Raw genomic sequence first — 57,671 nt, forward strand, 5'->3', positions numbered from 1 at the left:
ACCGTTGAAAGTAAATGCTGCTGGGGTAATTCCGGTTATCTTTGCAAGTTCATTTATTGCAACACCAAATGCTGTGTTACAAGCGTTAAGTGGCCGATTCGGATCTGAAAACTGGTATAAAATAATGATGGAGATCTTTAACTATAATACGGTGCCTGGCGCAACGATTTATACGGTATTGATCGTCGCATTTACATTCTTCTATGCCTTTGTTCAAGTAAACCCTGAGAAATTAGCGGAGAACTTACAAAAGCAAGGAAGCTATATACCAAGTGTACGCCCTGGTAAGGGGACTGAAGAGTATGTCTCAAGCTTATTGATGCGATTAAGTACAGTTGGAGCACTATTCCTTGGTTTAGTGGCATTATTACCAATCATTGCACAAATGATTTGGGATCTGCCACAATCAATCGGATTAGGTGGTACAAGTCTGTTGATCGTGATCGGTGTGGCTTTGGAAACTGCGAAACAGTTAGAAGGCTTAATGCTGAAACGTAAATATGTTGGCTTTATTGAGTAAGAAAGCGTGTTGAGGTTTTTCCTCAACACACGTTCTCACATTTATTAGGAGGGAAAGCAATGAACCTCATTTTAATGGGGCTGCCAGGTGCAGGTAAAGGAACACAAGCTGAAAAAATCATTGACGCTTATGGGATTCCTCACATCTCAACAGGAGATATGTTTCGTGCAGCTATCAAAAATGAAACAGCTCTTGGCTTGGAAGCAAAGTCTTATATGGATAAAGGTGCATTAGTTCCTGATGAAGTAACAAATGGAATCGTAAAAGAGCGTTTAGCAGAACCCGATACAGAGAAAGGCTTCTTATTAGATGGCTTTCCTCGTACAATCGAGCAAGCAGAAGCTCTAGATGCAATGCTAAAAGATTTAAATAAACAAATTGATGCTGTCATCGATATCCACGTGGGTGAAGAAGTCTTGGTTGAGCGTTTAGCAGGCCGCTTCATTTGCCGTAACTGTGGAGCAACTTACCATAAAATTTTCAACCCTACAAAAGTTGAAGACACATGTGATCGTTGTGGTGGGCATGAATTCTATCAAAGAGAAGATGATAAACCTGAGACGGTTAAAAATCGTCTGGCTATCAACATCAAAAATAGTGAACCAATCTTGGCTTATTATAAAGAACAAGGTTTGCTACACACTATCGATGGTGATCGTGAAATCGATGCTGTATTTACTGATGTCCAAAAAATCATTGAAAAATAGCACGATTGCCCGTAGCCGACTTGCATTAAGCAGTTACTCTTGTCAAGTTCAATAAATTATGATAGAATATGTCAGTCCGACTTCTAGAGAATCCTCTAGATGATCCATTTTGAGAATTTTGAGGTGGGAACTGCAGTTTCCGCCATTTTATCGTGTGAAAATGCGAAACAAGTACAAGGAGGTACTGTGCGTGGCAAAAGAAGATATGATTGAAGTCGAAGGTACAGTCGTCGAAACTTTGCCGAATGCAATGTTTAAAGTTGAACTAGAAAACGGACACCAAGTTCTTGCTACTGTTTCAGGTAAAATTCGTATGCACTACATTCGTATTCTACCTGGTGACAAAGTGACGGTTGAATTGTCTCCATATGATTTAAACCGTGGCCGTATTACTTATCGCTTTAAATAATTGTACTCCGTAAAACTACAGGAGGTATTATCATGAAAGTAAGACCATCAGTAAAACCAATGTGTGAACATTGTAAAGTAATTCGTCGTAAAGGACGCGTTATGGTGATTTGCCCAGCAAATCCAAAACATAAACAACGTCAAGGATAAATGGAGGTGCACTAAATATGGCTCGTATTGCAGGAGTAGATATTCCTCGTGATAAACGTGTAGTAGTTTCACTTACTTATATCTATGGTATTGGTAACACTACTGCGAAACAAATCTTAGCTAATGCTGGCGTATCTGAAGATGTTCGCGTTCGTGAATTAACGAATGAACAAACAGATGCTATCCGTGCAGAAGTAGATAAATTAAAAGTTGAAGGGGATCTTCGTCGTGAAGTGAACTTAAACATCAAACGCTTGATGGAAATCGGTTCTTACCGTGGAATCCGTCACCGTCGTGGATTGCCTGTTCGTGGACAAAACACGAAAAACAATGCACGTACTCGTAAAGGCCCAGCTCGCGCTATCGCTGGCAAGAAAAAATAATTCTTAAGTGAAGGAGGTTAAATCTTCATGGTAGCAAAAAAAGTGAATCGTAAACGCCGTGTGAAAAAGAATATAGAAGCTGGGATTGCACATATCCACTCTACATTCAACAACACAATCATCATGATCACTGATACTCACGGAAATGCTTTAGCGTGGTCATCAGCTGGTTCATTAGGTTTCAAAGGAAGCAAAAAATCAACTCCTTTTGCCGCTCAAATGGCAGCAGAAACAGCTACAAAAGCAGCAATGGAACACGGATTAAAAACTGTTGAAGTAACAGTTAAGGGACCTGGTTCTGGACGTGAAGCAGCAATTCGTTCATTACAAGCAACAGGTTTAGAAGTGACTGCAATTCGTGACGTGACTCCAGTTCCTCATAATGGTGCCCGCCCTCCAAAACGCCGTCGTGTTTAATGAGTGCCTCTCATTTTGAGTTCTATTAGTAACGTCATTGAACAAGACACTTTTCGTTTTGAAAGGGGTAAAGATAAGAATGATTGAGTTCGAAAAACCAAGAATCGCAAAAATTGATGAAGAAAAAGATTATGGCAAGTTCATCGTTGAACCTCTTGAAAGAGGGTATGGGACTACTTTAGGGAATTCCCTACGTCGTATTTTATTATCTTCTTTGCCAGGTGCTGCCATCACTAATATTCAAATCGATGGTGTACTGCATGAATTCTCTACCATCAAAGGTGTTAGAGAAGACGTCACTCAAATCATCTTGAACATTAAAGGTTTAGCACTGAAAATGTATGGTCAAGAAGAAAAAACCCTTGAGATCGATATTACCGGACCTGCTACAGTAACTGCTGGCGATATTATCGTTGATAGTGAGGTAGAAATTCTTAACAAAGATATGTACATCTGCAGTGTATCTGAAGGTGCTACGTTCCATGCTCGCCTAACGGTGAAACCAGGACGTGGTTATGTTCAAGCAGATGAAAACAAAAAAGAAGATATGCCAATTGGTGTTCTTCCAGTCGATTCAATCTACACGCCTGTACGTCGTGTCAACTACCAAGTAGAAAACACACGTGTTGGACATCGTGAAGATTTTGATAAATTGACAATGGAGATCTGGACAGATGGTTCAATCGAACCATTGGAAGCAATGAGTTTATCTGCAAAAATCATGACTGAACATTTAGACATCTTTGTCAACCTAACTGATGAAGCGAAAAACGCTGAAATCATGGTCGAAAAAGAAGAAACACAAAAAGAAAAAATGTTAGAAATGACGATTGAAGAATTAGACTTATCTGTTCGCTCTTATAATTGCTTAAAACGTGCAGGAATCAATACTGTACAAGAACTTACGAATAAATCTGAGCCAGAAATGATCAAAGTCCGTAACTTAGGACGTAAATCATTGGAAGAAGTTAAAGCAAAATTGCATGACTTAGGTTTAGGTTTACGTAAAGAAGATTAAACCTTTTACGAAGGAGGGAAACCAACGTGAGTTATCGTAAACTAGGACGCACATCTAGCCAACGTAAAGCGATGTTGCGTGATTTAACAACTGACTTATTAATTAATGAACGTATTGTGACTACAGAAGCTCGTGCGAAAGAAGTTCGCTCAACTGCTGAAAAAATGATCACTTTAGGCAAACGCGGAGACTTACATGCACGTCGTCAAGCTGCGGCTTTCGTACGTAATGAAGTTGCTAGCGTGCGTGAAGAAAATGAGGAAATCGTTATCGAATCAGCTTTACAAAAGTTATTCAACGATATTGCACCTCGTTATGCTGAACGTCAAGGTGGCTACACTCGTATCTTGAAGACAGAACCAAGACGCGGAGACGGAGCACCAATGGTTGTCTTAGAACTTGTCTAAAATCACACTAATAACATCACTTTATGGATGATTCTTTTAGAGTGTTATGATGTTGGAAGTTACTTATTCCGAGTCTAGCTCAGCGCTGCTCCCCAAGCGATTCGTTTGGGGAGTATGCACTCATCATAAAGTGTTTTTTTGTACCTTCAATTAACTGTCAAGACAGCCTTGAAGGTATAAAAAAACATTTTAAAAATCAGAAATGATTGAAAACTAAGCAGTTTTTTGATAGGGTTAATAGGAACTTTAGGATGAAGAGGGAGTACTTATGGAGCCGATTATTGAATTAGGAAAGATTAATTACAAATACCAACCAGAAGATTTACGACCAGCATTGAAAGATGTTTCTTTCACGATCAATAAAGGAGAATGGATCGCGATTATCGGGCACAATGGTTCTGGTAAATCAACGCTTGCAAAAACGATCAATGGCTTACTCCTTCCTGAGTCTGGGACGGTCAAAGTTGGTAATCAACTACTAAATGAAGAGAATATATGGACGATCCGCCAAAAAGTCGGCATGGTCTTTCAAAATCCGGACAATCAATTTGTTGGATCAACAGTAGAGGATGATGTGGCCTTTGGTTTAGAGAATCAAGGCATTCCTCGAGAAGAAATGATCGTTCGAGTGAAAGATGCTCTTGAAAAAGTGCGAATGTCTGATTTTGCGACAAGAGAACCAGTTCGTCTTTCCGGTGGACAGAAACAACGTGTGGCGATTGCCGGTGTTGTAGCCCTCCGACCAGAAATCATCATCTTGGATGAAGCAACAAGTATGTTAGATCCTGAAGGTCGTGAAGAAGTCATCACAACGATCAAAGAAATCAAAGAGGAAAGTCAACTAACCGTTATTTCAATCACGCATGATATTGATGAAGCAGCCAATGCAAATCGTATTTTTGTGATGAAAGAAGGCGAACTAGTAAATGAAGGGACACCGAAAGAGATTTTCTCTGCCGGACCTGAACTAATCAATCTAGGGTTAGATTTGCCTTTTCCTGAAAAACTAAAAAGTGCCTTGAAAGAACGTGGCATTGAAGTGCCTAAAGAATACATGACAGAAGAAAGGATGGTGGATTGGTTATGGACATCCGTTTTGAAAAAGTAAACTTTACGTACCAACCGAACACACCATTCGAGCAACGAGCTTTATTTGATATTGACTTGTTGATCAAAGAAAACAGCTACACTGCATTAGTTGGTCATACTGGAAGCGGGAAATCCACCTTGCTTCAGCATTTGAATGCGTTGATCAAACCGACGGAAGGAACCGTCCAAATCGGCGATCGTCAGATCAAACCAGATACAGATAATAAAAATTTGAAACCGATTCGAAAAAAAGTCGGTATTGTTTTTCAATTTCCAGAGGCACAGTTGTTTGAAGAAACGGTCGCAAGAGATATTGCGTTTGGCCCAAAAAACTTTGGTGTAAGTGAGGAAGAGGCGACTCTACTAGCAAAGGAGACCTTAGAACAAGTCGGATTAGATGAGACGTATTTAGAACGCTCACCTTTCGAGCTGTCAGGAGGTCAAATGCGACGTGTAGCGATCGCCGGTGTTCTAGCTATGAAACCCGAAGTTCTCGTCTTAGATGAGCCGACAGCTGGGTTAGATCCACAAGGAAGAAAAGAAATGATGGATATGTTCTGGCGTTTGCATAAAGAACAGCAAATCACGATTGTATTAGTCACCCATTTGATGGATGATGTGGCAAACTATGCGGATTTTGTTTACGTCCTGGAAAAAGGCCGTATCGTCAAATGCGGAGAACCAAAAGAAGTCTTCCAACACCTTGAATGGTTAAAAGAACGGCAGTTAGGCGTACCAACAGCCACTGAGTTTGCAGAGGAACTACGAGTAAAAGGCATCCAGTTTGATGAATTGCCGATCACCGCAGACGCATTAGCGGACCAATTGGTCAAATTGGTGGGAGGTACAGCTCATGATCAATAAATTGATTTTTGGTCGTTATATGCCTGGAGACTCCTTTATCCATCGGTTAGATCCACGTGCAAAGCTATTGGCAAGTTTCTATTTTATTGGCATTATCTTCTTAGCCAATAACTGGCAGACATATGCCTTATTAGCGGCGTTTACTTTATTTGCTGTTTTCTTGTCAAAAGTAGATATCAAATTTTTTATTCGAGGCATCCGTCCGTTGATCTGGTTGATCTTATTCACTGTAGGCTTACAAGTACTGTTTACGAGTGGTGGAGAAACGTATTGGAGTTGGGGGATTTTCAATATCACTCAATTTGGTGTCATGAACGGACTATTTATTTTTTGTCGGTTTGTTTTGATTATCTTTATGTCCACCTTATTGACATTGACAACGCCGCCTTTAGAATTATCCGATGCGATCGAATATTTGTTACGACCATTGAAAGTTGTTCGCTTTCCAGTGCATGAAGTATCGTTGATGCTTTCGATCGCTTTACGTTTTGTGCCGACATTGATGGACGAAACCGAAAAAATCATGAATGCACAGCGCGCACGTGGTGTTGACTTTGGTGAAGGAAGTCTAGTACAAAAAATGAAAGCGGTGATTCCTTTACTGATTCCGCTATTTGTCAGCAGTTTCAATCGTGCGGAAGATCTAGCTACAGCGATGGAAGCAAGAGGCTACCAAGGTGGGGAAGGCCGGACAAAATACCGTATCCTTCACTGGCACTTACAAGACACTGTTGTTATGGTTGCTTTTGGGCTGATGACCATCGTACTAGTGTTTATCCGTAGCTAAACTTATCAAAGATGAATGAGAACAGGGGAAGATGAATGGTACGCTATAAAGCAATCATTGCCTATGATGGTACCCAGTTCAATGGTTTTCAGAAACAACCCAATGGACGAACGGTCCAAGAAGAACTGGAAAAAACCTTAATGAAGATGGCAAATGGAAAAGAAATCACGATTTTTGGATCTGGACGGACAGATGCGGGGGTCCATGCAATCGGGCAAGTTATCCACTTTGATTATCCAGAAGAGCGACCTTTGGAACGTATGCGTTTTGGGTTAGATACGCAGTCGCCAGAAGATATTGCTGTGAAAAGTGTGGAGATTGTGCCTGAAACTTTTCACGCACGCTATTTAGTGAAAGAAAAAACCTATCAATTCAAAGTAGATATCGGAAAACCACGTAGTCCCTTCCGTAGACATTATGCGAGCTATTTTCCTTATCCAATAGATGTAGCAAAGATTGAACGTGCATTGCCTGATTTACTTGGTACGCATGATTTCACTTCATTTTGTGCTTCTGGAAGTTCCATTGAAGATAAAGTACGGACTATCTATGAAGCCAGCTTACAGGTCAATGAAGCAGGCGATGAGTTGACGTTTACGTTTCGTGGTGATGGCTTCCTTTATAAAATGATTCGCATTTTAGTTGGTACGTTGTTAAAAATAGGCAACGATCGTTTACCAGAAGATTGTCTTCCAGAAATCATTGCAAAAAAAGACCGCAATGCTGCGGGTCCGACTGCTCATCCGGAAGGGTTATACCTATACGAAGTAAAATATGAATAGCATACAAGAAAAAAGCGTTTCGGCAATCACCGAAACGCTTTTTTTATCTTGCGCGACGACGTTCACGTCTTGGACGGTGATCATCGCTTTCGTTTGTAGGATCAATGACGCCGCTAAACGGCTGACGTCTACGAAGGTACCATAGATACAAGATAAACAAGGCAATACATCCAATAAAGAGAAGTAAGCCAGGAATGAATCCTTTTGGCATGTAACTAAAAGTAATCGTATGTTCACCTTCAGGAACTTCCACCATCAAAAAGGCATCTTGGAATTTCTTCACAGGTACTTTTTCGCCATCGATTTTAGCAGTCCAACCACCATCATAAGGGATAGTCGTGGCTACCATCGTTTTTTCAGTCGCATGAACAGTTCCTGTAGCTGTTCGACCGGTAGTAGTCATCTCTACGCCGTTATTTCTGATTTGGTTGATTGCGGCTTGATACGCCACAACATCAAGTCCGACCACCTGTGGTTCCATAAAGCTGACTTCTTTGGTCCCATAGAAGCTTGCAGTGAAGGTAACCGTTGTGTCTTGCGGGTAATAACCTAAATCATAATATTGACCAGTAATGTTAATTTGAGATTTTCTAGATACACCATTGATGGTAATAGTTGCTGTAGAGCTTTCTAACTGTGCGAAATTTGTTGGAAACAGGCTGAGATACGCTTGGGTATTCGCAGGTACTTGGACTTCCCAAGTCAATTCTTTCGGTTGATTATTCGCTGTTTCACTATAAGTGACCCCATTTGTCGTTGTTGTGATCTTCGTGTTCTGTTGACTTTTTAGGGTTGGCGTATAAAACGTAAAGAATGATTGATTCAATCCAGAAAGACCATTCATCAAATTTGTTTGACTGGTTAGATTATCACCTATCGGTTGTTCGATCTTATTGATCGTCAAAGGTGCTTTGAAAGCTAATGGTACAGCATTACTATTTTCGTACAAAGTATAGTTGTCCGTTTGTTCGACGGATTGGAAGCCGTATTTATTAAAACTACTATCGTTTTTAGCAATATTGTATTTGATTCCCGTAAATCCATCCATCAACAAGGTATTGTTATTGTAGCGAATGTTCAAATTTGTTCCTCTAGAACGGAAGCCTAAAGTATCCAAGTAAGAGGAAGAGTTTCGATTTCTGATCGAAGAGAACATGCTGATCCCACTATAACCATAATTGATCGAATCATTCGGTGAAACAGGATCAAGGTTTTCTAATCGATAAAACGTATCGGAATCCTTTTTCGAGGCATCAACTAACGTTTTGATCTCAGGATAAGGTTCGGTATACAAACTTCTTGAGGCATAATTCCAATCATCGAGAATGCCATGGATCATACTGTTGGTATTGACTGCGGCTTCGGCTGTCATCAATAGTAACAGAAGAATACTCAAACGTTTCAAATCAAATGGGTGTTGTTGGAATAAACCAATCGTCAATGCGTAGAGCGCTAAAAAGACTAACGTCAAAACAAAGGATGTGAGCGTGACATACGTGTAACTGCCATCTGGTTTGATACCCCAAGCTGTAGCAAAAGCAGCCGCTAGTACAATGATGACACCTAGCAAACGCTTCTGATCCTTCTCCTGTAGCTGTTCCCAACTATGAGCCGCTAACAAGAGTACGAGAAACGAAAAGAGATAGGCATAACGAAACAAGAACATATTTGGTGCGTGCATCCCATGCCAGAATAAATTCAAAGGAACGAAATAGAAGCTAGCAATCAAGATCGCGAATAGCCCACCGAACAACAACTTGTTTTTCAAGGGGAATTTGCGACTGACAAAATACAAGAGACATAATGCTAAAGGAAATAATCCAGCATAGATAAAAGGAATCGATCCGTATTTCGTCGTGTCATAAACACCCACCATGTTTTTCATCAATAAATCTAAATAAGAAGTTGCTTCCGTCTTCAATGAAGTGATCTGCGTCAACGCTTCGCCATTGGCACGTAGATCGAGAATGGCAGGCAGGATGATCACCATCGATGCACCTCCTGCTAATAAAGAGGTGATCCCATAAGGTAAAATCGTTCCTTTGTACCTCCGCCAATTCGTCAGTAGTCGTGTAACAAAGTATAAAAAGGAGAAGACCCCGACCATGAAGCCCATATAAAAACTGGATAAGAACAACAGCAAGTAACTAACAAACAATAAAATAGGTTTCTTTTGGTCCATCACACGATGGATACCTAAAATGATCAGAGGAAGATAGACAAAGGTGTCTAACCACATGATGATCTCTGAATGGGCAGTGATAAATGAAATCGACGCATAGCTGACACTTAATGCGACTTGCCCCCAATGTGGAATGCGATAGGTACGTGCTAGAAACCAGAAGGATAAACCTGCTGAACCAACCTTTAGTAAGGTGATGAGATACAAGGCATCTGGCATCAATTGATTCGGGAACAATAAAACGAGTGGTGTGAAAAGTCCACCTAAATAATAAGAAATCAATGATAGATAATTTAAACCAAGTGAGGCATTCCACGTGTAAAAAATGCTTTGTTTCCCTAACAACATATTACGGAAGCTTGCATGAAAGTTTGAAAATTGTGAGAAAGCATCACTAGCCAAGATGCTCCGATCACTTCCTGGATAAATGCCGATACTTAAATAAACCAATAAAAGAATCAGCAAAGGGATAAAGAAGCTAGCAGCTGCATAGCGGCCGTTTTCTTTTAAGAATTTTTTCAATGTTGTTTTCATTACAATTCAGTCACCAAATTTCTATTTGAAGTTATATTTAGTTTATCACATTCATGATTTTACTTGCTGAAAATACAACCAAATTCATAAAAAAATTACATTTGAAATTAAATAACATTTGTGAGTTTAAATTACATTTACATTAAGAAAATAACGCAAAATAAGAAAACACTTTCTACTTTAAAATAAAGTGTTGACAGGCCTTTGCAAATGCGTTATGTTTTATTTGTAACAATTATAAAAAAACATATACCTATCACTATCTGAGGGGTAGTGGCACATAAAAGAAGACTTAAAACAATTATCTGGGTGATTGATTGTTTTAAGCCTTTTTTATTTTTTCTTCTTAAATTTCATGTGGTTGAGGAAATGTCTCTCATTTGATAATGATTCGCAAAAAATAAAAACCGTTCATTTTGTTGAACGGTTCAAATCATTTCATTCAATTATACGCGTTCAACTTTTCCTGATTTCAACGCACGAGTTGACACCCAAACTTTTTTAGGTTTGCCGTCAATCAATACGCGAACTTTTTGTAAGTTAGGTTTAACTGTACGTTTTGTTGAGTTCATCGCATGTGAACGGTTGTTTCCACTTTTTGTCTTGCGACCTGTAAAGTAACAAACTTTTGCCATGTAAATTTCCTCCTTTGCCTTGATTTGGAGCAATAGTAAATTCAGCTCATACCAGAATAACATATCATATGGCGTAGGAATTTGCAAGCATATTTTCATAGAATTGATTGACATTTTCAGTGATTAATTGTAACGTGAACAAAGTCTTTTCCTAATTTTTTTCAATGGTTTTTGAGTACTTTAAGGGAACAACCTTTTATTTCGGTTGACGCTATGATAAAATGTGATAGTAGAAAAATGGGAATATTTTACCCGTTAAGGAGGCTCATTCATGGCTGTAAAAATTCAAACGTCAGCTGGAACCATTGAAATTACCAATGATGTCATCGCAACAGTTGTTGGTGGTGCCGCAACAGATGTATTTGGTGTTGTAGGAATGGCTAGCAAGAATCAAATCAAAGATAATATCACTGAAATTTTGCGTAAAGAAAATTACTCAAGAGGAGTAGTTGTCCGCCAAGAAGCTAATGGGATCGCAGTAGATGTTTATACAATCATTAGTTATGGCACAAAAATTTCGGAAGTTTCTCGTAATGTCCAAGAAAAAGTGAAATATAACTTGGAGACTTTACTAGGTGTTACAGCCAATTCAGTAAATGTCTTCGTGCAAGGTGTTCGTGTACTGCCAGACTAGGCAGGAGACTTGCTGACTGTTCAGCAGTCGATCTGAAGGAGGATTATCTAGGTGAGTGTAACAGAAATTAGTGCAAGCCAATTCCAGGAAATGGTTCAGTCCGGTGCGAATCGGCTACAAAAAAATGCAGAATACGTCAATTCCCTAAATGTATTCCCGGTTCCCGATGGAGATACCGGTACCAATATGAATTTATCAATGACAAGTGGTGCAAAAGCCGTTGTTGATTCTACCTCTGAAAAGGTAGGAGAATTAGCAACGCTGTTATCTAAAGGTTTATTGATGGGGGCAAGAGGAAATTCTGGGGTTATTTTATCTCAGTTGTTCCGTGGTTTTTCAAAACAAATCCCTGATGTGACTGTTTTGACAGCAACAGATTTAGCTGCAGCTTTTACTCATGGGGTCGAAACAGCTTATAAAGCAGTAATGAAACCTGTCGAAGGAACGATCCTGACAGTTGCAAGAGAAGCTGCCAAAGCTGGTGAGAAGAAAGCAAAATCAACAGATGATGTGATCGAAGTCATGACTGCGGTCGTTAAAGGTGGGAAACGTGCGTTAGCAAAAACACCTGATTTGTTGCCTGTATTAAAAGAAGTAGGCGTTGTTGATAGTGGCGGTCAAGGACTATTATTCGTATATGAAGGTTTTTTAACTGCGTTGAATGGTGAATACCAAGCAGACGAGGTCTATGAACCATCTCCTGCTCAAATGGACGATATGGTGAATGCAGAGCATCATCGTAGTGTGCAAGGTCAGTTAGCGACTGAGGATATCCACTATGGTTACTGTACAGAAATCATGGTGAAGATCGGTGAAGGTCCAACTGTAGATAGTACATTTGATTATGAAGAGTTTCGTAACTATCTAGATGGCCTTGGGGATTCCCTGTTAGTGGTCAATGACGATGAAATCATCAAAGTACACGTTCATACAGAAAATCCTGGGGAAGTCATGAATTACGGACAAAAATTTGGTTCCCTAGTGAAAGTCAAAGTGGACAACATGCGTTTGCAACACGAAACGATCTTAGAACATGACCAAGCCCCTTCAGCGTCGGTCGCACAAACGAAGCCTCGTGTACCTTACGGGATCGTTGCGATCGCAGCCGGAAAAGGTGTGCAAGAGTTATTTGAAAGTCTAGGAGCAAACTACGTGATCAGTGGTGGACAGACGATGAATCCAAGTACGGAAGATATCGTGAAAGCGATCAATGAAGTGAATGCAGATAAAGTCATTATCTTACCGAATAACAAAAATATCTTTATGGCAGCTGATCAAGCTGCTGAAGTGGCTGAACTTCCAGTTGCTGTTGTTCCATCAAAAACAGTTTCTCAAGGATTGACAGCGATGTTGTCCTTCAATGAACAAGCAACGTTAGAAGAAAATAAAGAAACGATGACAGATGTGCTTTCAAGTGTTGTCAGTGGTCAAGTGACACATGCGATCCGCGACACGATGATCGACGGAGTGAAAATCACAGAAGGCGATTTCTTAGGGATGATCGATGGGAAAATCGTGATCTCTAATCCAGATATCTTAGCGACATCACTTGCTACATTAGAGCAAATGATCAACGAGGATACTGAGATCGTCACGATATTAACCGGAGAAGACGGGTCTGCAGAACAAGCACAAGCATTTGCGGATCAACTGAGCGACAAATATCCTGAGTTAGAAATCGAGATCCATCAAGGAGATCAACCTGTCTATCCTTATTTATTTTCTGCTGAATAATACAGCCTGAAGCCGATAGATAAAGCAGAAAATCATTTGAAAGGATCTTCGGTCAACGATTCGCGAATCGTTGACCAAGTTCCTTTTTTTGTTAAAGGAGGGAAATCTTATGCGTTCGTTAGCTGATCCAGTCACAGTGCTGGCAGGTGTTGGTCAAAAAAGAGCGGATAGCTTGGCTAGTCTAGGCATCCATACAATTGAAGACTTGTTAACTTACTATCCTTTTCGTTATGAAGATATCCAAGAAAGAAATCTAAATGAAATCCAAGACCAAGAAAAAGTTACATTAAAAGGGTTAGTTGTCTCTCCGCCAGTAATGAGTCGTTTTGGCTACAAAAAAAGCCGTCTGCAGTTTCGAATGATGCAAGAACATGAAGTATTCAATGTTTCTTTCTTCAATCAACCCTATTTGAAAGATAAAGTCATTTTATCTGAAGAAATCGCAGTTTATGGGAAATGGGATGCGAAACGTAAAGCACTAAATGGGATGAAGATCCTTGGTTCGCAAAGTCCAGATGATTTCTCTCCGATCTATCATGTCAACAAATCCATTCGCCAAACGACACTGGTCGATCTGATCCGTCGAGGGTTTAGTGAGTATGGTGATTTGATTGAAGAAAACTTACCACTATCTTTAATTGAAAAATACCGTTTGCTTGATCGTCCGACTGCTGTAAGAAGTATGCATTTTCCGCAAAATCATGAGGAAAATCATCAAGCCAAACGACGGATTGTTTTTGAAGAATTCTTTTTTTTCCAGATGCAGTTACAAGGACTGAAAAAAGCCGAAAAGTCTGAAAAGAATGGCTTAGAGATCCTTTATGATGTGGAGCGATTAAAACAATTTACGAAAAAATTGCCGTTTGAATTAACGATGGCACAAAAACGTGTCACTAATGAAATTTGCCGTGATCTCCGTAATCCACACCATATGCAGCGTTTGTTGCAAGGTGATGTGGGAAGTGGGAAGACCGTTGTTGCTGCGATTGCTTTATATGCGACAGTGACTGCTGGCTTTCAAGGAGCGTTGATGGTCCCAACAGAAATATTGGCGCAACAACATATGGAAAGTTTATCCCAATTATTTGACCCAAATGAAGTGACCGTTGCGTTATTGACCGGATCAACGAAAGCAAAAGAACGTCGCGAGCTATTAGAGCGGTTAGAAAATGGGGAAATCGATATCGTCGTGGGAACACATGCACTGATTCAAGAAGGTGTAGCATTTCAAAATCTAGGATTAGTGATCACCGATGAGCAACATCGTTTTGGCGTGAACCAACGAAAAGTATTGCGTGAGAAGGGTTGGCGTCCGGATGTGTTATTTATGACTGCCACCCCGATCCCTCGAACCTTAGCAATTACAGCATACGGCGAAATGGATGTATCTGTGATCGACGAGCTTCCCGCTGGACGGATTCCGATCGAAACAAGATGGGTCCGAACACCTCAATTAGATAGCGTGCTAGAATGGACCTATAAAGAATTGCGTAGAGGACATCAAATGTACGTGATTTGTCCATTGATCGAGGAGTCCGAAGCTTTAGATGTGAAAAATGCAGTGGAAATTTACGAAAAACTTCGTGAGTTATTTGCACCAGAATATGAAGTTGGCTTGTTGCATGGTAAAATGAAGAATCAAGAAAAAGATCAGATCATGGAAACATTCAAAGAAAACCAACTCCAGATCTTAGTGTCAACCACAGTGATCGAGGTCGGTGTCAATGTGCCGAATGCAACGGTCATGCTGATCATGGATGCGGATCGTTTTGGATTAGCCCAGCTGCATCAGTTGCGTGGGCGTGTCGGTCGAGGAAGTGAGGCTTCTTATTGTATCCTCGTGGCAAATCCGAAAAATGAACTGGGTGTCGAACGAATGAAAATCATGACAGAAACCACAAATGGCTTTATCTTGAGTGAAAAGGATTTAGAATTACGAGGGCCAGGAGAAGTATTTGGCTTCCGTCAATCCGGCTTGCCAGAATTTGCGATCGCAGATCTAGTAACAGATGGGAATGTCTTAGAGGTTGCCCGTGAAGAAGCTGCGGCAATCTGGCAAATCAAAGACTGGCAGTTATTACCTGAATATCAACCATTAACAGCCAAGTTGCAATTAGGCGAACAAGATAATCGTTATTTTGATTAACAGATTATCAATACTTTCAAAATGATGACAAGGAGTGGAAATAATAATGAGAATTGCAGTAGATGCAATGGGCGGAGATCACGCACCACAAGCCATTGTGGAAGGAATCGCTCTAGCACAAAAAGATTTCCCTGAGTTGGAATTTGTTCTTTACGGTAAAGAATCAGAAATCAAGAAATATTTGACAGACGAAACAAATATCACAATCGTCCATACTGACGAAAAAATCAATAGTGATGACGAGCCAGTTAAGGCGATCCGTCGCAAGAAAACTGCGTCAATGGTTTTAGCTGCCCAAGCAGTCAAAAATGGAGAAGCAGATGCTATTTTTTCAGCAGGGAATACAGGAGCCTTACTAGCAGCTGGCTTGTTTATTGTTGGACGCATCAAAAACATCGAACGTCCTGGACTAATGTCCACATTGCCAGTTATTGGCAAAGAAGGTGAAGGGTTTGATATGCTAGATTTAGGTGCAAATGCAGAAAACAAACCAGAGCATCTTTTACAATATGGTATTTTGGGGTCATTTTATGCGAGAAAAGTTCGTGGGATCGGCCGACCTCGCGTCGCATTGCTCAATAATGGGACGGAAGAAACTAAGGGAAGCGAATTGACAAAACAAGCATTTGAACTCTTGCAAAATGAAACAAGCTTGAACTTCATTGGCAATGTAGAAGCGCGTGACTTACTAAATGGTGTGGCAGACGTCGTAGTAACCGATGGCTTTACTGGAAATGCAGTGTTGAAATCCATTGAAGGCACAGCGATGAATATGATGACCTTATTGAAATCTGCCATCTTGAATGAAGGCATCAAAGGCAAAATGGGTGCATTACTACTAAAAGACGGTTTACGCTCTTTGAAATCAGAAATGGACTATTCAAAACATGGAGGAGCTGTTTTATTTGGATTGAAAGCACCAGTTATCAAAACGCATGGTGCAACTGGACCGGATGCAGTTCGCTACACGATCCGTCAAATCCATACGATGCTTGAAACCAATGTTGTAGGGCAACTGGTGGAGCAATTTGAGCAAAAAGAGGACTAAATTTTCTGCGAATTGACAAGCTGATGGAGAAAAAAGGGTGGACATTCCAAAAAATTGTCAGTAAAATTAGCTATGGTGAAGAAAACGTAGTAGTTCTAAGAATTGTGGGGGTGAAAAAATTGACGCGCGAAGAAGTATTTAATAAGGTAGCTAAAATCATTTCAAATCACTTTGAAATGGATACAGACAAAGTGACAGATGAATTGAACATTAAAGATGATCTGAAAGCTGATTCAATTAGTATCATGGAATTTGTTCTTGAACTAGAAGATGAATTCGGTACAGAGATCTCTGATGAAGATGCTGAACAAATCGAAACAGTCGGCGGTGCCGTGGATTATATCAGCAACCACTTGAAATAAATTGAATAAATACACATCAACTGATGAATGAATTGACGAAAGCCAATTTCAACTCAAAGCCAAGAAGTCAGAAATAGTTTAGCTATTTCAGGATTTCTTGGCTTTTTCAGGCATTATTTTTAAATAAAAAGGTTTTTTTAAAGAGGAGAATTATGTCATAAAATACGATTGTAATAGGTGGTTTTACAACATTTACATTTCGTATATACTGTATAATTATGCTTTTGTAAAATGGAATATCTATTCGGTTAAAACTGTTTTTTATATAAAGAGTGATTTTTGCAGATTTTTATAATGATTCTTAGTTTATAAAAATAGTAGGATAAAGAGAAGGCTAGCCACATACCTCATTTTTTTTTAATCTTCTTTAAGAGCTGACATAGCTACGTAAGATTTTTCAGACAATTCTGGCAACAGTGTGAAATAATCTTGCAATATAAAACGGTTTTCTATATAATTATTAATAATTAATTACACACTCCTTAGAATGCTACTTATTTAATTTTTTTTTTGCTAAGTTGTTATTCAGTGTAGGATTATTTTTTTTATTAAAAACTTCCATCGAGGGAGCAGAGAGGGGTATTCGATTGTCAGATAACCAATTATTAGATGTTCAGAACCTACACACAGGCTTCCGTCTAAAAGATGAATACTACGATGCAGTAGACGACGTTTCTTTTACTTTAGATAAAAACGAGATCTTAGCCATCGTTGGTGAGTCTGGTTGCGGAAAAAGTACGTTAGCTACAACGATTATGGGATTATTAGATCCTAACAATACAAAGATCACAGGGGAGATCATGTACAATGATTTAAATTTGATTGAATTAAATGAAACATTGTATAACAAGATCCGTGGAAATGATATTGGGATGATTTTTCAAGATCCATTATCTGCACTAAACCCTTTGATGAGAATTGAAGACCAAATCAAAGAAGGTTTGTCTTACCATACAAAAATGACGGCTGACCAAAGACAAGCACGTGCATTAGAATTACTAGAACAAGTAGGGATTCCGAATCCTGCACGAGTTGGACGTCAGTATCCTCATGAGTTGTCAGGTGGGATGAGACAGCGGGTGATCATCGCGATTGCGATTGCATGTAAGCCACCGATCATTATCGCGGATGAACCAACGACTGCCTTGGACGTAACGATTCAAGCACAGATTCTTGACTTACTGAAAGATTTACAAGAAGAAACTAAAACTGGGATCATCTTGATCACACATGATTTAGGTGTCGTAGCTGAAATGGCGGATCGTGTTGCTGTGATGTATGGTGGACAATTTGTTGAAGTTGCAGGAGTCAAAGAGTTATTTGAAAATCCAAAACACCCATATACACAATCATTGCTAAATTCGATTCCACAAGAAGGAAATCACGAGGCAGAGTTACACGTGATTGAAGGCGTAGTCCCTTCCTTAAAAAATATGCCACGAACAGGTTGCCGATTTGCGCCACGGATTCCTTGGATCCCAGCAAGCGCTCACGAAGAAAATCCAGTCTTGCATGAAATCGCACCGAATCATATGGTACGTTGCTCATGTTATAAACATTTCCACTTTAGAGACGAAAAAGGAGAGGTGTAGATGTCAGAATTAATTACAATCAAAGATTTGAAAGTTCACTATCCTATTCGCAGTGGGTTTTTCAACCGAGTAACAGACCATGTCTATGCAGTAGACGGTGTCGATTTTATTATTGAAAAAGGAAAAACATACGGACTAGTTGGAGAATCAGGTTCTGGGAAGTCCACAACCGGAAAAGCGGTTGTCGGCCTAGAAAAAGTGACTTCTGGCCAAATCATGTATGAAGGAAAAGACGTCACGAAAAGAAGTAACCGCAAAAAAATCGGCTACAACAAAGACGTCCAAATGATCTTTCAAGATTCAATGTCTAGTTTAAATCCTAAAAAACGAGTACTGGACATTATCGCTGAGCCGATCCGTAACTTTGAACGCTTAAGTGATCAGGAAGAAAAGAAAAAAGTCAAAGGCTTATTGGACATCGTTGGGATGCCAGAAGATGCGTTATACAAATATCCTCATGAATTTTCTGGTGGACAAAGACAGCGTTTAGGGGTTGCCCGAGCAGTAGCAACGAATCCTAAATTGATTGTTGCTGATGAACCTGTATCTGCCCTAGACTTATCTGTTCAGGCACAAGTATTGAACTTTATGAAACGCATCCAACAAGAATTTGGCTTGAGCTATTTATTCATCTCTCATGACTTGGGTGTCGTAAAACACATGTGTGACAACATCGCGATCATGTACAAAGGTCGCTTTGTTGAAATCGGTACACGAGAAGATATCTATAATGATCCGCGCCACATCTACACAAAACGCTTACTATCTGCGATTCCACGAATCGATGTAGACAATCGGGAAATACAAAAACAAAACCGACGAAATGTTGAACGTGAGTATATCGAACATCAAAAAGATTACTACGATACAGCAGGGCGAGTGTATGATTTACGTACACTAACCACTACACACAAAGTAGCGTTGAAAGATGGAGGTGCTAGCTAATGTGGAAAACGATTCTACGAAGAGTTCTTTTGATGATCCCACAAGTGATCATTCTTAGTGTGTTGATCTTTATGCTAGCGCAAGCCATGCCTGGAGATCCGTTTACAGGATTGATCAACCCAAACCAAGATCCAGCTGTGATCGAGCAGATGCGTCAGGCAGCGGGCTTGAATGATCCTTGGTATGAACAATATTTCCGTTGGGTCGGAAATGCCTTACAAGGTGATTTTGGACAAAGTTTCTTGTATAAGCGTTCGGTTTCCTCTTTGATTGGGGAACGAATCATCAATACTTTATATTTATCTATTTTAACTGTTATTATTACGTACTTGATTGCTGTACCACTAGGTATGTTAGCTGGTCGATACCAAAATTCGATTTTGGACAAAGCTGTCGTTATTTATAACTTCTTCAGTTTTGCTGTTCCATTATTCATTTTCGGATTGATCATGTTGTTTGTTTTTGGCTATCGTTTAGGTTGGTTCCCAACAAGTGGTTCTCAGACTTTAGGTTTCCAGGGAGGATTTTTCGCTCAATGGATGGATCGATTGCAATACATTCTATTACCATCGATCACACAGGCCTTTTTAGCCACAGCAGTAACGATCCAGTATTTACGAAGTGAAGTCATTGATTCGAAATCCTTAGACTTTGTACGTACAGCTCGTTCCAAAGGGGTGCCGACAAACAAAGTATTCAGTCGTCACATTTTCCGTAATGCAGCCTTGCCGATGGCATCTCAAATGGGGTATGAAATCACTTCATTGATTGCTGGTTCTGTCGTTATCGAAAAAATCTTTGGGTATCCTGGTGTCGGAAAATTATTTATTGACTCAATCGGTCAACGTGATTATACCGTAATCACAGCCTTAGTCTTGATTTTAGGAATCGCAACGCTCGTCGGAACACTGCTGTCAGATATTATCATGAGCATTGTTGATCCGCGTATACGAATCCAATAAAAAAATCAAACAGAAGGGAGAATCGATCATGAGTGATAAAAACAAAGAAGTTGTGCAAGAAAGTATCCCACCAATGGGTATACGAATGATTGCACGAGAATTCAAAAAAGATAAAGTAGCCATTTTTTCACTGGCTTTGTTAGTTGTTTTACTATTAGTTATTTTTATCGGGGCGATCTTTATTGACCAAGATAAAGTAATGTTTGTTAGTATTTTTGATAAGTATGCTGAACCTGGCGCCATCTCTTCTCAAGGATCAAAATTCCTTTTAGGAGCAGATGAAGGTGGACGTGATGTCTTCGGTCAATTGATCATCGGAGCAAGAAACTCTGTGATGATCGGTTTTGCTATCACGATCATTACGTCGATCATCGGAGTAGGGCTTGGAATCCTTTCAGGTTTTTATGGTGGGATCATTGACAACGTATTGATGCGTATTGTTGATTTTATTATGATTTTACCAATCATGTTGATCATTATCGTGTTTGTTTCGATCATTTCGCGTTATAACGTTTGGTCATTTATTTTTATCATGAGTGCATTTTATTGGGTAGCTAAAGCCCGATTATTCAGAAGTAAGACGTTATCAGAAGCTAGACGTGATTATGTCAGTGCTTCAAAAACGATGGGAACAAGTGATTTCAAAATCATGTTCCGTGAAATCATGCCAAACCTTAGTTCATTGATCATCACCAACTTAACAATGAACTTTGCGGCAAATATTGGGATCGAGACCACTTTGACTTTCTTAGGCTTTGGATTGCCAGCTAATGTACCTAGTTTAGGAACATTGATCGGTTATGCAAGTAACGGTGAAGTTTTAGTGAATCGACAATGGATTTGGTTACCCGCGTCAATTCTAATTTTAGTGTTGATGTTGAGTATAAACTACGTTGGACAAGCATTTAAGCGTTCTGCAGATGCGCGTCAACGTTTAGGATAAGAGAAGTGAAGGGGGAAAATAGGATATGAAGAAAACGATTTTTGGATTTGTCACACTGCTATCTGTGGGAGCATTAGCAGCGTGTGGAAATGGCGGCGGAACTAGCTCGTCAGGTAATAATTCAGCAGATAATGGGGATAACAGTGAATTGACTTTCCCATTAGCAACAACGAATAATGATGAAGCAATCGAAGACGGTGAGTTAAATGTTGCAGTCGCAACAGACAGTCAATTCAAAGGATTATTCCAATGGGAATTTTACCAAGATGCCTTTGATGCAGCGTTTATGGCGCCTTCACATGAACCATTATTTACAAATGATGACAACTTCACGATCACAAACGATGGTGCAGCCTCATTAGAATTAGACGAAGATGCGAAAACAGCGACAATCACACTTAAAGACAACGTAAAATGGTCTGATGGTGTCGATGTCACAGCAGATGATGTTATTTTCCCTTATGAAATCATCGGTAACTCTGAATACACTGGTATCCGTTACGATGATACATTCCGTAATATCGTTGGTATGGAAGAATATAACAGCGGTAGTGCAGATACGATTTCTGGAATTACAAAAGTAGATGACAAAACTGTTAAAATCGAATATAAAGAAATGAACCCAAGCATGCTTCAAGCAGGTGGTGGTATTTGGACATATGCAGCGCCAAAACACACACTTGAAGGAATTGCTATCAAAGACATGGAATCAAGCGATCAAGTCCGTAAGAACCCTGTGACATTTGGTCCTTACTATATGAGTAACATCGTTGCTGGTGAATCAGTAGAGTTCTTACCAAATGAATACTACTGGAATGGTACACCACAATTGAAGAAAATCACAATGAAATCATTACCAACAGCAAGTGCAACAGAAGCATTGAATTCAAAATTGTATGATATGATTTTCCAAATGCCAACAGATACTTACGAAACATACCAAGATATCGCTGGCTATACGAATCTAGGACGTCAGCAAACTTCATACACTTACTTAGGTTTCAAACTAGGTAAATGGGATGCTGAAAGTGGAAGTGTTGAATATGATCCAAACTCAAAAATGGCTGACAAATCATTACGTCAAGCAATGGGTTACGCTTTAGACAACACTGCAGTAGGCGAACGTTTCTATGCTGGTTTAAGAAGCAATGCGACTTCATTGATTCCACCAGTATTTGAAAGTTTCCACGATGCAGATCTAAAAGGCTTCACACAAGATATTGATAAAGCCAACAAATTATTGGATGATGCAGGATATAAAGATGTTGATGGCGATGGTATCCGTGAAGACAAAGATGGTAACAAGTTGACAATCAACTTTGCGTCAATGTCAGGTGGCGAAACAGCGCAACCATTAGCAGATTACTACGTACAACAATGGAAAGAAATCGGTTTAGATGTTCAATATACAACAGGCCGTCTGATCGAATTCAACTCATTCTATGATCGTTTAGAAAATGATGATCCAGAAATCGACATCTACCAAGCAGCTTGGAACACAGGAACAGATCCAAACCCAAGTGGACTATGGGGGGCAAATGCAGCGTTCAACTACACTCGTTATGAGTCAGAAGAAAACACAAAATTGATCAATGATATCAATTCAAGTGCAGCATTTGATGCAGATTACCAAAAAGAAGCTTACAAAAAATGGCAAGAATACGCATTTGAAGAAGCTTTTGCTATTCCAACATTGTTCCGTAACGAAGTATTACCAGTAAACGACCGCGTTAAAGATTGGAATTGGGCATATGATGCTGTCAATCCATGGGCTGTTGTATCTGTAACTTCAGATTCACGTTCATAATCATTAAATGATAAAACCGAATCAGTTCGAGATAGGATTCTCCTATTCTCGGCTGGCTCGGTTTTTTTGATTAGGAAAAAAAGGAATTATCTGTTTTTAGAACATGTGAAAGTATATAATATATATGAAAGGAGGAGAATAATTAGGAAATTTTATTTTTGTTGTTACTTTATATAGTTCAGAAGACACTATCAATCTTCAGAGGAGAATATATGTGGAGGCTCCTCGCTTTGTACTAAAAATAGATCTGGAGGGTGGTGGATATAGAAATCATAAGTAGCTAAGATATAAATGTAGTTACAATATTTCATAACTTCTCAAATATTGTTCAAAGTGTTTTCAAATTCCTTATATTTTAGGTGCTTTTTTCTTTCATTATGAAAAAAATCTATCGAGGGTTATTTATAGTTACAGTGTTAAGTTTCCTTTATGCCATTTCTTTTATCGGAAATGAAGGAATCAAGAGTGCTATCCCAAATGCTCATTCGGGCATTGTAATTGAAGAAGCGAGTGGAACGATTGAGGAAATCAATCAAAAAATTTCTGCTTATGCAAAAAAACATCAAATTGCTATACATAAACTGGTTTTTAGAATTGGCGCTTCTGGTGAGACGACAAAGGAAATTTATACCTTTGACAAGTTGGAACGTTCGGAATACTCTTTTCCACCTATAAAATCGGATGTTGCCACCTATTTTTATGATTACACAGAGATGCAGCATCAAGATGTGTTGGGGACTTATATTGTAACAGAAGCCCCTCCATCTGGAATGATCGCTGATTTTCATGATCAAGGAATCAAATTGGAGATTGAAGAGATAAAATGGTTTCAGTTATTGACGGCGGGTTTATTAATGAGTATTGGACAACTCTTCTTTATTCTATTTTTCTTTGTGATTTTAGCTTTACTGTTTTATAAAGCTTCCCTTCGCAAGAAAATTGGTGTGATTGAGATGTTAGGACATCGTTGGCTGATAGTGTCCGTCAAGGATAGTTTCATTGATAGTGTGATTTTTACTCTCTTGATGGTTGCTTTTTCTTGGTGGTTTCCACAATTACAGTTTCTTTATCGACCGATTTTTTTCTGGGGTCATTTAATGATTTGGGTTCTTCAATTATTTACGAGTGGGATTATTTTTTCGTTCGGTACGATTTCAGATAAGATAAAAGGAAGGAAACCTTACCGATTATTATTTAGTTTGAACCTTTTATTAAAGATCATCATCTTCACGTTTGTTACGGTGCAAGCCAGTACATTATCAAATAAAGTAATGGAGACGCGTGAACTTGAACAGCAGCTCTCCCAATGGACAAGAGTTCCTGACTATTATCACTTGGCATTTAGTAGAGACACCAATCTACTTGTAAACCCGACAAAAAGTAAAGACGTGCGAAGGAAAGCACAAGCGCGAATCAATGCACGGTTACTTCCCTTGTTGGAAAAATCAGAACAGTCAGGTGGAATTTTTCTAAGGGACAATGAACTTGGTCATAGTAGTCCGACACTAAATTATATTCAAAATGACGCTTTTTGGTTAAGTAATCATCAGGCCGTACAAGAATTGGCTATCAAGGATGCTGAAGGTCAATCGATACACTCATTAGATGATTCTTTTTTCTATCTGCTCATCCCTGAAAATAAGCGAATGTATACAGAAATGATCATTCAAGAAGCAGAGGATGAACTTGATTTTTATCAAAATTCTTTTGAGTACGAAACGAAAGCATACGAAGGCGAGTTAAAAATTCTTTATACGCAAGCAAACCAAGTCCTTTTTAACTATAACTTCCAACCCTATGAAAAAAATTTTTCTTCCAATCCAATTATCGTTTCCATGTCATTGCCATTGATCCAACCAAATATCGAAATATGGATACAGGATATTTCAAATGGGACTTACTTGTTTCGAGACCCTCAACTTGTCCAAGAATTTATTAAAGAAAACCATATGGAACACGATTTTTATGGATTGATTGCTGTAAAAGATAGCATCAATCAATCTCTTATGGAGGTGAGACGTGACTATTATACAACCCTTAGTATTTTGTTCTTGATCCTTATTGGCTTTGTTTTTATTCAAGTCTATTTGAGTTTACTGTATGTGGAAATGAATAAGAAAAAACTGTTTCTCAAATATATTGCTGGTTGGACTCTGCTACAGAGGCATCACAGATATTATGAAATAATATTAGGCATTTCTACCTTTGTTGCGTTGATCTTGCTACTCATCAACCATGCTTGGTGGCAGATTTTGATTCTATTACTATTATTTGAATTATGTATCCTTTTATTCACTACGTATTTATCAGAAAAAAGAAAACGTCTGGAGGTGATCAAATATGATTGAAGCCAAAGAAATCACTAAAAAGTATAAAGGAAAAGTGATTTTTGAAAACGTATCTTTACATGTAGAGACTGGTTCAATAACTGTGATCACGGGAAGTAGTGGTGTAGGGAAAACGACGTTACTGAACTGCTTAGGACAACTGGAGCCAATTGATTCTGGTGAAATATGGATAGACAATCAAATTCTTCACCGTAAAAGTAAAAAACGTTTCTTTCGTGAGTATGCAGGATTTTTATTTCAGAACTTTGCATTGATCGATAATGAAACGGTCAAGCAAAATTTACAGTTAGTAGTAAAAAAAGAGGAAAAAATGATTGCTGCGCTCCGCAAGTTCCAAATGGAAGACTCATTGCACCAAAAAGTATTTCGTTTAAGCGGTGGTGAGCAACAACGAGTAGCTTTAGCTCGCTTGTTTTTGCAAACCCCTAAAATCGTTTTTGCAGATGAGCCCACTGCCTCTTTGGATAAAGGGAATCGGCAACTTGTGATCGAAGCATTGAAAGAATTGAATGAGCAAGGAGTGACGATTGTCTTAGTCACCCATGATTTAGATTTGGCAGAACAACTAGGTGGGCAAGTTGATATGAACCTACTGATAAACAAGATGTTGTGATCAATAATTTTTACGAGTACTCACAATAAAATACGACGATCTCACTCCGATAGAAAAGAGATGAGATCGTCGCTTAAGTATTTTGTTTCATACTTTACTTATTCTTTAAGGTTATGCATAAAAGATTATTCCGTTTCTTTAGTTGCTTTTTCCGACTCATTCAACTCAATATCTGCTTTACTTTTTGATCGTAGTAAACCAATTATTTCATTTAACTGTGTAATGATTTTTAGTAAACCAACAAAAACAACTAAAAAAATATAAATAGTTATTGTAATCACCAACTTGCGTTGTATTTTGACGACCATAGTTCGTCAGTTAGTGTCACTCGAACGGTTCCGGTATTTCCGTGACTAGATACCAGACCACGGGCGCTTGCCGTTTTTCTAACCAATTCACCTGCAATTAAATTACAAATAGCGATAATCACTGCACCAGCAACTGTGATTCCGCATGTAGCAGCAAGAGTGTCTAATATGACCGTGTACAATAAGTTGCCTCCAGTTCCCATGACAAGTCGATCATAGAAATTATACACAGACGTTTTACCAGTGCTAGTATTATAGTACATATTCCAGCCACCATTTTGCAGTTTGCCACCTACGCCTGCTACTGCACGAGACCCATAACTAGCACCATCAAACTCTTCCATCAATTCATCCATGTGATTCTTTACATCTTTGACTGTCATATTCATTACTTTCTGTTCAAAATCTGTAGCAATGGTATTTTGAGTTGATGCTATTGTATTGGGCAAAATCGAACTTGAATATCTTAATTGTGCTTCGTTCATTAATTCAGCAATTGTCTTATCTTCAAAATTGTTAACTTGCGTCACTTTTTGATTCTCACTATCTGATGCGTAAACAACAGAACTTAGTGAAGGAACTAACGGTGTTGCTAAGGTTACAATCGCCATAGAGGTAGTTAATAGCATTTTTAATTTATTTATGTTCATATTATTCGACCTTTCACTATATATTTTTTTATGGTACTAACAAATTTTTGAAAATATTTTCTATTGATCTGCTACGGATTGACAACTTCCCAACCAAATAATATCATTATAAAAGAAATCGTTTTCCCTCCTTTTGTTAGTAGATTTAAAGTTTTTATCTTCCGATTGTTATAGGAAAACTTTATGAACCTTTGTTCTTTTTATTGATGTTTTCTCAAGTAATATTCCTCATTTGGATTAGGTCGATTCCTTATTTATTAAGATATGCGATTGCCAAATAAAGATAATTATAGTTGTTATAGATTAGTTCCTTACTGTATTATTATTTAGTGTATTACGAAATGTTATAATGTATCTTAGTTATATAATAAGATTATTTGATAGTTTGCACCAAAGTTAGTCAAAAATAAGTAGAAAATTTGGTGATTTTATATGGAACATGGGGAATTGATTAAAAAATTAAGAACCGATAGAAGAATAACACGAAGAGAGTTGAGCGCAGGGGTACATTCGATAAGCACATTACAGCGGTTTGAAAATGATACCGCTAGAATTGACATAGATACCATTTGGCAATACTTGGAAAGAATGAATATTCAAATAGATGACTACTATTTGGAGTATTATAACTATCAATTAAGTAAAAAAGAGCACCTACGAAAAAATTTTAGGAGTGCAATTATTTCTGAGTATCATGCAAAAGAGTATTTAGATAACTTACAAGAAGAATATAAAAAAAGTAAAGACGTTTTTTTTCTGTATCTAATTGTTCAAATAAAAGCAGTCGCTGAAAAATTGCCAAATTATCAACTTGGTAAGATAGATGAAAATGAATCAAAAAAAATTTTGGATTATTTGAGTAGGATAGAGGAGTGGGGATATTTTGAATTAGCAATGTATACTAATTGTTTAGGAGTCTTTAAAAAGGAATACCGATTATTTCAATATAAGGATGTGCTCAATCAGTTTAGGAAATTTAAAGGTATACCTAAATATCAACACGCATTAATAAAATTTATTATAAACTCTATCATTTTAGAATTTTCCGAAAAAAATTATGATAGGATTTTGGATTTGTTAGGAATTTTGTATGATGAAACAAAGGACTCAGATTATTTAAAAGGAAGAATATATTGGAAATTTTTTTTCCGATTGTATCAGTCTGTCGTTGGGGATTTTGAATTTGATGGCTCGATAACTATTGAGATGCTAAGGTTGCTTGGATACGAAGAAGAGGCAGAAAATTTTTTGGATATTGAAAGAACGATTTTGAACGATAATACATAAATTAGTTTGTCTACTTAACAAGATGCATTAATCAGATCAGATATACTTCATACCTATAAAATCTGATGTTGTTGCTTATTTTTTAAGATTACATAGAAATGAAAAGAGCAAGATATGTTCATTGCTTATATTGTAATGGAAGTACTCCTATTAAAATCCGAGGACATTGTTTAAATATACGTATGATAAATCATACTGACTGAATAATCGCTGATTCCAACTACAATTAATATAACTTTAAAAAGGCATTTTTCTGTTTTTTGAAAAGTGCTTTTTTGTTCTTTAATGAGTAATGATCTGGATTTAGGAATATTACAAGTTTTAATATATTTTTATGAAAGAGAATCTCCAACATGGTTTATAAAGCTTTTCATACCTTTTGTCTCAACCATTTCATATTTTATAAAAAACCAGTATAATAAGGAAGTATTGAAAAAATAGCCATAAAGGAATGTGGGAAATGGACAATCAGCTAACAAAAGAATTGAAAGAAAAGTATAGCATCGTTTTTCACGATTTAAACTTACTTGAACAAGCTTTTACCCATTCATCCTATGTGAATGAGCATCGCAATTTGCAACTATCCGACAACGAACGTCTTGAGTTTTTAGGAGATGCTGTATTAGAGTTAATGGTTTCTGAATATCTGTATCGTTTGTATCCAGATATCCCAGAAGGAAAATTGACCAAAACTCGTGCAGCTATCGTGCGTGAAGATAGTTTGTCCAAATTTGCCAAGGAATGTCGTTTTGACCAGTACATCCTGTTAGGAAAAGGTGAGGAGAACTCAGGTGGACGAACCCGTCCAGCGCTTCTTTGTGATCTGTTTGAAGCCTTTTTAGGAGCGTTGTACCTTGATCAAGGATTTGACGCAGCACATACGTTTATTGAAACGGTGATTTTTCCAAAGGTACGTGCCGGTGCTTTTTCCCATGAGATGGATCATAAAACAAGATTACAAGAAGTATTGCAAAAAGCAGGAGACGTGTTGATCGAATATCGTTTGATCAATGAAGAAGGTCCAGCACACGAACGTATTTTTTGGATCGAAGTATACGTTGATGATCGGTTGATTGGAACTGGACAAGGAAAATCGAAAAAACTAGCAGAACAAGCTGCTGCTGAGAATGCTTTAGCAGCACTAAGTAAGTGAGGGAAAGACTTCGTGTATTTAAAACGCATTGAAATAGCCGGCTTTAAATCATTTGCAGATAAAACAATCATTGAGTTTGAAAATAGTGTCACAGCGGTCGTTGGACCAAACGGTAGCGGGAAAAGTAATATTACCGAGGCCATCCGTTGGGTACTAGGAGAACAGTCTGCGAAAAGCCTTCGTGGTGGGAAAATGCCGGATATTATTTTTGCCGGTTCTGATTCCCGTAAACAATTGAATGTCGCTGAAGTAACCGTCGTATTAGACAACTCTGATCATTACTTGCCACTAGAGTATAGTGAGATCAGTGTGACACGTCGTTACCGTCGAACAGGTGAAAGCGACTTTTTCATCAATAAACAACCTTGCCGTTTGAAAGACATCCAAGAATTATTTATGGATTCTGGCTTAGGGAAAGAATCATTTTCGATCATCTCTCAAGGAAAAGTCGAAGCAATTTTTAGTAGTAAGCCAGAAGACCGACGAGGGATTTTTGAAGAAGCAGCTGGAGTCTTGAAATACAAACAGCGCAAGAAAAAGGCGGAGCAAAAGCTTTTTGAAACAGAGGATAATCTAAGTCGTGTCCAAGATATCATCTATGAACTTGAAGAGCAATTAACTCCTTTGGCCGCCCAGAGTGAGGCTGCGAAGGAGTTTTTACGATTAAAAGAAACATTGACTAACACAGATATCGCTTTGATGATTGCTGAAATCAAAGCGGCAAAAAAAGAGTGGGATGAACGACAAATACAATTAGATCAGTTCAACCAATCACTAACGTCCTTAACGACACAGATCCAAACAAAGGAACAGTTATTAGCCGACAAACGTAAACAAAATAACCAGGCCGACCGTATGATCGAAAAAAATCAACAAACGTTATTAGCGTTGTCAGAAAAATTAAAGCAAACAGAAGGACAAAAAGAAGTATTACTTGAGCGAACGAAGCATACCCAAAAGAGCTCAAAAGAATACCAAGCTTCTTTAACTGAAGTGCAAGAAAAAGTGGCTCATTTTGAAGAATTACAAGCGACTTTGACACAAGAAGTTAGTCAAAAAGAAGCAGAGATCCAACAGGCTGAAAAAGCACTGATGAGTACGCAACAAGAATTGGAGAAATACCAAAAATCAACAAAAGAATTATTGGCAGAATTGCGCGATCAGTATGTCGATCTAATGCAAGAACAAGCAACTGTCGGCAATGAATTGAAGTACTTGGAGCGTCAATATGTCCAAGAGACATCTAAAAGTCAGCAAACACTAGCCAAACAATCGGAAGTGGAAGCGAATGTTGCGGAAATGTCCGCTAAGCAAATCGAGTTGACAGAGCGACATGAAAAGCTACAGCAAGCTTTGAATGAGGTCAAAGCGTCACTTGAACTTGTGCAAACAAAAGGAAAACAAGCACAAGAGCGCTTGGCAAAAGAACAGCCTAAAATGTATCAACTGATGAACCAAGTCCAACAATTGCGGGCACGTCAGAAAAGTTTACAAGAAATCCAAGAAAATTACTTTGGCTTCTATCAAGGTGTTCGTTTGATCTTGCAACAAAAACAACGTCTTTCAGGTATCGTTGGAGCGGTTGCTGAATTGATCGATGTTCCAGCTGATTATACATTGGCAATCGAAACAGCTTTGGGTGGTTCAGCGCAACATGTCATTGTTGAAAATGAAGGCGATGCACGTCAAGCGATCACTTATCTGAAACAACAAAAAGGCGGACGAGCAACGTTTCTACCATTAACGACAATCAAACCTCGTCAATTACCTGCACATATTTTTGCACAAGCGCAAACAGTTGACGGGTTTATTGGGATCGCTAGCGAACAAGTGACTTATCCCGAACAGATCCAGACAATCGTTCACAATCTATTAGGGACGATTCTATTAGCAAAAGACTTAGCAAGTGCCAATGCCATTGCCCAACAAATTCGTTACCAGTATCGTGTGGTCTCGTTAGAAGGTGATGTCATGAATGCCGGTGGTTCAATGACTGGTGGGGCGACGAAGCGAGGCAATCAAGGAAGTTTGTTTGCACAAAATCAAGAATTAAAACAATTGACTAGTGAGTTTCAACAAGCCGATCAGGAATTGCAAAGTCAAGAAAAGAAAGTCCAAGCATTGCAACAAGAAGTCACGGTTTTGGCAGAAGAACAAGAACTTCTGCGGACACAAGGAGAACAGTTACGCTTTGAAGAACAAGAAGTAGCAAATCAACGACAAAATGTGGCCAACGAACTCACTCGTTTTGAAAAAGAACAGCAAATCTCAAGTTATGAAACGCGTGAACTGCAACAATTCATGGATAATTACCAAAAACAACAGGCAGAGCTTTTAGCAAAACAGCAAGAACTAGAAGTACAACGCCAAGCGATCGATGCTGAAATCAGTTCATTGAGTCAAGAAAGTGACAAGATGGAAGAACGTCGCGCGCAGATCCAGGAAAAACAAGCACAGGAGCAAGCCTCATTAGCCGTATTGAAAGAGCAATACAATCACTTACAGATCCAACTACGTGGCGCACGTGTACAAAAAAATGAGGCATTAGCCAAACAAGAAGGACTAGAACAACAACTGCATGCATTGACTGCGGACTTCTCTGATCACGAACTGACAGAAGAAAGCTTAGATCAACGAATCGCTGATTTAGCGACAGAAAGAGATCGCTTAAAAGCTTCTCTAGAAGACGCCAAACAGTCACGTGAAGAAATGCAAACGACCATCGATGCGTTGGATGCCGACCTATTAGCTGAAAACCGTAAACAAAAAGAACTTTTGACAGAGCAGTCACAGTTAGAGGTCCAAAAGAATCGTGCGGAAATGATTTTGGATAATCATTTGAATTATCTTCAAACGGAGTATCAGATGAATTATGAAAAAGCCTGTGAATCTTATGAAGAAACAACGGATGTAGCGAACAGCCGGGTAGAAGTTGCTTCGTTGAAACAACAAATCGATCGTTTAGGCCCAGTAAATCTGAACGCCATTGAGCAGTATGAGCAAGTGAATGAACGTCATACCTTTTTGGCTGCGCAACGGGATGATTTATTATCGGCTAAGGATCAATTATTTGAAACAATGGATGAAATGGACGATGAGGTACGGACTCGTTTCAAAGAAGTTTTTGAAGCAATCCGCCAAGAATTCAAAATCGTTTTCCCAAATATGTTTGGTGGCGGTCGCGCAGAGCTTGTGTTGACTGATCCGACTGATTTGTTGCAGACAGGGATTGAAATCGAAGTTCAGCCTCCAGGTAAAAAACTACAAAGTTTAAGTTTACTTTCAGGAGGAGAACGTGCATTGACTGCGATTGCGTTGCTCTTTTCGATTATTCGTGTCTGCCCTGTACCGTTTTGTATCCTTGATGAGGTCGAAGCTGCGCTAGATGAAGCTAATGTCAAACGCTTTGGTCGCTATCTCAGCGAGTTCCAAGACGATATACAGTTTATTGTAGTGACGCATCGTAAAGGGACGATGGTTGCTGCGAATGTCTTATACGGTGTGACCATGCAAGAGTCTGGGGTTTCAAAAATCGTCTCTGTCCGTATGGAAGACATCAATGAAGAAGGAAGAATGAGTGAAACGAAAGTGTAGGGGACGAAATGATCAAATTAATCGCTATCGATTTAGACGGAACACTATTGAACGAAGAAAAGAAAATCTCATCTGAGAATAAACAAGCTTTGGCTCAAGCAAAAGCACAAGGGGTAAAAATCGTTTTATGCACGGGGCGTCCGTTAGCAGCGATGGCTCACTATTTACAAGAATTAGGTTTAGTCGAAGAAGGCGATTATAGCATTACCTTCAACGGTGGCTTAGTCCAGAAAAATGATACTGGTGAAATCATCGAGAAAAAAGCGATGTCTGTGTCTGATATCCATCGTCTTTATGCGTTGGCACAAGAACTAGACTTACCGTTAGACGTTTTATCAGATAATGTCGTCTTGCAATTACCTAGTGCGCCTCAAAAGCAATCGATGTACAATGTATTAAACAACTTATTGCAATTCCAACCAGCAGTACTAGCTGATATTACAGATGAGTTTGTGTTGAACAAAGCAGTCATTGCCTATGAGCAAGAAGAACTAGATGCAAAAATCAAGGAGATTCCAAGCGCTTATTATGAGTCGTATGAGATTATCAAAACGCGCAATGTTTTATTAGAATTTATGCCAAAAGGTGTCACTAAGGCATATGGTATTTCTTTATTAGCAAAAGATTTAGGACTTGAACGTAGTGAGATCATGGCAATCGGAGATGAGGAAAATGATCTACCGATGATCGAATACGCAGGACTTGGTGTAGCCATGGAAAATGCGGTGCCTTTTGTCAAAGAAGCCGCGGATCATGTCACGGCAAGTAACATCGAACATGGGGTAGCAAAAGCGATCCAACAATTTGTTTTAGTGTAAAGGAGGTATACTATGGGATTTTTTGATAAGATCAAACGAGCCTTTACTGGTGAAGAAGCACCAGAAGAAGTAGAAGTACAAGAGAAATATGATAAGGGTCTAGAAAAGACCCGTAAAACGTTCGGTGAACGAATGAATGAACTGTTTGCGAATTTCCGTACGGTCGATGAAGATTTCTTCGAAGAATTGGAAGAAACATTGATCGGTGCAGATGTCGGCTTTGAAACAGCCATCAAGATCACTGAAGCGTTACGCCAAGAAGTGAAGCTAAGAAATGCCAAGAAACCAGCTGAGATCCAAAATGCGATCATCGAAAAATTAGTTGAGCTTTATGAGCAAGAAGGCATCGATGAAGTCAATACATTGAACCTCCAAGAAGAAGGATTAACGGTGATCCTCTTTGTTGGTGTCAATGGTGTAGGAAAGACGACGAGTATCGGTAAATTAGCACATCAATACAAAACGGAAGGCAAAAAGGTATTGTTAGCCGCAGCAGATACCTTCCGTGCGGGTGCGATCGATCAGTTAGTCGTTTGGGGAGAACGTGCAGAAGTTGAAGTGGTTCGAGGCAAAGCTGGTGGTGATCCTGCGGCAGTCGTTTACGATGCCATCGAAAAAGCCAAAGAACAACAAGCAGATATTTTACTTGTTGATACAGCTGGACGTCTGCAAAACAAAGTCAATTTGATGAACGAACTAGAGAAGATCAAACGTGTGATCCAACGAGAATTACCAGAAGCACCACATGAGATCTTACTTGTGTTAGATGCGACGACAGGACAAAATGCCATGGTCCAAGCGAAACAGTTCAAAGAAACCTCTGATGTAACAGGGCTAGTTTTAACAAAATTAGACGGTACAGCTAAAGGTGGAATCGTCTTAGCCATTCGTAATGAATTGCACCTGCCGGTCAAACTTGTTGGTTTGGGTGAAGGCATCGATGATTTAGAAGCTTTTGATCCAAATGATTTTGTCATCGGTCTATTTAAAGGCTTATTGAAAGAAGAATAAACAGTATATGAGCATAAGTTCATCTAAAGAGCTTGTAACAAAGGTGTTCAACTTCAAGAAATAAAAAAGAAGCCACGGGAATCGTTCTTTGAATTTCCGTGGTTTTCCCTTTATTTTTGAAGAGGTTCCGTTTGTTTCAGGCTCTTTTTTCTCCTTCCAATGGACTAGCGATATTCAAGGAACAATATTTCGAGTATAAACCAAAAATGAACCAGCGATTTTTTTGACTGTCCTGTCTGGCTATGTGCTATCTTATTGTTCAGTTTGGAGTCATTTTCCTACAATATCAGCTGTTTTTTTAAAAAAACACCCCTTTTTTCTCATTTTCAAACAATTTCATTCTTTTTCTTGGCGGTTTTTACTATAATGAAACATATGAATTGGAGGACATTTAACCATGAACTATAAAGAATTATTACTGCATCCTCGTTCACTACCGTTCATTAGTCAAGCCCGTTTTGGGGTTGAACGTGAAGGGCAACGTGTGAACTTCTCTGGAAAGTTGGCAACAACCGATCATCCTGAGATTTTTGGAGATCGTACGTATCATCCATATATCCAGACTGATTTCAGTGAAACTCAAGTCGAATTGATTACTCCGGTCACGGATTCTATCAACGAACTTTTTAAATACTTGGAAGCAATCTACGACGTTGCTTCACGATCAATGGCAGATGATGAAATGATCTGGCCTTTAAGCATGCCTCCGGCTTTACCTGAAAAAGACGAAGAGATCATGATTGCGAAGCTTTCTAATTTTGAAGATGTCTTGTATCGTCGTTATTTAGCAAAGGAATATGGCAAACGCAAGCAAATGGTCAGCGGCATTCACTTCAACTTTGAGTTTGGTGATGATCTTTTACAATCCTTGTTTGTACAACAAACAGAGTTTACCGACTTTGCAGCATTTAAAACAGAATTATATTTTAAAACAGCACAGAACTTCTTGCGTTATCGTTGGTTGATCACTTATTTGTTTGGGGCGTCACCTCTAAGTGAAGACCACTATTTTGTCGGCAAGCCAGCACCAGCAGAACCGGTACGCAGTATTCGTAATAGTTCCTATGGTTATACGAACCATCCGAATGTCAAAGTATCCTATGCGTCAATGCAACAATATTTAACCGATATTGAAAAAATGGTGGAAGAAGGCAAGTTATCCGAAGAAAAAGAATTCTATGCACCGATCCGTTTTCGTGGTGGAAAACGTGTAGCTGATTTAGCAAAATCAGGTATTCGCTATATTGAACTGAGAAATATTGATTTAAATCCTTACGCACGTGTAGGGATCAGTCAAGCACAAGTTCAGTTTTTACAATCGTTCTTAATGTATATGCTATGGATGGAACATGACGTAGCAGTCGATGCATGGGTCGAAGAAGGCGAGCAGCGAAATGAACACGTGTCGTTAGAAAACCCTATGGATCAAACTGCTTTTTATGATGAAGGAATGCTGCTTCTTCAAGGCATGAAAGAGATGCTTGTAGCTTTAGGACAATCCGAACGCCTACCATTGATCGATGACATGATCGCACAATTGGATGAACCACGTGAAACATTGGCAGGCAAGATTTATCAGCAAGCACAACAAACAAGCCAGCATGACTTTGCTTATACTTTAGGAAAACAGTATGAAGAAGAAAGTCATGAACGTTCGTACCAATTAGCAGGATTTCGTGACATGGAACTGTCGACACAGATTCTGATGTTTGATGCGATCCAAAAGGGCATCGAAGTAAAGGTCATAGATGAATCAGATCAATTTTTACGTCTGCAGCATCAAGAGCATATCGAATATGTGAAAAATGCCAATATGACAAGTAAAGACAGCTACATTGTGCCATTGATCATGGAAAATAAAACAGTCACTAAAAAAGTGCTAAAAGAGGCCGGATTCCGCGTACCTGAAGGAGCCGAATTCACTTCAATCGAAGAGGCTTTGAACGCGTATCCACGATTTGCAGAACAATCCTTTGTCATTAAACCTAAATCGACAAATTACGGATTAGGGATCACGATTTTCAAAGAAGGAGCATCTTTAGAAGATTACCAGGCTGGTTTAGCAATCGCTTTTCGTGAAGATACTTCTGTACTAGTTGAAGCATTCATGCCTGGAACAGAATATCGCTTCTTTGTGATCGATGGGCAAGTAAAAGCGATCTTACTTCGTGTTCCTGCCAATGTTGTGGGTGACGGAAAACGGACGGTGGAAGAACTTGTCGCTGAAAAAAACCTAGATCCATTAAGAGGCAGTCACCATCGTGCACCATTGGAATTGATCCAGTTAGGTGAACTTGAGCAGTTGATGTTAAAAGAGCAAGGACTAACCATCCATTCTGTACCTGAAAAAGATCAAATCGTGTATTTACGCGAAAATTCCAATATCAGTACAGGTGGCGATTCAATCGACGTAACAGATGAATTTTCAGACGCGTATAAACAAATTGCCCAGCAAGCAGTGGAAGCCCTAGGAGCGAAAATCAGTGGGATCGACTTGATTATTCCAGATAAAGATATCGATCCTCAAACAGATGACCAAGCCTATGGCATCATCGAAGCGAACTTCAATCCAGCGATGCACATGCACGTTTATCCATTTGCTGGCCAAGGCAGAAGACTGACAATGAATGTCTTAGAGCTGTTGTATCCTGAAGTGATCAGCACACCAAAAAAGAACTAAAATAAGTCGTGAATAAGGGCTGTATCAAAAGTATTCAGCCACATTTAGCAACTTGATCCAAAAACAGCTTATCTGTTTGGATCAAGTTGCTTATTTTTTGAAATAATTACTACTGAGCACTGCTTATAGTCTAGGAGTGAAGGTATGACGAGTCGTCCAATCTCTACGATTAAAAAAGACAAAGGAGTACGACAAACTTGATAAAATTAGGTAACAACACCTATCTAATCGAACTTTCATCTTATAGATAGCAATGGTTTGTTATAATGTTTTGTGAAAGCGTTTTAAAAATGTAAGGAGGAATTTTTAGAGAAAGTAGTAAATAGACCAATATATATAAGGAGAACAACATATGAGTATTGAGATGTACCTGTCCGATTCTTTAGCCCAAGCTACGAGTGCCAGCCACTTCTGCCAAAAACAAGTCACTGATTACCAAAATCTCCAACAAGCCATCACTCAATTCACTTTACAAACGCCCAATCTCCAAGGGAAAACCTACGACGCTGCGAAAGCCTATTTTTCCCAAGTACTTTACCCACTCGTGCAAGGAGGAATCTTACTCTCCGAAGCGGTCGAAAAAGCAGCAAAACGATTTCCACAGGAATACATAAATCAAGTTGATTCCATCAGCTTGAAACAATCCGAATTAGAAGCACAGATTCGCCAAATGAATCAGTATATCACTCAAGCCGAGGGAATAAGACAATTGCTTCTTTCACCTTATATGCCAGAAGAACATCAAAGCTTTCAACTCAGTCAGAATACGTTGTTACTCACGATGTATCATGATTTGAAACACAAACTGGAAGAAAAACTCCAAAAACTCTTAGCTTACAACCAAAGCTCCGCGCAATTTTTTACAGAAATCAAAAGTCTCGAACAAGCAGTCAATCAAGGACTTGCTCAAACGAAAACTGCTTGGAATAGCCAAACGAAAACATTCTCTATGCCAAAAGATTTGTCCTGGACAACTACGATCCAAGACAAATGGCAACAAGCAGACAACGAGAAAAAAGGCATCGATCCAACTAAAAACAAAGAACTAGAAAAGTACAACGTCTATGCTCTCATTATTCACGATAACGAGGGCAACCCACGTGTCTTTTGGAAAATCGAAGACAAGCAATCAGGCTACGGCATCGTGAATCCCGAGCTGTATCAATATGTCACGAAAGTAGGTCACTACTTAGACCCTGAACTGATCCAATTCATGACGTACGATACCTACCAAGAGAAAGTCAATGCAGCATGGCGTCAAGGTGTCAATTACGAAACCGGCGAAAAACTAGACCCACTCTTAGGCAGTATCGTCTCTACCTCGCAATACGTTAAAGACGGCTACACATGGATCAACGAATCCGAACTCGGTCAAGCCTTAATGGTCTTAGGCTTTACTTACGCCTCATACAAAGTATTGACGACTACTGGTGTGAAGCAGGTGGAGAATGGTAAGATTGAGGAGGCGAGTGGGTGGGATATTGATAAGTCATCTTGGAGTTTAAATAGAGAAGGTGCAAATATAAATGGCCGTAAATACTCTAGCCATGCTCTAGAAAGAATGGCACCTGATATACCAGAAGTTAGAGCACAATTGAATATTAGAGCACAAAAAATCGCAAAAAATATGGGATATATTCCTGGAACAAATGAGTATAGTGATTTCATAAAAAAATATGTACAGCCAAGGAATATTCCGCCATCAGTAATCGAAAATGCTATATCCAAGGGTGTGAAAACCCGTGGAAATCAAATAAATACATGGAAGTTAGAAACTAGTGATGTTACAGTAATAATTAATGATTTGGGATTAGTAATTACAGTGATTCCTAAGTAAGGGAGATAAGAAAATGAAATATGATGAGTTAGAATTGATGGAGCTTTTCCTATCAGAAGGTGAGAGTATAACTGATAATATAGGTGATGGTAATATCATGTATAAAATTTCCCGAGGTGATTTTAAGCTGAAAATCTTTATAAGGACTTATGAAAACCAAATCAGTGTATTTTTGACTTATAAAGAAGCAGATGTTTTTTATGGAGATTTTTACAATATTACAGAACTAAAAAAGAAAGACATGTATCTAAAGATTTTTAAAGAAAATCAGGAAATTGTAGAACTTTGTTTTGGGATGATGCTTTCAGTGAGTGTTAGCAATCAATAATTGTATGACAAAGGCACATATTTTAAATAGTTCATGATAAATCAAAATATGTGGAAACTACCTAGGAATGGAGCAAAAAATTGAAACTATTGAACCAATGAAACTACAAATCGTAAAAAATTAAAAACTTAATAACTTAATAACGATTGTAATAAACAAAAAAATCATCCACATTACTAGATTTATCTAGTTTGTGAATGATTTTTGTTTTGCTAGAGGAGCATCCGAACGCTGACAAGTTTTGATTAGAAACTCAAAAATTTAGTTTGCCTTTTGAAATCACTTGAATAATCGGTCCCAAAAGCTTTTTTTCTTGGGTACTTCTTCCTCTTGCTTCGTTGGATATTTTTCTTCTACATCGATCACAGGTTCATTCACTGCTTCTTTGCTTGCGATCAGTAGACCAATACTTTCCGGATCTTCGGAAACATGATCGTTTACAACCGTGAATTTCGTTTGATTTTTCGTTGCCAATTGGATGTATTGATTCTGGATATCCAGGGGTAAGGTCCCGTTTATCAGAATAAATGCTTCTGGTCGTTTCTCTAGTTCTTGTAGGAACTTTTCTTTATTTGTCGGCTCATTCATTTCAGCAACGGTCATACTGAGGTAGCAACGTTCACGAAAGGTACCTAGGTATTTATGCTGTTCTTCTGGGTTGACCAAGGGCGTGCCATACATTCCTTTGTCCAAATGATTTTTCAATTCATCTGATGCCATCCAATTTCCTCCTTTGTTGTTTTAAGTCATTATAACATAGAGGTTGTGACAGAAGCATTTTGACCTGATCAGTAAGCTAGAAAATTGAAAAATAGTTTTTCATATTTTGTCATTTTCTAGCTTAGTGTTGAAGGTTAGCTTTTGGATCACCGTGTAGCCAGGTGGTGAGAAAGTCGTTTAGCTCCAAGCATTAAGGCAGAAATTGAGAAATAGCTTCCCACATTTTTAAGGTCAGAAACAAAAATGAATTTTATTTTTGTATCGTACACGTATTCTAAAATTTATAGGGATTGCTCTTATTTCATTAAAAAACGGTTGCTTTTGTTCAATGCTTCACTTAGAATAAGAATGAGAATCATTCTCAGTTAGCGAGGTAAAGGGAAATGCGCGTGGGTCGCTTGATGGTTTTTTTAGTTATTTTAAGTATATGTTCGCTATTTATTGGCGTGTCTCGAGTGGAATTCATGGAGATTATCCGATTTGAAGGACAGAGTATGCAATTGTTGTTGGCGACACGTTTTCCGCGAACGATTTGTTTAGTACTGGTAGGGGCAACGAGTAGTATTTGTGGGTTGATCATGCAACATCTGACTCAAAATAAATTTGTTTCACCAACGACAGCTGGCACGATGGATAGTGCGAGATTGGGTATCTTAGTGGTGATGCTCTTTTTACCGAATGCTTCTTTGTGGATTCGTTCAGCAACTGCATTTTTATTTGCGTTTGCAGGTACGCTCTTATTTTTATCTTTTGCACGATTTTTTCCACAAAAAAATCAGCTGATGTTACCATTGATCGGCGTGATGCTAGGAAATATTATCGGCTCTGCTGCAACATTTTTCGCCTATCAGTTTCAGTTAGTACAAAACATGTCTTCATGGCTACAAGGAAATTTTGCAACAGTCATGCGGGGAAATTATGAATTATTGTATGTAACGATTCCTTTATTACTTATCTTATCTTTTTTTGCCTATCAATTTACGATCGTAGGCTTAGGTGAATCGTTCGCAGTGAATTTAGGGATGAATTATCGCAACATGCAACTACTAGGGATTGGTCTTGTTTCTTTAGCCAGTGCGATCACTTTGATCATGGTTGGGACGATTCCTTTCTTGGGAGTGATCATTCCAAATATCACAGCAAAGCTCTATGGGGATCAGGTACATAAAACGTTAGGAATTACCGCCATTTTTGGTAGTATCTTTTTGCTTATCTGTGACATGATCGCTCGTCTTGTGATTTTTCCTTATGAAATCCCAGTCAGCGTCATCGTAGGGATCATCGGTGGTTTGATTTTCCTTTACTTGTTAGTAAGGGGGCGCAAACATGGGTAAAAAGATCACTGGTCTATTTTTTATTTTGTCTCTACTCGTGATTGGTGTGACGATTGGTTATTTGACCATCAATACGTATGGTAATTGGGCATTTGCATGGGCCTTACGAAGCAAAAAAATCATGGCGTTCATTTTAGTGGCACTTGCGACGAGCAGTGCGACCGTTAGTTTCCAAACGATTACCCAAAATCAATTTTTGACACCTTCTGTGTTAGGGCTCGATTCCCTCTATGTACTTGTTCAAACCCTCCTCTTTTTCTTGATTGGTGGTGTGACGATGCTTCAGCAAACAGGCACAGGCTTTTTCTTAGTCAACGTGGCATTGATGGTTGGCTTAAGCCAGTTATTATTTTTCTTTTTATTACGAAAAGAAGCTCCTAACTTATTCTTATTATTGATGACTGGGATGATTTTAGGGACACTTTTCAATAGTATCAGTACGTTTTTACAAGTGGTGATGGACCCGAATGAATATGATTTGTTGCAAGGGAAGTTATTTGCTAGTTTCGGTAATGTCCAGACTGCCTACCTCCTACCTGCTGCATTGTTGATTGGCTGTTGTTGGGTGTTCCTTTTTTATAAAAGACATTTTCTGGATGTCTTTCATCTAGGGAAGGATCAAGCAACGAACCTTGGGATTGAGACAGAGCGTTTTCAATTTTCTATTCTTTGTTGTGTCAGCTTGTTGACAGGAACAGCCACTGCTTTGGTGGGACCAATCACCTTTCTTGGATTTATTGTCGCAAACGTCAGCTATCGTTTGTTTGCAACGTATCGTCATGGTGTTTTACTATTAGGAAGTTTTTTGATTGCTTTCTTGTTTTTGACTGGGGGACAATTGATCGTTGAGCAAGTGTTTGGGTGGAACACGACGGTCAGTGTGGTTGTAGAGTTCACAGGGGGTATTTACTTTATTACAAAATTGATTCGAGAAAGGAAGGAACTGGGATGATCAATTTGAATAGTGTCGAGAAGTCTTACCAAGGAAAAACGGTCGTCGAGGCCTTGCAATTGGAAATCTCGGATCAACAATTGACAGCCTTCATCGGTCCAAACGGCGCAGGAAAGTCAACCGTTCTTTCTATGATCAGTCGTTTGATTCCTAAAGATGCAGGTGAGATCTACTTGGATCACAATGAAGTAAAAGCTTGGAAGTCCAAAGAGATGGCAAAAAAACTAGCTATTTTGAAACAATCCAATGAGGTCAGTATGAAAATCACAGTCGAAGAGCTTGTATCGTTCGGGCGTTTTCCTTATTCGAAAGGAAAGTTGACAACGAAAGACCATCAGATCATCGAAGAATCACTCCAACACCTAGGGTTGGAAGAACTGAAGGACCAAACAATCGACACGCTTTCTGGGGGACAATTGCAACGAGCGTATATTGCGATGGTCCTTGCGCAAGATACTGATTACATTTTGCTGGATGAACCACTCAATAATCTCGATATGAATTTTGCGGTACAGATCATGCAAATTTTAAAACGTCTTGTACAAGAATTAGGAAAAACGATCGTCATTGTGTTACACGATATCAACTTTGCAGCGAGTTACGCAGATGAAATCGTCGCAATGAAACAAGGAAAGTTATTTAGACAAGGCAAAACAAACGACATTATCAAAAAAGAAGTACTAGATCAATTATACGAAATGGACATTCGAATCTGTGAAATCGAAGGACGCAGATTTTGTCTTTATTTCTAAAAACTACGAAGGAGCATCAAAATGAAGAAAATAGTTTTAGGATTTTTAGTCATGGCATCATTAGGATTAACAGCATGTGGAAATAACGAAGCACAAACGAGTGAAACAACAGCATCAAGTACTGTCGCAACGGATACAATGTTGACAGTCAAAGATAGCAACGGGGAATCTGTGGAAGTGCAACAAAATCCTGAGAAAGTTGTAGTGTTCGACAATGGATCATTAGATACACTTGATGCATTAGGTGTTGGAGACAAAGTCGTAGGAGCGGCAACTAAAAATCTACCTGCTTACTTAGAAAAATATCAAGAAGTTGAATCTGCTGGAGGAATCAAAGAACCTGATTTGGAAAAAATCAATGAGATGCAACCAGATTTGATTATTATTTCCGGTCGTCAAAGTGATTATCAGGAACAGTTGAGCCAAATTGCCCCGACACTATATTTAGCAATGGATGCAGAAAAGCCATGGGAATCGATGCGAGAAAATGTGACAACATTGGCAAAGATTTTTGATAAAGAAAAAGAGGCAGAAGAAAAATTAACAGATTTAACGAAACAAATTGATGAAGTAAAAGAGAAAGCCAGTGCGCTTGATCAAACAGCTTTAGTTACTTTAGTGAATGAAGGGCAACTTTCAGCATATGGTTCAGGTTCACGTTTCGGACTAGTTCATGATTTATTTGGCTTTAAACAAGCCGATGATCAAATCGAGGCGTCTACACATGGTCAAAGTGTTTCTTATGAATATGTTTTAGAGAAGAACCCAGGGATTTTATTTGTGATCGATCGTACCAAAGCAATTGGTGGAGATACAAGCAACGATAACGTAGCTGCAAATGAATTAGTGGCACAAACAGATGCCGGTAAAAATGATCAAGTAATTTCATTGCAACCAGATGTTTGGTATTTGAGTGGTGGTGGACTTGAATCAATGAACTTGATGATTGAAGACGTCAATCAAGCGCTAAAATAATTTTTCAATGAATACACAAGAAATGAACGAGTGCCTATCAACTAGATAAGTACTCGTTCATTTCTTATTCAATGGGTGATTGTTTGATCGTTAGGAAAATCTAGTGTAAGAGTAAATTCATTATCGACTTCATAAGGATCGATTCGTGGGGTTGGATCATGGAAAAAGTGAGCAAGCCATTGTCGGAACATAAGATCGCCTCCTTTGATTTGACTAAAGGATACAAGGCGAACCTTAGAGAAAGCTTAAAGCGTAAAATCAAGCGTGTGTTTCGGCTAATGCTTGATAATTGACGATCTTGACTTGACGATAAAAGTCAGCGGGTAGTTTTGACCAACGTTTCAAAAGTTGATAAAAATAACTATCTTCTGCTTTGATTTTGTACTCACTTAAAATCAATCCGAAGTAGTTTGGTTTTTTCTTTGCTAATTTGTGATAGATCGACAATGCTTTTTCTTTGTCTTCATCAACAAATAGTGTTTTGACTTCAATATAAGATCCTTCAATGTTCTGTGTTTCTTCAATAAAGTAAATGCTTTTTATATATTCTGTCATAAGTAAGACCTCCAGCGCTTGTTTAGTTGTTAAGATAACAATAGCTAAAATTTGTTAATAAATCGTGAACAAATAATTATTCTTTTTCAGCAATTGTTTAAGTTTTTTCGTTTATCAATATTTAATCTGTTATTTTAAGGAGATATTAAGTTTTGTCTTGCTTCTTTCCGTGAATTTCGATACAGTAATTTAAACTAAAGGAAAAGGTAGGGGATGCACATGGAATTATTGATCAATCGAAACTTAGTGTTTGCAGAAAATCGTGTCATAGAAACGGAACGTCTGATTTTAAGACCAATCACATTGGAAGACGTAGAAGATATATTTGAATATGCCCATGATGTAGAAACGACCCGCTTTGTTTTCCCTCGACATCAGTCGATCGAAGATACAAAAATCAGTGTTGCGAATTTTTTTATGGCATCACCGCTTGGAAAATATGCTATTGAATGGAAAGAAAACCGCAAGATGATTGGTACGATCGATTTGCGGATACAAGAAGGCGATGATACGGCTGAATTAGGTTACGCTTTAAATAAAAAGTATTGGGGAAAAGGAATCATGCCGGAAGCTGGAAAAGCGCTTCTGAAATTGGGCTTTGAAAAAATGGATCTCGTAAGGATCTTTGCTTATCATAATACGAAAAATAGTAAATCGGGACGAGTGATGGACAAGTTAGGAATGAGAGAAGAAGCTGTGATTCCTGATGCAAAACGAGAAAAAGGAGAAATCATTTCAATCGTTCTTAAAGGAATTACCAAAAAAGCTTGGTTGGAAGGTCACCCAAAAACAAGTTAGTTGCAACTTCGTACAAAAATCATTAAGCTAAAATTGAGGTGATTAAGATGGAATTTATCGTATCAAAAGAAGCGGAAGAACTGCTTCGTGGAAAAGTGAATGACAATGAACAATTATTGCTAGATGTAGAAGACGGAGATGGACCATTTGCGAATAGCCGGATCACTTGCCAAATCGATACTTCTTTTCGTCTGATTATTGTAGAAAAAGAAACATCGGCAGATCTAAGCTTATATTCTGAAGTAGTCGATACCCAAATGGGACCAATCAAAATCAAGAAAAGCGCACTCGTTTATTTGGATAATCCGACGACGTTAGCAGTAGAACCAACTTACAAGAGTCTGCAACTGAAAGGACCAGGAGGAATCATCAAAAATAACCTCCAAATCGTCACATCAACTATCTAAGATTTAGAAGGAAAAAGAATGGGAAATTTAGCGATCATCAGTGACTTACATGTGGACATCAATCAATTTGGCGAAGCTGAATTAATGCTCTTATGGGAAGTCTTACAACAAAAAAAGATTACTCGGCTTCATTTGGCTGGGGATACCGCCAATAAAGTCGATCGTTGTGTCGCAGTCGCTGAATTTTTTGCAGAGCGACTACCAACGACTTTCCATTTTGGCAATCATGAGTTAGCCGATGTTACTGGCGAAGCAATGATCAGTCATTTTCCAGACGTCCATTTTTTGAATGAGCGCTATATTCCATTAAATGAGAAAACCGTGTTATTAGGCATCAACGGTTGGTATGATTACCAATTCTCAGAAGAAAAAGACGTGAAGAAAATCGTGCGGATGAAGCGTTTGTACTGGTATGACCGCTTGATTGAGCGAGATGGAACGGATCTAGAAGTGAATGATCGAGTAGTAGAAGCAACACGATCATTATTGGATACGCTACACAAAAAGAAAATGAATGTGATCTTGTCAACACATTTTGTCCCAAAACAAGAATTCATTGTTTACCAAAACGCGCCTTATGAACGTTGGAACCAACTCAATGCGTTCTTAGGTTCAGCTTCATTTGGAAAACTACTCGATCAATACGATAATCTTCAACAAGTCGTCTTTGGGCATACGCATCGACGGTTTGAGGATAAAGTACTCCAAGGAACGACGTATAGTTGTCGGCCGTTTGGCTATTATTACGAATGGCAATTGACACGAGATTTTATCGATGAATATCAATTGATTGATCGTTACAATCCAATGAAATTACGCGTATTATTACGAACGCATCGTCCAGAATTTAAAGAATACCAGTTACAACATTTGAAAAAAGAGTTTGAACAAGCAGTAACAGTGATTGCTTACTGAAAATTTGAAGACCACCAAGTATCGATTTAGATGACACTTGGTGGTTTTTTATGTATTTTTTAGTTTTACTTCATCGATCATTCCCATTTATTCTTGATCTCCGCTACTTTATTCCACCAATCCTGTCCGGCAACTTCATCGATCGTGTAATCTAGCGATGTATCAGACAATAAGCTGCCAACTTCTTTTTTCAATTCACTTGTCTAAATGGACACTTAATCGTTCGTTTGTCTTATTTGTGTCCATAATGAGTTGAATTCTCTCTTTGATGTACAAGCTACGACCCTATTCTACACTTATTTAGGGGGATAGACGATAAGAATATTCTTTGTTTCTCTATGGATGAGTAGATGAAAAATCATCTCGATAAGTGAACACAATTGTGTTCTTTCGTTCGAGGGTATGTTATAATTAAAGTGCCTATGAATTAAATCAGAGGAGGGGAATATTATGGCAACAATTACAGTTCGTGTGACAGAAGATGAGAAAAAATTTTTGGATGAAATGGCTAAGTTTGAAGGAAAGAGTCTCTCTGAATTACTTAAAACAAAAACATTAGATGCTTTAGAAGATGCGTATGATGCAAAGATAGGAGATTTAGCCTATGAAGAGTATTTGAAAGATAAAAAATCAAATGATTTATCTGTTCTTTTAGAGGAGTATGATATAGGTGAAAAAAAATGAGCTACTCGGTAAGAACAACTCCTACCTTCGATAGGCAAATAAGAAAACTAGACAAATTCGAAGCAACAACTATATTAAGATGGTTACATAAACAGATCGAAGGCACAAAAAATCCTAGATATACAGGTAAGCCACTTGTGGGGAACTACGCAGGTAAATGGCGATACAGAATAGGAAATTATCGCGTCATTACAAAGATTGATGATGAAAAGTTGATTGTTTTAGCATTAGAAGTAGGACATAGAAAAAATATATATCTATAGTAGAATCTACTCCGAAGTGAATAGTTATACACTTCGGTTTTTTGTATTCAAATATTTTTCACCAAGTCAAACCAAAAAGCACCTTATTCAAAAAGGAATGAGATGCCTTTGTATTGAGTTATCTAACCGAGATTTTATTCTTATTTTTGATAAAGATAAAACTTATCACGCCGAACACGAAGAGTACCAAGCCTAAAAGTAAAGTATGAGTCATGCCGATTGGGTAAGGTGCTACCTGGCCTTGATTGAAAACAAATATTGAAAGATATCCGACAAACATAGAAACTGGCATAAAGATGATTCCAATGATATTAAGCCAATCAACAGATAAGGGGGCTTTTTCTTTTGATAATAATTTTCCAATAAAATAGCCAGCAATTCCAACTGCCTGAATAATCATTGAACCCCAAACATCTTCGAGGGCTTGTTCTGCATACCATCCAGAAAATGCACTGAATAGACCAATTGCAACAAAGGCTGTGGATGAGATGTAAAGAATCTTACTTATTATTTCTTTGCTTTGTTCGTCTTTATTCTCTACAGTTTCGATTCCTTTTAGAATATAATCTGTTGTTACTCCAAAAAATTCACTCATTAAAATTATTTTTTCTAAGTCTGGTGTACTTTGTCCGCTTTCCCATTTAGATACAGCTTGTCTTGAAACGCCCATCGTATCTGCAAGTTCCTCTTGAGATAGCCCCTTTGTTTTTCTCAAGTGTTGTATTCTTTCTGGCATGACCATCGTCAACACTCCCTTCTTTTCTGACTCTATTGTAACAATTTTATCAGTTGCGGAGCTACCATCTAGGTGTTGCGTTCTGCCAACTAATGGTTGCGAGAATGATTTTTAGATTTGAAATCAATAAAAAACGGAAATCTAAGGAATTGCTTCCAAAGATTTCCGTTTTTATAGTATTCATTAATTTTATGCCATAAATAATGCTTTGTAGAGAAATATTGCTACAATACCGGCACAAATCGGTGCCACAACTGGAACCCAAGCGTAATCCCATTGTGAAGAACCTTTATGTTTCAATGGTAACAACGCATGAACCAAACGAGGTGCAAAGTCACGTGCTGGGTTCAATCCAGGACCTGTAGGACCTCCTAGTGAAGCGACCAATGTCCAAACTAAGAAACCAAGAGCTAAGTGAGCTGTTCCTAAGTTATCTTGGAAGAAAGGTGCTTTTGTGATACCTAATGCGCCAAAGAATAAGACGAATGAACCGAAGAATTCGTTGACGAAACCATTGAATTTAGAACCAACACTGTTGATAGTTGAGAAAGTTCCTAAGACATGGTTTACATCTTCAGTTTGATCGTAATAAGGTTTGTAACAAGCGACCACGATCAATTGTCCAAGAGCTGCTCCAAGTAATTGTGCAACGATATAAGGTACGACTTCTGCCCAAGGGAATAAACCATTAGAGGCTAAAGCAATCGTAAATGCCGGATTGATATGATTTCCGCTAATGCCACCAAAAATCATTGCTGGCATCATCACACCAAAACCATAACCAACAGCAATCAGCATCCAGTCACTGCCATATCCTTTTGTTCCTTTTAAATCTACGTTTGCGACAGCACCATTACCTAAAACGATCAATAATGCTGTACCAAGTAGTTCCGCCGCTAGACGGGTCATAAGTGAATAATCCATAATACCCTCCATAAATTTATTGAAATATAAAAAAGAAACAACAACACAGCGGGTGAAGTGTTCCGTAAGAGGTGTACTTCTGTTGTCGTGATAAGTGCAAAATAAAAAACGACTTCTTTATAGAAAGAAATCCGAGCAACAGTCGACACATTGATAAAACCCTATGACACAAAACACCAACCCTAACTATAAATATATCAAAAATAAATAGTGAGTTTTATCAAATATTGTCGCTATCAACAAACATTTTTTGAAAATTTCAGAAAAAATGAAACTGAAATGGAACGAATAATCGCACGATGCACTGTGAGTGAATCGTCTACAAAAAGAAGGGAATTACTTTAATTGAATGCCTCCTTAGCTTGTCTGTTTTGGTGTTTCAATAAGGATTATATGCTACAATGAGGAAAATAGTCGATAAGGGGTGAAGTCGTTGTATTTGTCTTCTGAGTACTTAAAACGTTTTGACAAAGACTTATATTACAAAGTGCTCTTACTCGAAAGCTTTGAGGATCAGGTAGGGCACACAGCGGCACAACTTGCACAAAAGGTTCAACTAGACGCACGAAGTGTAACCAGATATTTAGTTGAATTGATCAAAAATTATCAATTATTCAGTGGAAAAGAGCAATCTTTATTCACGAAGAATCATCGATCGGGTTATCATTTTTATGATTCTCTTGATTCGATTGAACGTGAACGCTTTTTGATTTACCTCGTGCAAAGTACGCTTAAATACCAGCTATTGCACGACATTTTTTTTGAAGAATTTCATACGCTGTATCAATTCTCACAAAAGCATTATATCAGTGAGTCAACTGCTCATCGGAAAATCAATGATTGGAAAGAACAATTTTCGAGGTATGGTATCCAACTCAAAAGAGGAAGCTATATTGCGTGTGGGGAAGAAGAAATCATTCGATTATACCTACATATGACTTTTTGGCAGTTATTTCGTGGTAAAGTTTGGCCCTTCGAAACTATTCCACAACAGGACGTCAAACAAATTGCGGACCAGATTTTACAGTTTTTTGATGTTCGGTTGAATGAGATCAAGAAACGGCGATTAGAGTATATGTTAGGTGCATTTTTCTTACGTAAATCCCAAAAACATTTTGTGGTTTTAAATAATAAAAAACGACAGTTGATTGAAAAAAATCCACTCTTTGAAGCATTTAGTCAGTGGATGGCGCCTTTTTTTCCAAACTATTTCCAAGGGAAAGAAGAATTAGGTGCACTATTTCTAGTGCTGATGACCAGAGAAGAATATTATCAATCGTCAGGAATCCGTCAGCAGATTTTTGCTTTTCACCGAAAACAACAAACCGCTCCTTTTATAGCTCTATTAGAAATGAAGAATGCGTTAGCAGCATACTGTGAAGAAAAGCAGTTGACCGAGGAATCATTCACCAAAGAAGCAGAGAACTATTTGCTAAGTAGTCATCTGTTCGCGTACTTGTTTCCTCATGCGAAGGAAATGGTTGATGGGGAAGGTAGCAATTTTTCTAGACACTTCCTTAGTGAAAATGAGTCATTGAAACAATGGTTGCTGAATTTTTTCAATCGTGCAACACAACGTGCAGACGAGTGGGTCTATGAGAATGCGACTTTCTTGATGCGAAGGTATCTAACCGTGTTAAAAACGATGCGTGTTTTTGATCGACAATTACCAAAAGTCACTATTTTACTGATGACGGACTTTCCTCTTTTTGAAGAAGAATTACTAAAAGAAAACCTAAGGCACTTTTTCAGAGAGGAGTATCAGTTGTACTTTTTACCAGCGGATTATCGAGGAAGAGAGGTCGATCTATTACTATCCACAAGCAAGATCCATCGCAAACCTTGGGCGGATCTAGACTATTTCATCGTTACAGATGAACTTGAACTCTCGGATTATATCCGTTTATTTGATAAAATTAAAGAAATCCAAATAAAGAAAGAGAGAAAAAATCATGACATTTGAAGAAGTATTGCCACAGTTAAAAACAGGTGCAAAGGTTATTAGAAAAGGTTGGAGTGGATTTGAATTATATGTTGTTCTAGTATCCGATGATGAATTTGATGGTTGTCCAGTAACGCCTTATTTTCTGATCAAAACGAGCGACGAAGGATTTTCTAGCTTTGCGCCAACCGTTTGCGATATTCTAGCAGAAGATTGGATGATCGTTGAATGACGAATCATTATCCGGACTTAGCGAATCAAGTCGTCTTTGTGACAGGTGCCGCTCAAGGAATCGGTGCTGCACAAGCAGAAGCTTTTTTAAATCAAGGAGCGAAAGTATTTGGTGTGGATCTGAAATTAGGTAAGATGGAAGAACTAGCCATACAATATCCTACGCATTTTATCTCATTTCTCGGTGATATTTCACAAAAAGAAGTGATTGAACAAGCAGTCACTACGTGTCATGAAAAAGTCGGCGATATTTCAATCTTATTGAATACCGCAGGGATTCTTGATGGCTACAAGCCTTTATTAGACACAGACGAAACACTTTGGGATCGGATCTATGAGGTCAACGTAAAAAGTCTCTTTCGATTAACAAAACAAGTGTTGCCTGATATGCTCGAAAAGCAAACGGGAACGATCATCAATATGGCCTCCATTGCAGGTATGGTGGCTGGCGGTGGTGGGATCGCGTATACGAGTGCCAAACATGCAATCATTGGATTTACGAAACAGTTAGCGCTTGATTATGCTGCGCAAGGAATACGTGTAAAAGCCATCGCACCAGGCGCCATCCAAACACCGATGAATGCAGCTGATTTTGCAGGTGACGGAGAGATGGCCAAATGGGTCGCAGAAGAAACGCCTGTTAAGCGTTGGGCACAGCCGGAAGAAGTAGCAGAATTGACGTTATTTCTTGCGACGCCTCAAGCGAGTTATATCCATGGAGCAATCGTTCCAATCGATGGTGGATGGTTGCTTAAATAGCTGAAAGAAGAATAAGTGGGGGAAACGTATGAAAGTGATCGATTGGTTGATGCCTCTTGGAATGGTTAGTGTAGTTGCTTATTTTGTACATGTGTTTCTTGGGCAATACCTTTGGGAATCATATGATCCAATCACGACAGACATCAGTTCTTTAACCGCCGTTGGTGCGCCAAATGCGAATTTATTGAATATGATCCTGCTTATCTATGGTATAGGCTTTTTACTGTTTGTCATTGGAATGGTCGTGACCGCCTTTGAAAAGTATCATGGGATGACTCGGATCGGTTATCTGATTTTTCTTGTGATGGCAAGCACTACAGTGGTAGGCTATAAACTATTTCCATTGACAGGCGATAAGGCGGATATGAATTTCCAAAATACGATGCATATTGTTGTGACGATCATTGTCGTATTTACTACTATATCGTCTTTATTCCTTATTGGATTTGGTTATCTTAAACAAGAAAAACTACGTACGTTAGGAAAAATATGTATTGCAACCGCCATATTGATCACTTTCTTTGGCGCATTGAATCCAATTGGAATGGCACAAGGATGGAACATTTTAGGGTTGACGGAGCGAATGGTGATCTTCCCACTGCAAGCCTTTGTTTTCTTTCTGTCCTTCATCTATACGACGAATAATAAGTTGATAGTGAAAAATGAAATGGTATAACTAGATGATTATAGAAGTGTCTGGCTATGAGAATAAGCGATATCCGCCAAAAAATAGTTGCTCTATTTGGCGGATATCGCTTATTTTTAAAGTTTTTCTTTTTTATCCTATTAATTTTTTAAACTAATTTTTGAATGTTGAACCGTAATCTTTTTCTTAAAGTAGTGCCAACATAAGCCGCTCCCGTACTTTTGAGCAACTCTGGCAACAAGAATGGGACGAATCCGCTCAATAGCGCAGTTTGAACTGGCAAATGACTACTAAATGATAACCAAAGCGTACCTACAACTAAAGCAAGAAGAGAGCCGAATAGATTGGCACACCAAGCGTGGAAAAAGCGAGAATTGGTCTTCTCAATCCACCAACCAATGACGAAAGACTGAAGAATAAAACCAAAAAGGTAGCCGCCTGATGGTCCGAATAAGATGCCCATTCCCCCAGTCATGCCAGAAAAGACGGGTAGTCCGATCAATCCTAATAAGAGATACATACAAACAGCGAGAGTACCAGCACGTTTCCCAAGAAATGTGGCGGTCAAGCCAATCGCAAAAGTCTGGCCAGTAAGAGGAACCAAACCTAATGGGATAGTAAATTGTGAGAGGACTGCAATGATTGCTGTAAATTCGGCAACGAGTATAAGTTCTTTTAATGATTTTGTCATCCGTTCTCCTTTTGTCAACCTTTTTTATTTTTGTGGTTAACGAAATTATAGAGGAAGAGAAAATAAATGTAAAGTCTCTTTATGATATATTTTGAAAACGCACATAAGAAGTAAGAGTACAAAAATATTTCCAAATGTGAGAAAAAGTATGAATAGCAAGTGTTTTGATACGTGATATAATTTTTATATAACATAATCAACTATATTTTGGCACATAGAAAAATGAGGATGATCATTCATGATCTTTCTACAGATAGGTGCCCAACCTAGTCAATGAACTGGTTTGTTGGTTGAAACGGCCAGTGAACATTCATCGATTTGCCATGGGTAACTAAAAGCTGTTTGACGAATGAATGTGCCAATAATCAGCAACTGTGAAAGTGACAAGTTAACATGTCTATCCACCATTGATAAAGGGAGAAACTAAGCAGTTGCTTGCTTAAAGGACACATTTCATTGGAAAAGCAATGATGCGAGACAGTTTATGAAATTTGAAGCATCACACTGTAGAGGACATGTTCTTTTCCTCGTCTAAACCAAGTGGGAAGTGGCAGTTAAAAGCTGTATCTTCAGAGAACGATTGAGAACATCAAAAACTTAGCTGTTTTATCACCCAAGTAGCGAATACAAATTGATTTCTCTTGCTATTGTTCGAGTCATGGATACAACTGAACCTGCTAAAGCCAACATAAAAAGATAGCACTCGACTCAACGGAATACGTACGTTGTTTTGAGGTCTATCTTTTTATGTGTGTCCGAGCGAAGAAAAGACACGGGGACATTATTTCTTATTACTTGGAGCTAATCAGCTTTTTCACAACCTCGATAAACGGTGTTCAAAAAGCAACACTTCGGACATAAGCCAAAAAAATCAAAAATGAAACAGCCATTTTCGATTTTTCTGGCTTATGCCTTAGTGCTAAGCGCTTTTTTCACAACCTAAAAAAACCAGCTATCCAAAGGATAGCCGGTTTTTTTTGTACCAAAGTTTTTTGAATTATAGGCTTTGGTTGTAGTATTCAACGACAAGTGCTTCGTCAATTTCTGGGTACAATTCGTCACGTTCTGGTAAACGAGTCAATGAACCTTCTAATTTTTCAGCGTCAAAGCTTACGAATGCTGGACGTCCAACAGTTGCTTCAACTGCTTCTTTTACAGTTGAGATGTTTTGTGATTTTTCACGAACTGAAATCACTTGACCAACTGCAACGTGGTATGAAGGGATATCAACACGTTTGCCATCAACCATGATATGACCATGGTTAACTAATTGACGTGCTTGACGACGAGTAGTTGCAAGACCTAAACGATAAACAACATTGTCTAAACGTTGTTCTAGTAAGATCATGAAGTTAACCCCGTGTTTACCTTCTTTGATTTTGCTTGCTTTAACGAACAAGTTACGGAATTGACGTTCGTTCATACCGTACATATGACGTAATTTTTGTTTTTCAGTTAATTGCATACCGTATTCTGATTGTTTGCCACGGCTGTTTGGTCCATGTTGACCTGGAGCGTAAGGGCGACGTGCTAATTCTTTTCCTGTGCCAGATAATGAAATACCTAGGCGACGAGAAATTTTCCATGATGGTCCTGTATAACGAGACATTAAAATTTCCTCCAATAGATAACTATATTTTTTGGAGTAAAATAATCCGTTAAAAAATTCATAATCGTATAGTTTGTTCTTCAATCTTCACCTTTGCAGCCGCGGTTACGCAATTGAACCCGAAGCGGGGCAACAAACTAGGGACGAGTTATTATTTTTCTGCTGCATTATTTTACACGAACTACAGTATAAGCGATATGACCTATCAATGTCAAGAGAATAAGTAGCAAAAAAGCTTTACAAACCCCAGTTCTGTCTATAGAATAAGAGGGTATATGCCAAAAGCATGAAAATAATTGAACAAATCTTAAAGGAGAAAAGAGATGAACCCAGTATCACCGTTGTTTGAAAAGATTGAGGCATCAATCGAAAAGAAAGTTGATTTGATCGGAAATAGTTACGCCCGTTATGCCGTGCGTGCTTTATTAGCCAGTTTGTTCTTGACACTTGGAACTGCTGTTGCTTTTTCGATTGCAATCAAAGGTGAGCATATTGCTCATGGATTTGGAAAGATACTTTATGCGTTTATGTTTAGTTGGTCGTTAGTCATGATTTTATACATGAATGCTGAACTTGGTACCTCAAATATGCTTTATATGTCGGTCGGGGTCCAACGTAAGCGGTTAAAATTAGGTCTAGCTGCAAAAATTCTGTTTACTTGTATTTTATTTAACTTGATTGGTGGGGTATTATTTGGCTTTTTAATTTCTTTGACGACACCATTCCAAGATCTGCCGATGGATAATTATATGTTAGAGTCGATTGCAGTCAAATTGACGAAACCGACAACAACCATTTTGGTGGAAGCAATGTTTGCCAACATTGTAGTAAATACAGCGGTATTGATTAGTATGCGAATGAAAGATGATGCAGGGAAAGTCTTAGCGATTGTTTTCATTATTTTCATTTTTGCTTTTTTAGGCTATGAACACGTTATTGCCAACTTCCCGGCATTCACATTAGCTTATTTTGTTTCAGGTGGGCAGATGGATGCCATGACTGTTGGTAATGTGATCCACAATCTTTCCTTTGCGTTGATTGGGAATTACGTTGGTGGTGGTTTAGTCATTGGTTTAGGTTATGCATGGTTGAATCAATCAAAATCATCCTATGTTGACTAGTTCGTTCCTTTAAAAATCGAAGGAGGCCATCCCTTGGAGACAATTGTTTTTCCGAATAATAAAGAAAAAGCTCAGCAGATGGAAGCTTACATGAAGCATCATTTCCGATTTGCAGGAGTTCCTAAGCCAGAAAGAGCGTTACTACAAAAGGCTCTTTTAAAAGAAAGCCAGAAGATACCTATTTCAGACTTACTTTTATTAGTAAAAGATTATTATATGCAGGAAGAACGGGAGTATCAGTATTTAGCGATCGATTTAGTCCAAAAGAACGTCAAGCGTCTTTCTTTTGATAACTTAGTATGGTTACTTGAGCTTGTCTCACAGAAGGAATGGTGGGACAGTATTGATTCTTGGCAAAAAGTCTACAGCACGTGGGGAAAACTGCACCAAGAAGTTGATGCGGTTTTCAAATTATTTGAAGGTCAAGAAGACTTTTGGTTAAGACGAATTGCGATCACCCTGCAACTAGGGTTTAAAGAACAGACAGATGTCGCTCTACTCGAACGAGCGATTGATGCAGATCGTTCAACAAATGAATTTTTTATTCAAAAGGCTATTGGTTGGGCGTTGCGGGACTATAGCAAAACAAATCCACTTTGGGTAAAAGAACAATTGACAAAAGAATTAAGCAAGCTTGCAACGAGAGAAGCAAGTAAGTATTTATAGAGAGGCGAGATAGAATGACACGCAAATTAATTGCTTTTGATATCGACGGCACGTTGTTAGATTCCAACAAACAGGCATTGGACAGTACAAGGGAAGCCTTGGAAAAACTGCGTAAAGATGGACATTTAGTGACGATTGCTACAGGGCGTAGTCGCTTTCACGCACAAGAAGTTATCCGTGATCTAGCATTTAGCAATTATATTCTATGTAACGGTGCAGCCGGATTTTTGGATCATGAACAAGTCTATAAAAATTTGCTGGATCAAGAACAATTACACCAATTTATTCAAGAAGCGCAAGAAAAGGAT

The 57,671-nt window shown here is 38.5% G+C and carries 58 protein-coding genes (2 of these 58 running past the window's edge); 48 read left to right on the plus strand and 10 right to left on the minus strand.

Translation table 11 applies throughout. The annotated features are described in order from the left end of the window. The 12 genes from secY to truA form a co-directional block, all read left to right on the plus strand. Positions 1-520 carry the end of a preprotein translocase subunit SecY gene (secY, locus tag IGK77_RS00590; RefSeq protein ID WP_023518901.1) on the plus strand. It extends 776 nt beyond the left edge of the window, so the window shows 520 of its 1,296 coding nt (coding positions 777-1,296); the start codon falls outside the window, past its left edge; its stop codon occupies positions 518-520. A 59-nt stretch (positions 521-579) separates the two neighbouring features. Further along, positions 580-1,227 carry an adenylate kinase gene (locus IGK77_RS00595; protein WP_010734452.1) on the plus strand — a complete coding sequence of 216 codons (648 nt, stop codon included), beginning with the start codon at positions 580-582 and terminating at the stop codon, positions 1,225-1,227. A 190-nt stretch (positions 1,228-1,417) separates the two neighbouring features. After that, a complete protein-coding gene (gene infA, locus IGK77_RS00600) occupies positions 1,418-1,636 on the plus strand; it encodes a translation initiation factor IF-1 (protein WP_002288695.1) in 219 nt (72 codons plus the stop codon). A 32-nt stretch (positions 1,637-1,668) separates the two neighbouring features. Further along, the gene (gene rpmJ / locus IGK77_RS00605) at positions 1,669-1,785 is read left to right on the plus strand and encodes a 50S ribosomal protein L36 (RefSeq protein ID WP_002288710.1); all 117 of its coding nucleotides are present in this window, start codon (positions 1,669-1,671) and stop codon (positions 1,783-1,785) included. 17 nt (positions 1,786-1,802) lie between these two features. After that, complete coding sequence (rpsM, locus tag IGK77_RS00610; protein WP_010734451.1) at positions 1,803-2,168, plus strand: 30S ribosomal protein S13; 366 nt, start codon at positions 1,803-1,805, stop codon at positions 2,166-2,168. 27 nt (positions 2,169-2,195) lie between these two features. Beyond that, positions 2,196-2,585, plus strand: coding sequence for a 30S ribosomal protein S11 (gene rpsK, locus IGK77_RS00615; RefSeq protein ID WP_010734450.1), 390 nt, complete (start codon positions 2,196-2,198; stop codon positions 2,583-2,585). Positions 2,586-2,664: 79 nt separating this feature from the next. Beyond that, complete coding sequence (locus IGK77_RS00620) at positions 2,665-3,603, plus strand: DNA-directed RNA polymerase subunit alpha (RefSeq protein WP_005880735.1); 939 nt, start codon at positions 2,665-2,667, stop codon at positions 3,601-3,603. A 26-nt stretch (positions 3,604-3,629) separates the two neighbouring features. Then, positions 3,630-4,010: a 50S ribosomal protein L17 gene (rplQ, locus tag IGK77_RS00625; protein WP_010734449.1), complete on the plus strand. Its 381-nt coding sequence runs from the start codon at positions 3,630-3,632 to the stop codon at positions 4,008-4,010. Between the two features lie 268 nt (positions 4,011-4,278). Further along, entirely contained in the window at positions 4,279-5,118 is an 840-nt protein-coding gene (locus IGK77_RS00630; RefSeq protein ID WP_074800000.1) for an energy-coupling factor ABC transporter ATP-binding protein, read from the plus strand. Further along, complete coding sequence (locus IGK77_RS00635; RefSeq protein ID WP_438712850.1) at positions 5,094-5,963, plus strand: energy-coupling factor ABC transporter ATP-binding protein; 870 nt, start codon at positions 5,094-5,096, stop codon at positions 5,961-5,963. The genes IGK77_RS00630 and IGK77_RS00635 overlap by 25 nt, the downstream gene beginning before the upstream one ends. Then, on the plus strand, positions 5,953-6,750 hold the full coding sequence (locus IGK77_RS00640; protein WP_438712851.1) for an energy-coupling factor transporter transmembrane component T family protein: 798 nt from the start codon (positions 5,953-5,955) through the stop codon (positions 6,748-6,750). The genes IGK77_RS00635 and IGK77_RS00640 overlap by 11 nt, the downstream gene beginning before the upstream one ends. A 35-nt stretch (positions 6,751-6,785) precedes the next feature. Then, positions 6,786-7,532 (plus strand): tRNA pseudouridine(38-40) synthase TruA, encoded by a 747-nt coding sequence (truA, locus tag IGK77_RS00645; protein WP_074800003.1) that lies wholly within the window; start codon positions 6,786-6,788, stop codon positions 7,530-7,532. 43 nt (positions 7,533-7,575) lie between these two features. Here the strand turns inward: truA and IGK77_RS00650 are convergent, their stop codons facing one another. Then, complete coding sequence (locus IGK77_RS00650; RefSeq protein ID WP_074800006.1) at positions 7,576-10,248, minus strand: YfhO family protein; 2,673 nt, start codon at positions 10,246-10,248, stop codon at positions 7,576-7,578. Between the two features lie 446 nt (positions 10,249-10,694). After that, complete coding sequence (gene rpmB / locus IGK77_RS00655; RefSeq protein ID WP_010734442.1) at positions 10,695-10,883, minus strand: 50S ribosomal protein L28; 189 nt, start codon at positions 10,881-10,883, stop codon at positions 10,695-10,697. Between the two features lie 271 nt (positions 10,884-11,154). On the opposite strand from rpmB, the gene IGK77_RS00660 reads away from it, so the two are divergent. The 12 genes from IGK77_RS00660 to IGK77_RS00715 all read left to right on the plus strand — a co-directional run bounded on the left by IGK77_RS00660 (position 11,155) and on the right by IGK77_RS00715 (position 26,017). Beyond that, complete coding sequence (locus IGK77_RS00660) at positions 11,155-11,517, plus strand: Asp23/Gls24 family envelope stress response protein (RefSeq protein ID WP_010720424.1); 363 nt, start codon at positions 11,155-11,157, stop codon at positions 11,515-11,517. A gap of 51 nt (positions 11,518-11,568) precedes the next feature. Then, the gene (locus IGK77_RS00665) at positions 11,569-13,251 is read left to right on the plus strand and encodes a DAK2 domain-containing protein (RefSeq protein ID WP_074800007.1); all 1,683 of its coding nucleotides are present in this window, start codon (positions 11,569-11,571) and stop codon (positions 13,249-13,251) included. A gap of 109 nt (positions 13,252-13,360) precedes the next feature. Then, complete coding sequence (gene recG / locus IGK77_RS00670; protein ID WP_065096389.1) at positions 13,361-15,397, plus strand: ATP-dependent DNA helicase RecG; 2,037 nt, start codon at positions 13,361-13,363, stop codon at positions 15,395-15,397. 46 nt (positions 15,398-15,443) lie between these two features. Next, positions 15,444-16,445 (plus strand): phosphate acyltransferase PlsX, encoded by a 1,002-nt coding sequence (plsX, locus tag IGK77_RS00675; protein WP_071867773.1) that lies wholly within the window; start codon positions 15,444-15,446, stop codon positions 16,443-16,445. Between the two features lie 119 nt (positions 16,446-16,564). Continuing rightward, complete coding sequence (gene acpP, locus IGK77_RS00680) at positions 16,565-16,807, plus strand: acyl carrier protein (protein ID WP_071867781.1); 243 nt, start codon at positions 16,565-16,567, stop codon at positions 16,805-16,807. 587 nt (positions 16,808-17,394) lie between these two features. Beyond that, positions 17,395-18,399, plus strand: a complete 1,005-nt coding sequence (locus tag IGK77_RS00685) for an ABC transporter ATP-binding protein (RefSeq protein WP_071867772.1) — start codon at positions 17,395-17,397, stop codon at positions 18,397-18,399. Further along, positions 18,400-19,344 carry an ABC transporter ATP-binding protein gene (locus IGK77_RS00690; protein WP_010734436.1) on the plus strand — a complete coding sequence of 315 codons (945 nt, stop codon included), beginning with the start codon at positions 18,400-18,402 and terminating at the stop codon, positions 19,342-19,344. It begins immediately after the preceding gene. Continuing rightward, positions 19,344-20,306, plus strand: a complete 963-nt coding sequence (opp4B, locus tag IGK77_RS00695; protein ID WP_074800010.1) for an oligopeptide ABC transporter permease — start codon at positions 19,344-19,346, stop codon at positions 20,304-20,306. The genes IGK77_RS00690 and opp4B overlap by 1 nt, the downstream gene beginning before the upstream one ends. A gap of 28 nt (positions 20,307-20,334) precedes the next feature. After that, complete coding sequence (locus IGK77_RS00700) at positions 20,335-21,249, plus strand: ABC transporter permease (RefSeq protein ID WP_438712852.1); 915 nt, start codon at positions 20,335-20,337, stop codon at positions 21,247-21,249. A gap of 25 nt (positions 21,250-21,274) precedes the next feature. Beyond that, positions 21,275-23,056, plus strand: a complete 1,782-nt coding sequence (locus IGK77_RS00705; RefSeq protein WP_071867771.1) for an oligopeptide ABC transporter substrate-binding protein — start codon at positions 21,275-21,277, stop codon at positions 23,054-23,056. A gap of 377 nt (positions 23,057-23,433) precedes the next feature. Next, complete coding sequence (locus IGK77_RS00710) at positions 23,434-25,404, plus strand: DUF1430 domain-containing protein (protein ID WP_074800013.1); 1,971 nt, start codon at positions 23,434-23,436, stop codon at positions 25,402-25,404. Further along, positions 25,397-26,017 carry an ATP-binding cassette domain-containing protein gene (locus IGK77_RS00715; protein ID WP_074800016.1) on the plus strand — a complete coding sequence of 207 codons (621 nt, stop codon included), beginning with the start codon at positions 25,397-25,399 and terminating at the stop codon, positions 26,015-26,017. Before IGK77_RS00710 ends, IGK77_RS00715 begins: the two co-directional genes overlap by 8 nt. A gap of 277 nt (positions 26,018-26,294) precedes the next feature. Here IGK77_RS00715 and IGK77_RS00720 read toward each other — a convergent pair whose 3' ends face one another. Continuing rightward, a complete protein-coding gene (locus tag IGK77_RS00720; protein ID WP_438712853.1) occupies positions 26,295-26,975 on the minus strand; it encodes a hypothetical protein in 681 nt (226 codons plus the stop codon). A gap of 432 nt (positions 26,976-27,407) precedes the next feature. Between IGK77_RS00720 and IGK77_RS00725 the strand changes: the two genes are divergently transcribed. From IGK77_RS00725 to IGK77_RS00760, 8 genes are all read left to right on the plus strand, one after another. After that, on the plus strand, positions 27,408-28,262 hold the full coding sequence (locus tag IGK77_RS00725; protein ID WP_430604291.1) for a helix-turn-helix domain-containing protein: 855 nt from the start codon (positions 27,408-27,410) through the stop codon (positions 28,260-28,262). Positions 28,263-28,722: 460 nt separating this feature from the next. Next, positions 28,723-29,415 (plus strand): ribonuclease III, encoded by a 693-nt coding sequence (gene rnc / locus IGK77_RS00730; RefSeq protein ID WP_074800023.1) that lies wholly within the window; start codon positions 28,723-28,725, stop codon positions 29,413-29,415. A 12-nt stretch (positions 29,416-29,427) separates the two neighbouring features. After that, complete coding sequence (gene smc / locus IGK77_RS00735; protein ID WP_074800026.1) at positions 29,428-33,009, plus strand: chromosome segregation protein SMC; 3,582 nt, start codon at positions 29,428-29,430, stop codon at positions 33,007-33,009. Positions 33,010-33,017: 8 nt separating this feature from the next. Continuing rightward, positions 33,018-33,827, plus strand: coding sequence for a Cof-type HAD-IIB family hydrolase (locus tag IGK77_RS00740; protein WP_010734425.1), 810 nt, complete (start codon positions 33,018-33,020; stop codon positions 33,825-33,827). A 12-nt stretch (positions 33,828-33,839) separates the two neighbouring features. Continuing rightward, entirely contained in the window at positions 33,840-34,838 is a 999-nt protein-coding gene (gene ftsY, locus IGK77_RS00745; protein ID WP_010734424.1) for a signal recognition particle-docking protein FtsY, read from the plus strand. 397 nt (positions 34,839-35,235) lie between these two features. Beyond that, positions 35,236-37,518 carry a bifunctional glutamate--cysteine ligase GshA/glutathione synthetase GshB gene (gene gshAB / locus IGK77_RS00750; protein WP_074800029.1) on the plus strand — a complete coding sequence of 761 codons (2,283 nt, stop codon included), beginning with the start codon at positions 35,236-35,238 and terminating at the stop codon, positions 37,516-37,518. Between the two features lie 352 nt (positions 37,519-37,870). Continuing rightward, positions 37,871-39,355, plus strand: coding sequence for an LXG domain-containing protein (locus IGK77_RS00755; RefSeq protein ID WP_233433745.1), 1,485 nt, complete (start codon positions 37,871-37,873; stop codon positions 39,353-39,355). 13 nt (positions 39,356-39,368) lie between these two features. Next, positions 39,369-39,683: a hypothetical protein gene (locus IGK77_RS00760; RefSeq protein WP_071868051.1), complete on the plus strand. Its 315-nt coding sequence runs from the start codon at positions 39,369-39,371 to the stop codon at positions 39,681-39,683. A gap of 279 nt (positions 39,684-39,962) precedes the next feature. On the opposite strand, the gene IGK77_RS00765 is transcribed toward IGK77_RS00760, so the two are convergent. Next, on the minus strand, positions 39,963-40,403 hold the full coding sequence (locus IGK77_RS00765) for a YueI family protein (RefSeq protein WP_071868050.1): 441 nt from the start codon (positions 40,401-40,403) through the stop codon (positions 39,963-39,965). Between the two features lie 383 nt (positions 40,404-40,786). Here IGK77_RS00765 and IGK77_RS00770 point away from each other — a divergent pair, with 383 nt between their 5' ends. From IGK77_RS00770 to IGK77_RS00785, 4 genes are read left to right on the plus strand one after another with little or no spacing between them, the layout of a single operon-like run. Further along, positions 40,787-41,737 carry an ABC transporter permease gene (locus IGK77_RS00770; protein ID WP_071868049.1) on the plus strand — a complete coding sequence of 317 codons (951 nt, stop codon included), beginning with the start codon at positions 40,787-40,789 and terminating at the stop codon, positions 41,735-41,737. Then, positions 41,730-42,689, plus strand: a complete 960-nt coding sequence (locus IGK77_RS00775) for an iron chelate uptake ABC transporter family permease subunit (protein ID WP_071868048.1) — start codon at positions 41,730-41,732, stop codon at positions 42,687-42,689. Before IGK77_RS00770 ends, IGK77_RS00775 begins: the two co-directional genes overlap by 8 nt. Then, positions 42,686-43,441 carry an iron ABC transporter ATP-binding protein gene (locus IGK77_RS00780; RefSeq protein ID WP_074800032.1) on the plus strand — a complete coding sequence of 252 codons (756 nt, stop codon included), beginning with the start codon at positions 42,686-42,688 and terminating at the stop codon, positions 43,439-43,441. Before IGK77_RS00775 ends, IGK77_RS00780 begins: the two co-directional genes overlap by 4 nt. 21 nt (positions 43,442-43,462) lie before the next feature. Then, complete coding sequence (locus IGK77_RS00785) at positions 43,463-44,416, plus strand: siderophore ABC transporter substrate-binding protein (RefSeq protein ID WP_074800035.1); 954 nt, start codon at positions 43,463-43,465, stop codon at positions 44,414-44,416. Between the two features lie 68 nt (positions 44,417-44,484). Here IGK77_RS00785 and IGK77_RS00790 read toward each other — a convergent pair whose 3' ends face one another. Both IGK77_RS00790 and IGK77_RS00795 read right to left on the minus strand, forming a co-directional pair. Then, positions 44,485-44,607: a hypothetical protein gene (locus tag IGK77_RS00790; protein WP_254905451.1), complete on the minus strand. Its 123-nt coding sequence runs from the start codon at positions 44,605-44,607 to the stop codon at positions 44,485-44,487. A 67-nt stretch (positions 44,608-44,674) separates the two neighbouring features. Further along, the gene (locus IGK77_RS00795; RefSeq protein WP_010734416.1) at positions 44,675-44,971 is read right to left on the minus strand and encodes a hypothetical protein; all 297 of its coding nucleotides are present in this window, start codon (positions 44,969-44,971) and stop codon (positions 44,675-44,677) included. Positions 44,972-45,190: 219 nt separating this feature from the next. Between IGK77_RS00795 and IGK77_RS00800 the strand changes: the two genes are divergently transcribed. The 5 genes from IGK77_RS00800 to IGK77_RS00820 all read left to right on the plus strand — a co-directional run bounded on the left by IGK77_RS00800 (position 45,191) and on the right by IGK77_RS00820 (position 48,038). After that, positions 45,191-45,769: a GNAT family N-acetyltransferase gene (locus IGK77_RS00800; protein ID WP_010734415.1), complete on the plus strand. Its 579-nt coding sequence runs from the start codon at positions 45,191-45,193 to the stop codon at positions 45,767-45,769. A 47-nt stretch (positions 45,770-45,816) separates the two neighbouring features. Then, the gene (locus IGK77_RS00805) at positions 45,817-46,176 is read left to right on the plus strand and encodes an iron-sulfur cluster biosynthesis family protein (RefSeq protein WP_010734414.1); all 360 of its coding nucleotides are present in this window, start codon (positions 45,817-45,819) and stop codon (positions 46,174-46,176) included. 18 nt (positions 46,177-46,194) lie between these two features. Beyond that, the gene (locus IGK77_RS00810) at positions 46,195-47,091 is read left to right on the plus strand and encodes a metallophosphoesterase (RefSeq protein WP_023518919.1); all 897 of its coding nucleotides are present in this window, start codon (positions 46,195-46,197) and stop codon (positions 47,089-47,091) included. 450 nt (positions 47,092-47,541) lie between these two features. Beyond that, on the plus strand, positions 47,542-47,775 hold the full coding sequence (gene relB, locus IGK77_RS00815; RefSeq protein WP_071868045.1) for a type II toxin-antitoxin system RelB family antitoxin: 234 nt from the start codon (positions 47,542-47,544) through the stop codon (positions 47,773-47,775). Next, the gene (locus IGK77_RS00820; protein WP_071868044.1) at positions 47,772-48,038 is read left to right on the plus strand and encodes a type II toxin-antitoxin system RelE family toxin; all 267 of its coding nucleotides are present in this window, start codon (positions 47,772-47,774) and stop codon (positions 48,036-48,038) included. The genes relB and IGK77_RS00820 overlap by 4 nt, the downstream gene beginning before the upstream one ends. A gap of 118 nt (positions 48,039-48,156) precedes the next feature. On the opposite strand, the gene IGK77_RS00825 is transcribed toward IGK77_RS00820, so the two are convergent. Together IGK77_RS00825 and IGK77_RS00830 are read right to left on the minus strand one after the other, a co-directional pair. Beyond that, positions 48,157-48,780 carry a helix-turn-helix domain-containing protein gene (locus IGK77_RS00825; protein ID WP_074800039.1) on the minus strand — a complete coding sequence of 208 codons (624 nt, stop codon included), beginning with the start codon at positions 48,778-48,780 and terminating at the stop codon, positions 48,157-48,159. A gap of 183 nt (positions 48,781-48,963) precedes the next feature. Beyond that, the gene (locus IGK77_RS00830) at positions 48,964-49,698 is read right to left on the minus strand and encodes an MIP/aquaporin family protein (RefSeq protein WP_074800041.1); all 735 of its coding nucleotides are present in this window, start codon (positions 49,696-49,698) and stop codon (positions 48,964-48,966) included. 433 nt (positions 49,699-50,131) lie between these two features. On the opposite strand from IGK77_RS00830, the gene IGK77_RS00835 reads away from it, so the two are divergent. The 4 genes from IGK77_RS00835 to IGK77_RS00850 are packed head-to-tail and all read left to right on the plus strand — an operon-like array spanning position 50,132 to position 53,306. Beyond that, a complete protein-coding gene (locus IGK77_RS00835) occupies positions 50,132-51,661 on the plus strand; it encodes a helix-turn-helix domain-containing protein (RefSeq protein ID WP_074800044.1) in 1,530 nt (509 codons plus the stop codon). After that, positions 51,651-51,872 (plus strand): DUF2829 domain-containing protein, encoded by a 222-nt coding sequence (locus IGK77_RS00840; protein ID WP_010734410.1) that lies wholly within the window; start codon positions 51,651-51,653, stop codon positions 51,870-51,872. The genes IGK77_RS00835 and IGK77_RS00840 overlap by 11 nt, the downstream gene beginning before the upstream one ends. After that, positions 51,869-52,630: a 3-oxoacyl-ACP reductase gene (locus tag IGK77_RS00845; protein WP_019723414.1), complete on the plus strand. Its 762-nt coding sequence runs from the start codon at positions 51,869-51,871 to the stop codon at positions 52,628-52,630. Before IGK77_RS00840 ends, IGK77_RS00845 begins: the two co-directional genes overlap by 4 nt. Positions 52,631-52,658: 28 nt before the next feature. After that, on the plus strand, positions 52,659-53,306 hold the full coding sequence (locus tag IGK77_RS00850) for a DUF998 domain-containing protein (protein ID WP_074800047.1): 648 nt from the start codon (positions 52,659-52,661) through the stop codon (positions 53,304-53,306). A 118-nt stretch (positions 53,307-53,424) separates the two neighbouring features. Here the strand turns inward: IGK77_RS00850 and IGK77_RS00855 are convergent, their stop codons facing one another. Both IGK77_RS00855 and rpsD read right to left on the minus strand, forming a co-directional pair. Beyond that, complete coding sequence (locus tag IGK77_RS00855) at positions 53,425-53,967, minus strand: biotin transporter BioY (RefSeq protein ID WP_071868039.1); 543 nt, start codon at positions 53,965-53,967, stop codon at positions 53,425-53,427. Positions 53,968-54,964: 997 nt separating this feature from the next. Beyond that, positions 54,965-55,576, minus strand: a complete 612-nt coding sequence (gene rpsD, locus IGK77_RS00860; protein ID WP_010734406.1) for a 30S ribosomal protein S4 — start codon at positions 55,574-55,576, stop codon at positions 54,965-54,967. Between the two features lie 323 nt (positions 55,577-55,899). Between rpsD and IGK77_RS00865 the strand changes: the two genes are divergently transcribed. The 3 genes in view from IGK77_RS00865 to IGK77_RS00875 are tightly spaced (at most 33 nt apart) and all read left to right on the plus strand, a layout consistent with a single transcriptional unit that may run on beyond the window. After that, complete coding sequence (locus IGK77_RS00865; RefSeq protein ID WP_010734405.1) at positions 55,900-56,697, plus strand: formate/nitrite transporter family protein; 798 nt, start codon at positions 55,900-55,902, stop codon at positions 56,695-56,697. 33 nt (positions 56,698-56,730) lie between these two features. Then, entirely contained in the window at positions 56,731-57,363 is a 633-nt protein-coding gene (locus tag IGK77_RS00870) for a DNA alkylation repair protein (RefSeq protein ID WP_074800053.1), read from the plus strand. 14 nt (positions 57,364-57,377) lie between these two features. Then, positions 57,378-57,671, plus strand: the beginning of a protein-coding gene (locus IGK77_RS00875) for an HAD family hydrolase (protein ID WP_071866085.1). It continues 480 nt past the right edge of the window; only the first 294 of its 774 coding nucleotides appear in the window; its start codon is at positions 57,378-57,380; its stop codon lies off the right edge, out of view.

This window comes from Enterococcus sp. DIV0806c (assembly GCF_051710905.1).
In the GTDB taxonomy this organism is placed as follows: Bacteria; Bacillota; Bacilli; order Lactobacillales; family Enterococcaceae; genus Enterococcus_B; species Enterococcus_B mundtii.

Coding starts and splice junctions, on each gene's coding strand:
- IGK77_RS00595 (WP_010734452.1), top strand. CDS start 580: ATGAACCTCATTTTAATGGGGCTGCCAGGTGCAGGTAAAGGAACACAA.
- rpmJ (WP_002288710.1), top strand. CDS start 1,669: ATGAAAGTAAGACCATCAGTAAAACCAATGTGTGAACATTGTAAAGTA.
- rpsM (WP_010734451.1), top strand. CDS start 1,803: ATGGCTCGTATTGCAGGAGTAGATATTCCTCGTGATAAACGTGTAGTA.
- rpsK (WP_010734450.1), top strand. CDS start 2,196: ATGGTAGCAAAAAAAGTGAATCGTAAACGCCGTGTGAAAAAGAATATA.
- IGK77_RS00620 (WP_005880735.1), top strand. CDS start 2,665: ATGATTGAGTTCGAAAAACCAAGAATCGCAAAAATTGATGAAGAAAAA.
- IGK77_RS00630 (WP_074800000.1), top strand. CDS start 4,279: ATGGAGCCGATTATTGAATTAGGAAAGATTAATTACAAATACCAACCA.
- IGK77_RS00635 (WP_438712850.1), top strand. CDS start 5,094: ATGGACATCCGTTTTGAAAAAGTAAACTTTACGTACCAACCGAACACA.
- IGK77_RS00640 (WP_438712851.1), top strand. CDS start 5,953: ATGATCAATAAATTGATTTTTGGTCGTTATATGCCTGGAGACTCCTTT.
- truA (WP_074800003.1), top strand. CDS start 6,786: ATGGTACGCTATAAAGCAATCATTGCCTATGATGGTACCCAGTTCAAT.
- IGK77_RS00650 (WP_074800006.1), bottom strand. CDS start 10,248: ATGAAAACAACATTGAAAAAATTCTTAAAAGAAAACGGCCGCTATGCA.
- rpmB (WP_010734442.1), bottom strand. CDS start 10,883: ATGGCAAAAGTTTGTTACTTTACAGGTCGCAAGACAAAAAGTGGAAAC.
- IGK77_RS00660 (WP_010720424.1), top strand. CDS start 11,155: ATGGCTGTAAAAATTCAAACGTCAGCTGGAACCATTGAAATTACCAAT.
- recG (WP_065096389.1), top strand. CDS start 13,361: ATGCGTTCGTTAGCTGATCCAGTCACAGTGCTGGCAGGTGTTGGTCAA.
- plsX (WP_071867773.1), top strand. CDS start 15,444: ATGAGAATTGCAGTAGATGCAATGGGCGGAGATCACGCACCACAAGCC.
- IGK77_RS00690 (WP_010734436.1), top strand. CDS start 18,400: ATGTCAGAATTAATTACAATCAAAGATTTGAAAGTTCACTATCCTATT.
- opp4B (WP_074800010.1), top strand. CDS start 19,344: ATGTGGAAAACGATTCTACGAAGAGTTCTTTTGATGATCCCACAAGTG.
- IGK77_RS00700 (WP_438712852.1), top strand. CDS start 20,335: ATGAGTGATAAAAACAAAGAAGTTGTGCAAGAAAGTATCCCACCAATG.
- IGK77_RS00705 (WP_071867771.1), top strand. CDS start 21,275: ATGAAGAAAACGATTTTTGGATTTGTCACACTGCTATCTGTGGGAGCA.
- IGK77_RS00710 (WP_074800013.1), top strand. CDS start 23,434: ATGAAAAAAATCTATCGAGGGTTATTTATAGTTACAGTGTTAAGTTTC.
- IGK77_RS00715 (WP_074800016.1), top strand. CDS start 25,397: ATGATTGAAGCCAAAGAAATCACTAAAAAGTATAAAGGAAAAGTGATT.
- IGK77_RS00720 (WP_438712853.1), bottom strand. CDS start 26,975: ATGAACATAAATAAATTAAAAATGCTATTAACTACCTCTATGGCGATT.
- IGK77_RS00725 (WP_430604291.1), top strand. CDS start 27,408: ATGGAACATGGGGAATTGATTAAAAAATTAAGAACCGATAGAAGAATA.
- rnc (WP_074800023.1), top strand. CDS start 28,723: ATGGACAATCAGCTAACAAAAGAATTGAAAGAAAAGTATAGCATCGTT.
- IGK77_RS00740 (WP_010734425.1), top strand. CDS start 33,018: ATGATCAAATTAATCGCTATCGATTTAGACGGAACACTATTGAACGAA.
- ftsY (WP_010734424.1), top strand. CDS start 33,840: ATGGGATTTTTTGATAAGATCAAACGAGCCTTTACTGGTGAAGAAGCA.
- gshAB (WP_074800029.1), top strand. CDS start 35,236: ATGAACTATAAAGAATTATTACTGCATCCTCGTTCACTACCGTTCATT.
- IGK77_RS00755 (WP_233433745.1), top strand. CDS start 37,871: ATGAGTATTGAGATGTACCTGTCCGATTCTTTAGCCCAAGCTACGAGT.
- IGK77_RS00760 (WP_071868051.1), top strand. CDS start 39,369: ATGAAATATGATGAGTTAGAATTGATGGAGCTTTTCCTATCAGAAGGT.
- IGK77_RS00765 (WP_071868050.1), bottom strand. CDS start 40,403: ATGGCATCAGATGAATTGAAAAATCATTTGGACAAAGGAATGTATGGC.
- IGK77_RS00770 (WP_071868049.1), top strand. CDS start 40,787: ATGCGCGTGGGTCGCTTGATGGTTTTTTTAGTTATTTTAAGTATATGT.
- IGK77_RS00775 (WP_071868048.1), top strand. CDS start 41,730: ATGGGTAAAAAGATCACTGGTCTATTTTTTATTTTGTCTCTACTCGTG.
- IGK77_RS00780 (WP_074800032.1), top strand. CDS start 42,686: ATGATCAATTTGAATAGTGTCGAGAAGTCTTACCAAGGAAAAACGGTC.
- IGK77_RS00785 (WP_074800035.1), top strand. CDS start 43,463: ATGAAGAAAATAGTTTTAGGATTTTTAGTCATGGCATCATTAGGATTA.
- IGK77_RS00790 (WP_254905451.1), bottom strand. CDS start 44,607: ATGTTCCGACAATGGCTTGCTCACTTTTTCCATGATCCAACCCCACGA.
- IGK77_RS00795 (WP_010734416.1), bottom strand. CDS start 44,971: ATGACAGAATATATAAAAAGCATTTACTTTATTGAAGAAACACAGAAC.
- IGK77_RS00800 (WP_010734415.1), top strand. CDS start 45,191: ATGGAATTATTGATCAATCGAAACTTAGTGTTTGCAGAAAATCGTGTC.
- IGK77_RS00805 (WP_010734414.1), top strand. CDS start 45,817: ATGGAATTTATCGTATCAAAAGAAGCGGAAGAACTGCTTCGTGGAAAA.
- IGK77_RS00810 (WP_023518919.1), top strand. CDS start 46,195: ATGGGAAATTTAGCGATCATCAGTGACTTACATGTGGACATCAATCAA.
- relB (WP_071868045.1), top strand. CDS start 47,542: ATGGCAACAATTACAGTTCGTGTGACAGAAGATGAGAAAAAATTTTTG.
- IGK77_RS00820 (WP_071868044.1), top strand. CDS start 47,772: ATGAGCTACTCGGTAAGAACAACTCCTACCTTCGATAGGCAAATAAGA.
- IGK77_RS00825 (WP_074800039.1), bottom strand. CDS start 48,780: ATGGTCATGCCAGAAAGAATACAACACTTGAGAAAAACAAAGGGGCTA.
- IGK77_RS00830 (WP_074800041.1), bottom strand. CDS start 49,698: ATGGATTATTCACTTATGACCCGTCTAGCGGCGGAACTACTTGGTACA.
- IGK77_RS00840 (WP_010734410.1), top strand. CDS start 51,651: ATGACATTTGAAGAAGTATTGCCACAGTTAAAAACAGGTGCAAAGGTT.
- IGK77_RS00845 (WP_019723414.1), top strand. CDS start 51,869: ATGACGAATCATTATCCGGACTTAGCGAATCAAGTCGTCTTTGTGACA.
- IGK77_RS00850 (WP_074800047.1), top strand. CDS start 52,659: ATGAAAGTGATCGATTGGTTGATGCCTCTTGGAATGGTTAGTGTAGTT.
- IGK77_RS00855 (WP_071868039.1), bottom strand. CDS start 53,967: ATGACAAAATCATTAAAAGAACTTATACTCGTTGCCGAATTTACAGCA.
- rpsD (WP_010734406.1), bottom strand. CDS start 55,576: ATGTCTCGTTATACAGGACCATCATGGAAAATTTCTCGTCGCCTAGGT.
- IGK77_RS00865 (WP_010734405.1), top strand. CDS start 55,900: ATGAACCCAGTATCACCGTTGTTTGAAAAGATTGAGGCATCAATCGAA.